Source organism: Paraburkholderia sp. GAS33 (assembly GCF_050436645.1).
Taxonomy (GTDB): domain Bacteria; phylum Pseudomonadota; class Gammaproteobacteria; order Burkholderiales; family Burkholderiaceae; genus Paraburkholderia; species Paraburkholderia phenazinium_B.
On record NZ_JBNDMP010000009.1, the window covers coordinates 114,288 to 171,958 of the forward strand.

The following is a 57,671-nucleotide window of genomic DNA, read 5'->3' on the forward strand; positions in this document are numbered from 1 at the left end:
GCGCCGCCACAATCGCCGTACACCCCGGTCGTGCTGGCGTAAACGATACGCACGGGTGGCCGCGCAGCGGCGGAGCGCCCTACCCCGTCGGGTACAATATCGGCTGCTTCCCGCTCCATCCATGCACCGCGAAGATGGCGCAGACGCGCTACCGGCGCCACAGCACTACGTGCGGGCCGGATGCGGCGCGCGCTTAGGGCGCCAAGCAATGCGCGCGTGCGGCGGTCGTCGTCGCCGGTTTTTTGCGGCGGGGCCAGATGCAGCACGGTCGGCGCGAGGCCCGCGAGCCGCTTCAGACTACGGCGGCTGTCGAGATCGCCAATGATTGGCGTCACGCCCGCCGCGCGCAATTCGGCGCCACGGGCCGGCTGGGTGGTCAGCGCAAACACATGCGCGCGTGGCTGCAAGAGCGCGACGCAACGCATGCCGACATCGCCGCAGCCCACAATGAGCACGCGCGGGCGGCGCAAGTTTCGTGTGGCTTTCATGGTGGACGCATTGTAGCCGTCAAGGGCGGCTCGCACCGATTACCGACTCTCAGAACTCGAACACGCTATGGCATTTAATGTAACGCTCCGGCAAAGCGGCCGGCAGTTTCAGGTAGAACCCGATGAACCCGTGCTGATCGCGGCTCTGCGCCAGGGCATCGGCCTGCCGTACGGCTGCAAGAACGGCGCCTGCGGCTCCTGCAAAGGCACCGTGGTCAGCGGCGAAGTCGAACAGCGCCAGCATTCTTCGTCGGCGCTCTCGAACGACGAAAAGACCCGCGGCATGGCGCTCTTCTGCTGCGCCACACCGTGCACCGATCTCGAGATCGACATCCGCGAAGTCGCCGGTGTCGGCGACGTGCAGGTCAAGAAGCTGCCGTGCCGCGTGAACGCCATCGAGCGCAAGGCCGACGACGTCGTCGTGCTGAAGCTGCAGCTGCCGGCCAACGAGCGTCTGCAATACCTCGCCGGCCAGTACCTCGAATTCATCCTGAAGGACGGCAAGCGCCGCAGCTACTCGATGGCGAATGCGCCGCACGTGGAAGGCCCGATCGAACTGCATATCCGCCATATGCCCGGCGGCGCGTTCACCGATCACGTCTTTACCGCCATGAAAGAGCGCGACATCCTGCGCTTCGAGGCGCCGCTCGGCACCTTCTTCCTGCGTGAAGATTCGGCCAAGCCGATCGTGCTGCTCGCCTCCGGCACCGGCTTTGCACCGCTGAAGGCGATCGTCGAACACGCGGTGTTCAAGAATCTCGACCGGCCCATGACGCTGTACTGGGGCGCGCGCCGCAAGAAAGACCTGTATCTACTGGAACTGGCCGAACAATGGGCGCGCGAGATCCCGAACTTCAAGTTCGTGCCCGTCCTCTCCGAGCCGGACGCGGGCGACGCGTGGACCGGCCGCACTGGCTTCGTTCATCGCAGCGTCATCGAAGACCTGCCAGACTTGTCGGGTTATCAGGTGTACGCCTGCGGCGCACCGGTGATGGTCGAGTCGGCGCAGCGCGATTTCACGCAGCACCACGGCCTGCCGGAAGACGAGTTTTATGCGGATTCCTTCACGAGCGCAGCCGACCTCGCGAACCCGGTTTAACCAGCGAACGTAGCTCGGCGAACCCTCGCCCGTAGTAACTCCGAGGCGGGTTTGCCGTCTGTGGCGGGACAAAAAAATCCGCCACAGACGAAATTCATGGTTTACACCGGCGCTCGCGTTGTCGTATTCTTTCGCGCATGAACCGCATCCAGTCCGAACTCCGACGTCGCCGCTCGCTGCTCCCTTAGGGACGCCGCCGGCTTTGTCACGGATTCGCGCCAGACAGGCGCATGTAGTTCGAATCATGAAAGCCACGGCATGCCGTGGCTTTTTGTTTTCTTCGTCCCCTTTTTACCGTTCCTTCACCCCTGCAACGCCCGGAGCCTGCCGCCATGAATTTCAATGAGTATCCCGTCGAGTCGCTGATGTACATCACCAACCGGCCCGAGATCGTTTTCACGCACGGCAAGGGCTCGTGGATCTACGACAACACCGGCAAGCGATACCTCGATTTCATCCAGGGCTGGGCCGTCAACAGCCTCGGGCACTGCAACGAAGGCATGATCGAAGCGCTGAACAAGCAGGCGCAATTGCTGATCAACCCGTCGCCGGCGTTCTATAACGGCCCGATGGCCCAGCTCGCGCAACTGCTCACCGAGCACAGTGTCTTCGACAAGGTTTTCTTTACGAACAGCGGTGCGGAAGCCAATGAAGGCGCAATCAAGCTCGCCCGCAAGTGGGGCAAGAAACACAAGGACGGCGCCTACGAGATCATCACGTTCGATCACAGCTTCCACGGCCGTACGCTCGCCACCATGTCGGCAAGCGGCAAGCCGGGCTGGGACACCATCTACGCGCCGCAGGTGCCGGGTTTCCCGAAGGCGGATCTGAACGATATCGCGTCGGTGGAGAAGCTCATAAACGGCAAGACCGTGGCGGTCATGCTCGAGCCGATCCAGGGCGAAGGCGGCGTGATTCCCGCGACGCGCGAATTCATGCAGCAACTGCGCGCGCTGACGCGGAAGCACAACCTCCTGCTGATCGTCGACGAAGTGCAAAGCGGCTGCGGCCGTGCCGGCACGCTGTTCGCGTATGAACTGTCGGGCATCGAGCCCGACATCATGACGCTCGGCAAGGGGATTGGCGGCGGCGTGCCGCTCGCGGCGCTGCTTTGTACGGCGGCGGTCGAAGTGTTCGAAGCGGGCGACCAGGGCGGTACCTACAACGGCAATCCGCTGATGACGGCGGTCGGCTACTCGGTGATCTCGCAACTGACCGCACCGGGTTTCCTCGAAGGCGTGCGGGCACGCGGCGAATATCTGCGCGCCAAGCTGCTTGAGCTATCGGAAGAGCGCGGCTTTGAAGGCGAACGCGGTGAAGGGCTACTTCGCGCGCTGCTGCTCGGCAAGGACATCGGCAATCAGATCGTCGAGAAGGCGCGCAACCTGCAGCCGGACGGCCTGCTGCTGAACGCAGCGCGGCCGAACCTGCTGCGCTTCATGCCGGCCCTGAACGTGACCAACGAAGAAATCGACCAGATGATGGCAATGCTGCGGTCGATTCTCGACACCCTGTAATTCGCCCGGAGTACATATGACGGTAACGACGACCACACCGCTCGCGATCCGCTGCTTCGAAGCCGGCGATACCGATGTCGTGGTCGCGTTGTGGCAAGAAGCGTTTCCCGAGTACCGGGACGTGACGAGGCCGCAGCGCAACCCGCATCTGTCGATCGCCAACAAGATGACGACGCAGCCGGAGCTGTTCTTTGTCGCCGAGATCGACGCACGTGTGGTCGGCACGGTGATGGCGGGCTATGACGGCCATCGCGGCTGGATGTATTCGCTCGCGGTGGATACGGCGTATCGGCGACATGGCATCGGCAAGCGGCTGGTCGCGCATGCGGAGGCCGCGCTGACCGCGCGTGGCTGTCCGAAGGTGAATCTGCAGGTGCTCTCGGCGAAGGAAGAGATCCGCGAGTTTTATGAGGCGCTGGGGTATCGGGCGGATGCTGTGATCAGTATGGGCAAGCGGCTGGGTGAATTCGCCGACGCCGCCACGCTTGTGTTGCCAGCGGAGACGACGTCACCATCCGCTGCTTAGTGCCGGCTGGATAACCGTCCGCGTCACACTCGTCACCCTCGTCACCTCGTGCACCCGCCCGGCGAGGCGCGTCGGAAATAACAAAGGCCGCATGCACCAAACGATGCATGCGGCCTTTTTCTTGCGCAGGTCAGAGTGGCTATTTCATCCACTCTTTCCGTTCAGCATTTATTCACCGAGGTAAGCAGCCCGCACCTTCGGATCGTCGAGCATCTGCTTTGCGTCACCGGACATCGTCACCAGCCCCGAGTCCATCACGTAGCCACGATTCGCCGCCTGCAGCGCGAGGCGAGCGTTCTGCTCGACCAGCAGCACGGTCATGCCTTCCGCAGAAATCGCCCGCACCACTTCGAAGATCTTCTCGACCATGATCGGCGAGAGACCCATCGACGGCTCGTCGAGCAACAACAGCTTAGGCTTGCTGATGATCGCGCGCGCCATGGCCAGCATCTGCTGCTCGCCGCCCGACAACGTGCCCGCGTACTGCGTGGCGCGTTCCTTCAGACGCGGGAAGAAGCCGAACATGCGGTCCACGTCTGCCTTGATGGCGTCCGTGTCGTTACGCAGATACGCACCCATCTGCATGTTTTCGATAATCGACATGCGCGCGAAGATGCCGCGGCCTTCCGGCACCATCGCCAGACCGCGCTTCAGCAGTTCATGCGCGGGCAGGCCCTTGATCGACTCGCCCATGTATTCGATATCGCCCGCACCGTACGCCTTCAGACCCGTGATCGCCTTCATCGTCGTGGTCTTGCCCGCGCCGTTCGCGCCGATCAGCGTGACGAGCTCGCCCTGGGCAACTTCGAGGTCGATACCCTTGACTGCCTGAATGCCGCCGTAATTGACCTGCAGGCCCTTGATTTTCAACATTGCCGTAGCCATCAGTGGACCCCCGCACCCAGATAAGCCTCAATCACCTTCGGGTCCTTCTGCACGTCTTGCGGCAGACCCTGGGCAATCACCTTGCCGTAATCGAGCACTGTCATGTTGTTGCACAGGCCCATCACGAGCTTCACGTCGTGCTCGATCAGCAGGATCGTCTTGCCGTCCCCGCGGATCTTGTCGAGCAGCTTGGTGAGTTCGACCTTCTCCGTCGCGTTCATACCGGCGGCCGGTTCGTCGAGCGCGAGCAGCTTCGGATCGGTTGCCAATGCACGTGCAATCTCGAGACGGCGCTGGTGCCCGTACGACAGGTTGCGCGACGTGTAGTCCGCGTATTGCAGCACGCCGACGTACTCCAGCAGTTCGAGCGCGCGTTCCTTGATCTCGCGCTCTTCCTTGCGTTCCGACGGCGTCTGGAACACTGCGCCAATCAGACCGTGCTTCGTGCGCACGTGACGGCCCACCATCACGTTTTCCAGAGCAGTCATACCACCAAACAGACGAATGTTCTGGAACGTGCGGGCGATGCCGGCCTTCGCGACCTGGTACACCGCGGTCGGCGTGTAGCTTTCACCGTCCAGGCGGAAGTCGCCGGAATCCGGCGTGTACAGCCCCGTGATCACGTTGAAGAACGTGGTCTTGCCAGCGCCGTTCGGACCGATCAGGCCGTAGATTTCGCCCGCCTTGATTTCAAGGCCAACGTCCGACAATGCCTGCAGGCCGCCGAAGCGCTTGTTCACGCCTTTGACGGACAGGCGGATGTTGTTGTCACTCATAGAATTCTCCGTTGTCGACCAGAGTTGGCGCTTTAGCGCTTACTCTGGTCCCATGCAGGGCAATCGCCCTGCGCAGCCTCAGGCGCGCACCGGCTTCTTGCTGTTGCGCTTCGCGATTTTCGCAATCTTGTCCTCGTGCTTCGGTGCGGGCCACAGGCCTTCCGAGCGGTACAGCATGATGAGAACCATCGCGAGACCGTACAGCAACTGACGGATCACTTCGGTATCCACAATTTCGTGGCCGAAGATGGCGTTTTGCAGCGGACCCATTGTCGAACGAAGGAATTCCGGGAACACGGCGAGCAGCACCGCACCGAGAATCACGCCCGGGATATGGCCCATGCCGCCCAGCACCACGCAGGCCAGCACCACGACCGATTCCCAGAAGGTGAACGATTCCGGCGACACGAAGCCCTGGAAGCCGCCGAACATCGCGCCCGACAGGCCGCCGAACGACGCGCCCATCGCAAACGCCAGCAGCTTCACGTTCCGGGTGTTGATGCCCATGGCCTTGGCGGCGATTTCGTCCTCGCGGATCGCGGCCCACGCACGGCCGATACGCGAGTGCTGCAGACGCGTACAGACCCAGATCACCAGCAGCGCACACAGCACGAACAGGTAGTAGTACATGTACACCGTCGTGAACTGGAAGCCGAGGAACGTGTGAGTCTGCGCGAGGCTAAAGCCGCCCACGCTCACCGGATCGATCCCCGTGATCCCCTGCGGACCGTTGGTGATGTTCACCGGACGGTCGAGGTTGTTCATGAAGATCCGCACGATTTCCCCGAAGCCCAACGTCACGATGGCGAGGTAATCGCCACGCAGACGCAGCGTCGGTGCACCGAGCAGCACGCCGAACATAGCGGCGAGTGCCATGGCGATCGGCACGATGATCCAGAACGGCGTATGCAGTCCATGCGGGAACATTGCGCCGATCCACGCGAATTGCGTGGACAGGTGCGGCGAAGACAGCAGAGCCGTGGTGTAGGCGCCGATCGCGTAGAACGCGATGTAGCCCAGGTCGAGCAGGCCGGCGAAGCCGACCACCACGTTAAGACCCAGCGCCAGCATCACGTAGAGCATGGCGAAGTCGAGCACCCGCACCCAGTAGTTGCCGCCGGCTGCGCCAATGATCATCGGCGCAACGATGACCAGTACTGCGGTGATGATGCCGACCGTCAGTGTCTTCGTCTTGTTTTTCTCGGGGATGAGCGTCGTGGACGGCTCGATCGGTTGAATTGAGGTCATGTTATTTGCTCCTTATGGCCCAGGTCAGGCGCGATCTGCGACACGTTCGCCAAGCAGGCCCGACGGACGGAACACCAGCACGACGATCAGCACAATGAAGGCGAACACGTCCTGGTAGTTACTGCCGAACACGCCACCCGTGAGGTTGCCGATGTAGCCCGCACCCAGCTGTTCGATCAGGCCGAGCACAACGCCACCGACCATCGCACCGCCGAGATTGCCGATACCGCCGAGCACCGCCGCAGTAAAGGCCTTCAGACCGGGGATGAAGCCCATGTAGAAGTGAGCGTTGCCGTACTCGGAGGCGATCATGACGCCGGCCAGCGCAGCGAGTGCGGAGCCGATCATGAAGGTTGCCGAGATCACGAAGTTCGGGTTCACGCCCATCAGGCTCGCGACGTTCGGATTCTCGGCAATCGCGCGCATCGCACGGCCGAGCCTCGTCTTGTGCACGAGCAGCAGCAGCCCGCCCATCACCAGGAACGCGACCACGATGATGACGATTTCAGTCATCGAGATCACGGCGCCCGGATTGTTCGGTCCGGCCTGGATCACGTTGATCGGATCGGTAGGCAGCAGCTGCGGGAACGGCAGCGGATTGCGCGACCAGATCATCATGGCGAGCGTCTGCAGCAGGATCGACACGCCGATGGCGGTAATCAGCGGAGCCAGACGCGGCGCGCGGCGCAGCGGCCGGTAGGCCACCCGCTCGATCGTGTAGCCGACTACCGAGCACACGACAGCTGCGATGATCAACCCGATGATGAGCGTCGGCACATGGCCTAGCCCCGGAAAGTGGTTCTGCAGCACGCCTATGGCTGAAAGCGCAACCATCGCGCCCACCATCAACACATCGCCGTGCGCGAAGTTGATGATGCCCAGGATGCCGTAAACCATCGTATAGCCCAGTGCGATGATGGCGTAAACGCTGCCAAGCACCAGTCCGTTGAGGATCTGCTGGATGAAGATATCCATTTAATGCTCCTTAGCCCGTGCGACTGGATTCGTGTTCGTCATCATCGGTGGGCGGTGATGCTTCACACAAATCGCAACGGCACTGCGGGTACTGATGTAAAAGACCGGTAAGGGTTATCCGCCACCGGCTTGTCTTGCGACCGGAATACAGTCGCCGGCTCGCCGGAAACGGATGCAAAAACGACACCATGGGTGGGCCAGGGTGCCGTCAGGCTGTACGTCCCGTCATTACATCTCTACGGCGTCGAGGACCGCAGCTTCGCTGTCCTTGAAGTCGTAAAGCGTAATAGCGCCTTCTTTCAAATCACCCTTGTCGTCGAATGCGATGGGTCCGGTTACGCGGTCGTAACCGGGGGACGGCATCGCAGCCAGCACCTCGGGCGCATCGATTGAGTGGGCGCGCTTGATTGCTTCGACGTTCGCGTACAAAGCGTCATACGTGAACGGCGCGTCACTCTGCACCGGTGTGTCGGAACGGCCTTCATGCTTCTTCTCGAAGTCCGCTCCTTTGGCCATGTCCGAAGGCGCGAATGCCGCCTTCGGGCTAACCGGGTTTTGCATGGCGAATCTCGCCAGCTCCCCCACCTTGTCGGTCCACACACCGTCGCCGCCAAGGATTTTTGCCCTGATACCGGGCATGGCCGCCGGCTTCTTCAGCGGTCCGCCCGTCGCGTTCATACCGCCGGACCCGATCAGGTCCGGCTGAACGCACTTCATTCTGGTGAGAAAGGCCGGGAAATCCGCGACCTGGTCATTCGCTGCTTCCCCGGCAACGACTTTTGCGCCGCTCGCGCGAGCGGTCTTCGCGAGCTCGCCCGCGAGCCATTTGCCAATGGCGGGCGCAGATGCGTCATTCATCTGCGCGATACGCTTCGCGGCCAGCTGCGGCCGGATCTTCCGGCCGTCGAGCGTCGACCCCTGCGTGGTGATGTCCTCAAGCAGCAATCGCGCCCCGTTTTCGTTGTGTTTGCCGAAGCCGGCAATACGCGGTCAACTTCGCAACCTTGGCCGCGCAGGACGCGGCGTAAGCAAACTTGACTCGCATTAGGTAGGTCTCCAGCGCCTTGCTAAATTCAGTGTCCGACGGCCAGAGGCCTTGAGAACGCGCGCATTGTAACTCCAATTATGCGATGGGCAATATTGTTGAAACGGCAGGGTTTTCCTGCATTGCAACCTCATTTTGCGACTAATAATCAGTAAGGGGCGCAACCCGGTTGCGACATTTTTTCGTGCATCAGTTGCACCAAGCTAGACGCAGGCAGCATCAAGTGTTGCGGCAATCGCGGTCAAGCCCCGGTTTCACAGCGCTGAGCGATAAGTACGACTTTTTAATATCCCAGCCCTCATACGCACAATGCTAGTGCATCAAAATTACGAGATGTGGGATATCAATAGGAAAAACGGGGATCGATCACGTCCAGACCAATAAAATAAAATCGCTGGGAGGCAAAAAATTTCCATTCTGGGCGTCGCAAACGGGTCTATTTATGTGATGTGACACTTATTTAAAAGACGCGGTTCGCAGACTGCGGAAATGAAAAAGCGCGCCATGGGCGCGCTTTTCTGATGAGACGGCAGGAATGGGTCAGGCAGGCAAACCGAGGCCGCGCGGTAGCGGAAACGCGATATTTTCCTCAATACCTTCGAGCGCACGCACGTTGCGCACACCCAGTTCGCGCAAACGGGCAATGACCGCCTGCGCCAACACTTCGGGCGCCGAAGCGCCTGCCGTAACGCCAATGCGGCGCTTGCCGACGATCCAGGCCGGGTCGATCTGGTCGGGTGAATCGACCATATAGGAGGGAATACCGCGCTTCTCGGCGACTTCACGCAGGCGATTCGAGTTGGAGCTGTTCGGACTACCCACCACGATCACCACGTCGCATTGTGGCGCCATGAACTTGACCGCGTCCTGGCGGTTCTGCGTGGCATAGCAGATGTCCTGCTTTTTCGGCTCGCGAATCTGCGGATATTTCGCCTTGAGCGCAGCGATGATCTCGGCGGCATCGTCAACCGACAAGGTGGTTTGGGTGACGAAGGCAATCCGCTCGGGATCTTCGAGCGAAAGTTTCTGCACGTCGCCGATATCCTCGACAAGATACATGCCCTCGCCCGTCTGCCCCATCGTGCCCTCAACCTCCGGATGCCCCTTGTGGCCGATCATCACAATGTCGAAGCCTTCCTGACGCATCTTCGCCACCTCGATATGCACCTTGGTGACAAGCGGACAGGTCGCGTCATACACGCGCAGGCCACGCGATTCGGCTTCCGCGCGAACCGTCTTGGAAACACCGTGCGCACTGAAAATGACGGTGTTGCCGGCCGGCACTTCCTCTAACTGCTCGATGAAGATCGCGCCCTTCTTGCGCAAATCCTCGACAACGTAAGCGTTGTGAACAATTTCGTGGCGCACGTAGATGGGCGAACCGTGCAGCTTGATCGCGCGTTCGACGATTTCGATTGCCCGATCGACACCCGCGCAGAACCCTCGCGGTTGCGCCAGCAGGATCTCGGCTTCAGTCACAGTCGTATCCGTGGTGCTCATGTTTACAGAATCCCGATGATTTTCACTTCGAACGCCAGCGCCTGGCCGGCGAGCGGGTGATTGAAATCGAACAGGGCGGACGTTTCGCCGACTTCCTTCAGCACGCCAGCGTAGCGTCCGCCACCCGGTGCGTTGAATTCGACGAGATCGCCCGGCGAAAAATCCTCACCGATCATGCTGTTTTCGCGCAGCGTGGCAAGCGAGACCCGCTGGATCAGTTCCGGATTGCGCGGACCGAAGGCCTGCCCGGCGGGTAGCTGAAAGGTCGAATGGTGGCCGACCTTCAATCCCAGCAAAATGTCTTCCAGCGGCGGCGCAAGTTGGCCTGCCCCCAGCAGCAGCGTGGCTGGCTTTTCGGTGAAGGTGTTGATGACTTCAGCGCCATCGGCAAGCGAAAGCCGGTAATGGAGCGTGACGTGCGAACCGGGTTTCACTTCAGAGATGTCGATGATGCTCATGCGGTACTCGTTCAGTCGGGACGCGCTGCACGCGGGCGCCGGGGCGCCGCCTGTGCGGTTGGCAAACCGTTATGGTGCCGTGCGCAAAGGCTCTATTGTAAGCCACATATCAAGCGGCGGCTTGGGTGCATCGTAGGCACAAGCGCCATGGGCGAGGACTTTTCCCGCCCGCGAACAGGAGAACGATGAGATGAACTATTACGCTTGCGCCGAGGTGGCGGCTAGTCGTACCGCGGAGGTCGGCTTGCTGGCGCCGTTCAATGAGGATGTGGCCGCGCCTCGGCCGGACGCGCCTGACGCGGGCCGGCCCAAGCCGTCCGCACCCAAACGCTCGCGTCGTAAGCGCGACATGCCGCGTGAGCGGCTGCTCGACTTCGGACCCGGCACCCTGGCCGACGCCGAACTGGTGGCACTCGTGTTGGGCTCGGGGCTGCCCGGTCACAATGTGTTCGGCATCGCCGACTCGCTGTTGAAACGCTTTGGCTCGCTGCGCGCAATGCTCGACGCCACACCAGCTGACTTCAAGGGACTGCCCGGCATCGGCCCCGCCAAGACGGCGCAACTACTCGCCATCCTCGAACTGGCGCGGCGTTCGCTCGTCGAAAAAATGCGCGAGAAACCGATCATCGACTCGCCTGAGGCGGTCGAGGACTATTTACGTCTGCTGATCGGCTCCAGGCCTCATGAGGTGTTCGTCTGCCTCTTTCTGGACGCCCGGCACCGCCTGATCGTCACCGAGGAAAGCTCGCGCGGCTCGCTCACGCGGATGGCGGTTTATCCACGCGAAATTGTCCGGCGCGCGCTGACCGCGAACGCGGCAAGCATGATCGTGGCGCATAATCACCCCTCTGGCGCGGTGAAGCCCAGCGCGAGCGACCGGCATCTCACGCAGGTGCTGCGCGATACCCTCGCGCTGATCGACGTCCACCTGGTCGATCACCTCGTAATCGGCACGCACGAAACCTTCTCGTTTGCGCGCGCTGGATGGTCGTGAATCCCAGAGCCGTCAATGCCGGAATGCCCGTCTGATTGCCGTTGCTGCTGCACCTTGTCCTGCTAGCCGGATAGCAAATAAGGTTTGATTTATCGGCTTTTTTTCTGCTAGAATTCCGGTTTGCCTGTTTCCAACCCTGTTCCGAAGCCATCAAAGGCCTTTCGGGAGATAAGCGACTGAACGCAACTGAGCGATCATCGCGGCCCTTCCGGATAACTTTCGCGGCGTCCGAACTCAGAATTAGCGTATTAGGAGTGCTCTCATATGGCACGCGTATGCCAAGTAACTGGGAAAGCGCCGATGAGCGGCAACAACGTTTCCCACGCGAACAACAAAACCAAGCGCCGGTTCCTGCCGAACCTGCAAAACCGCCGCATCTGGGTGGAAAGCGAAAACCGTTGGGTGCGTCTGCGCGTTTCGAACGCCGGCCTGCGTCTGATCGACAAGAACGGCATTGACGCCGTGCTCGCAGACCTGCGCGCACGCGGTGAAGCCTAAGGAGTAAATCATGGCCAAAGGCGCACGCGACAAGATCAAGCTGGAATCGACCGCAGGTACGGGTCACTTCTACACCACGACGAAAAACAAGCGCAACATGCCGGAAAAGATGGAGATCAGCAAGTTTGATCCCGTCGTTCGCAAGCATGTGCCGTACAAGGAAACCAAGATCAAATAAGATCTTGCTTCCTGCTTGTTGACGAAGACGAAAGCCCTGCACTTGTGCGGGGCTTTTTGTTTTACGGCGCGCTCAATGATGAAGATTCCGGCGCGCGCCGTTCTGTGTACTTCCTGCGTTGCTGTTAGCTTTAACGGCCGCTCTTCCGTTCCGGCATGCGTGCATGTCACGCCTCCCATCTCCCCGCTTGCGTCATTAGCCATCCGGCCAGCTTTCCCTCATGTCGTGCGACGCGTATCCTAGCTCGTTTATCGGTGAGCGGCGACACGAGCCGCAACGGCTGATCAAGTGACGGAGACGCAGGAAATGAATTTTGATGTGGCAATTGTCGGCAGTGGTCTAGCGGGTCTGAGCGTTGCACTAAATCTGGCGGAGACGCGGCGGGTTGCAGTGATTGCCAAGGTATCGATGACCGAAGGCGCCAGCGACTGGGCGCAAGGCGGCATCGCGGCAGTGCTGGATTCCGCGGACAGTATCGAGAACCACGTCAGCGACACGCTCATCGCCGGCGGCGGCCTGTGTGACGAAGGCGCTACGCGTTTCATCGTCGAGCATGGCCGCGAGGCGATCGAATGGCTGATCGCGCAAGGCGTTCCGTTCACCAAAGACGACGCGGCCGAGCTCGGATTTCACCTCACGCGAGAAGGTGGCCATAGTCATCGCCGCATCATTCACGCAGCGGACGCGACCGGTCATGCGGTCGTCGCCACGTTAAGCGAGCGCGTGCGTCGCCATCCGAATATCACGTTGCTTGAAAACCACTATGCGATCGACCTGATCACGTCGGATCGCCTCGGCCTGCCGGGGCGTCGCTGCCACGGCCTATATGCGCTCGATCTCGAAAGCGGCCGCACCGTCACCATCGAGGCGCCGCATACGGTGCTAGCTACAGGTGGCGCCGGCAAGGTCTACCTGTACACGACAAACCCGGACACTGCCACGGGCGATGGCATCGCCATGGCATGGCGCGCCGGCTGCCGTGTGTCGAACATGGAGTTCATCCAGTTTCACCCGACCTGTCTGTTCCATCCCTATGCCAAGTCCTTCCTGATCTCGGAAGCGGTGCGTGGCGAAGGCGGCATTCTGAAGCTGCCGGACGGCACCCGCTTCATGCCCCAACACGATGAACGCGCGGAACTGGCACCGCGCGATATCGTCGCCCGTGCGATTGACTTTGAGATCAAGAAGCGCGGCATCGACTGCGTGTATCTCGATATCAGTCACCAGCCTGCGGCGTTCCTGCAAGAACACTTTCCCACCATCCTCGCGCGTTGTCGCGAGTTTGGGATCGACATCACGAAAGAACCGATTCCGGTCGTCCCGGCGGCTCATTACACTTGTGGCGGCGTCGTCACGGACCTCGCTGGCCGAACCGATCTCGCCGGCCTCTATGCGGTCGGCGAGACGTCCTGCACCGGTCTGCATGGCGCCAATCGCCTGGCCAGCAACTCACTGCTCGAGTGCCTGGTGATAGGCCGTTCGGCGGCTGCCGCCATCGAGGGCGAGGGCTTCGGCGGCGCAGTCCACGCGCCACTGCCCGACTGGGACGAAAGCCGAGTGTCCGATCCGGACGAGGAGGTGGTCGTCGCGCACAACTGGGACGAACTGCGCCGCCTGATGTGGAACTACGTGGGCATCGTCCGAACCGACAAGCGGCTCGCGCGCGCCAAGCATCGCCTGGCGCTGCTTCGCGATGAGATCCACGAGTACTACGCGCACTTCAAGGTGAGCCGCGATCTGCTTGAGCTGCGCAATCTGGTCGACGTTGCGTCCTTGATCGTCGAGAGCGCACGTTCACGACGCGAAAGCCGCGGACTTCACTTCAGCCGCGACTGGCCCGCTGCGCTGCCGAAAGCGTTGCCCACGGTTCTGTCGCCGGAGAACGTGCGCAATCGCAACGTGTGACGCGCGCGATTCTTCAGAACGCAACTTGTCGAAAAGATCAAGCTCGAGCAAAAGTAAAAAGGCCATCGCTGGAAGGCGATGGCCCTTTTGTTGCGGCGGCGCTGATGTTTACCGCTTCCTGAATTGACGCTGAAGACTCAGACAGTCACTTCAGGCAACGCTCGCGCTTCAGCAAAAAGCGGCGAGACGACGTCAGCCAGATTTGCGCACCTGATGCTGCCGGGCCGCCCTCGTCAAGCAGGCCCCACGTTCGAAAACAACGCCGTGTCCTTCGCCAGGTCGCCGCTCGTCTGCACGCGCTTCTTGTGGCGCGCAGCAAAATCGAGCATGCGGTCAATCGGCAGCCGCGCCCGTTCGCCCACCGCGCGATCGACGAAGATCTCATTGTGACCGCGTTCCAGCACGTCAGCCAGATTCGCCAGTCCGTTCATCGCCATCCACGGGCAATGCGCGCAACTCTTGCAAGTCGCGCTGTTGCCGGCGGTAGGCGCCTCAATGAAGGTCTTGCCAGGCGCGGCCAGGCGCATCTTGTACAGAATGCCGAGGTCCGTCGCGACGATAAAGTGCTTCGCATCGAGCCGTTGTGCGGCGTCGATCAACTGTGTCGTCGAACCTACGACATCCGCCTGAGCCACCACGCTTTCCGGTGACTCTGGGTGCACGAGCACCTTCGCATCGGGATATTGCTCGCGCAACAGATCGAGTTCGATACCTTTGAATTCGTCATGCACGAGGCACGAGCCCTGCCACAGCAGCATGTCCGCGCCGGTCTTCTTCTGGATGTAGCCGCCGAGATGCCGGTCCGGTGCCCAGATGATCTTTTCGCCGCGTGCATGCAGGTCGGCAACGATCTCCAGTCCGATCGACGACGTCACCATCCAGTCCGCCCGTGCTTTCACGGCCGCGCTGGTGTTCGCATAGACCACCACAGTGCGATCCGGATGCGCATCGCAGAAAGCAGAAAACTCGTCGACAGGGCAACCTAGATCGAGCGAGCAGGTCGCATCGAGATCTGGCATCAACACCCGCTTGTCGGGACTGAGAATCTTCGACGTCTCGCCCATGAAGCGCACACCGGCGACGACCAGCGTCTGTGCGTCATGATCGCGGCCGAAGCGTGCCATCTCGAGTGAGTCTGCAACGCACCCGCCCGTTTCATCGGCGAGCTCCTGCAGCTCTGCGTCGACATAGTAGTGCGCGACGAGCACCGCCTTCTCACGCACAAGCAACTCGCGAATGCGCGCCTTCAGCGCGAGCTTTTCTTCCGCCGACGGTGCATCCGGCACCTTCGCCCACGCCTGTCCGATGCCGCATGTCAGGCCCTGCGCTTGCGGCCGGTCGTATTCGACGCTCCTGATCGCCTGCTGATTCATGATCCCCTCTGCCCTGCTGATTTGCCGCTCATCGCCGTGCGTGATACACATCGTGCACAGCACGCACATGCACACACGATGGACATACCGCGTGTCACGTCCGACGTTTTTGGCGGCCCCAAAAAGCAAAACCCCGCCAGCGCGGGGTTTTGTGACGTGACTAAATTTTAATTGATTTCGTGCGTACGTTCTTGCTCACGCATAGCGACGCAGGCGCATCGCAAACTCCTGTAGAGCCTTGATGCCGCTTTGTTCCGCGCGGTGACACCAATCCTGCAACTGCACCAGCAATTGTTCGCGCGAAGCGTTCGAGCGCTCCCACATGGCCGCCAGTTCATTGCGCAACTCGATGTAGGTACGCAGCTTCTGGCTGTTCGCGAAGATTTGCGGCAGTTGACGCTTCTGCGGTTCGTCGAGGCCAGCCTCTTCCTTGTGGAACCAGCTGCGTGCGCCGCGCATCACCTGATACTTTTCGCGAGCGCCCACTTCCTTCAGGTGCGCCAGTTCCTGGCGATAGGCGCGCTTGAGCGCCTTACCGTAACGGGCCATCACTTCATAGCGGTTGGCCAGCACAGCTTGCAACGTGTCCTGGTCGAGCACCAGCTTGCCGGTGGTCAGACGCGGCGTAGGCGCAATCTTCTTCACCTTGGCGAGGCGGAACGCCGACATGATGCGGATATACATCCAGCCGATATCGAACTCGTACCACTTGTTCGACAGCTTGGCCGACGTCGCATACGTGTGGTGGTTGTTGTGCAGTTCTTCGCCGCCGATCAGGATGCCCCACGGGAAGATGTTGGTGCTCGCATCCGACGAGTTGAAGTTGCGATAGCCCCAGAAGTGAGCAAGGCCATTGACCACACCCGCTGCCCAGAACGGAATCCAGATCATCTGCACAGCCCACACCGTCAGGCCGACGAGGCCGAACAGCGCAACGTTGAGCACCATCATCAGGCTCACGCCGAGAATCGGGTACTTCGTGTAGACGTTGCGTTCCATCCAGTCGTTCGGCGTGCCGTGACTGAACTTGCGCATCGTTTCTTCGTTCTTCGCTTCGACGCGATAGAGTTCAGCGCCTTCCAGCAACACCTTCCAGATGCCGCGCGTTTGCGGGCTGTGCGGATCCTCTTCGGTCTCGCACTTGGCGTGATGCTTACGATGGATCGCGGCCCATTGGCCGGTCAGCATGCCCGTGCTCATCCACAGCCAGAAGCGGAAAAAATGACTGACGGCGGGATGCAGGTCGAGGGCGCGGTGCGCCTGGCAGCGGTGCAGATACACGGTCACGCCAATGATCGTGATGTGCGTCGCCACGAGCGTGTACACCACGAGTTGCCACCACGAGAAACGCAACAGACCGTGGGCAAGGAAATCAAGCAAGGAATTCAACAAGGCAATTTACCTGTGGAACGAGAGTTACAGGACACCAGGAAGACAACGCGAACAACGTAACCAGAAGAGGGCAATCAAAGGCCAACCAAAGGGTAACCAAAAACGCGACGTCAAGAAAGTGAAAGCATACAAACAGCTTGGACGTTATTCTACGCGAACCGTTCCAAGTGTTTGTAACAATTGGGGATTTTTTGCAACCCAACAACCAGGGCAAACACGCTGATGTGTCTTTTTGGCACCCTTCTCGAGGTCCCGCCGCCCTGTCAGGCGGCGCTGCCCGGCTCGTTGGCGGCATCTCCGGTCATAGTTACCGGTCGCGACAGTATGTCGCCCGAGCCGACGATCCGCACTTCGCGCTGAGAGAGCGGGATCGAAACGCCGTTTTCGCTAAAAAGTCGCCAGAGATTGCGATTGACCGCCGAGCGCACGCCAGCGGTGCCGAGTGCCGCATCCTCGATCCAGAAGCCCAGTTCGAGGTTGATGCCATCCGGCCCGAAGCCCGCCAGGTAAGGCGTCGGGGCCGGATCCCGCAGCACGCGCTCCACCCCGTCGGTGGCCTGCACGAGCAACTGCATCGCCTGCTCGACGTCCGACGTATAAGCCACTGTCACTGCGATCTTCGTGTAGCCGCGCGTCAGATAGGACGACTGGTTCTGTACGACATCGGTAATCAGCTTTTCGTTCGGAATCAGCGTTTCGATACCGTCGAGGCCGCGCACCACCGTGTAGCGGGTGCGGATCTGCGTGACCATGCCCTGCAGGCCGCCGGTGTTGATCGTGTCGCCGATCCGCAGCGAACGGTCGATCAGGATAATGAAGCCCGACACGTAATTGCTCGCGATCTTCTGCAAACCGAAGCCGAGTCCGACACCCAGTGCACCGCCGAACACCCCTAGCACCGTGATATCGATGCCCACCAGCGACAGGCTGATCAACACCGCCGCCAGCACGAACAACGCTCGCCCCACGCGCGCCGCCGCGACTTTCAGATTCGCATCGAGCGTGTTCGAGCGCATCAGGCGCTCTTCGAACGCGGCGCCGAGCCACATCGCGACGATCATCGTCACGCAGACCCACAGCAGCCCCGTCGACAGCGACAGCAGCGTCATGTGGGCATTGGCGACGCGAAAGTGCACGCTCGCCATCCAGTCGAGGACGTCGTCCTGAATGCCCATTACGGTGAGCACCATGCCGATCCACACGATCAGCGAGACGACTTTCTCGATCAGGAAGAGCCACTTATGGGCTTCGCCATGGCTTGCGAACACCCGACGGGCGAGGAAGAACAGGACATAGATCAGGCCGATGCCGAACAGCGGCACCAACGCGAGATCGAGCAGCGCGGTGTGCATGAACGGGGCTGCAACCGCCTGCGCGATCCAGACCAGCGCAGCGCCGATCAACGGAAAAAATGCGCGGTTCAGGCTTTCCGCACCGAAGCGCAGTGCCTGATAGCGCGTCTGGCGACGCAAATCGAGGGTCCGGCGCAGCAGCCAGGCGAGCCCCCATGCAAGCGCGAGCGTGCCGAGTAGCACGCCCACCTGCCAGAGCATCACCGGCTGGCCGAAGTCATGGGCGACGTCGCCGAACAGGTGAAAGAAGATCCGGTTGTGCATGGTGTCGTGGGAGCGCCCGTCGCGGCATGCCTGCGGTTTGCGGTTAAGACAAACGCAGGCAGCGCGCCAGCGACGCTTCAGGCGCCCTTAAGCGCGCCGCTCCAGCACCGCGGCGAAGAAGCCGTCGGTAGCGTGGCGGTGCGGCCATAGTGACAGGTAGTCGCCCATTTCAATCTCGACGCGCTGTTCGGCGAGCACCTCACGCGCCGGCACCAGGGCAAAGCCCGGGTGATTGGCGAGGAACTGCGTGACGATCGCCTCGTTCTCCGCTTCCAGGATGCTGCAGGTCGCGTAGACCAGACGCCCGCCCACCTTCACGAGACGCGCGGCGCTCGTCAGGATGGACAACTGCTTGGGCGCGAGTTCCGCAACCGATTCCGGTGACTGACGCCACTTCAGGTCCGGATTGCGCCGCAGCGTGCCGAGCCCGCTGCACGGCGCGTCCACCAGCACGCGGTCGATCTTGCCCGCCAGACGCTTGATTTTCGCGTCATGCTCGCTGTCGATCAGTACCGGATTGACGTTCGACAGCCCGCTGCGCGCAAGGCGCGGCTTGAGCTTGGCGAGACGCCGCTCGGAGATGTCGAAGGCGTAAAGACGGCCGGTGGAGCGCATCATCGCGCCCAACGCGAGGGTCTTGCCGCCCGCGCCGGCGCAGAAGTCGACGATCATTTCGCCGCGCTTCGGCGCAACCAGCGTGCACAGCAACTGGCTGCCCTCGTCCTGCACTTCGACCCAGCCGTGCTGGAACGCATCGAGCTTGGTGAGCGGTGGCTTGCCGACCACCCGCACGCCGAACGGTGCGAACGGCGTGGAGCCCGCCTCGATACCGGCTTTGGACAACGCGTCCAGCACCTGGTCGCGAGTCGCCTTGATCGGATTGGCGCGCAGATCCAACGGCGCCGGATAGTTCAGCGCGGCGGCCAGTTGCGCCAGCTCTTCAGCTTCGAAACGCTTTGACAGCGCCTGATAGATCCAGTCGGGCAGATTCATGCGAATCCGCAACGGCAGGCTTTCCGGATCGATCTTCGCGACGTGTTCGAGCCAGTTGGACTCGGAGTCGGAAATGAATGGCTTCAACGCCGAGCGCCCCGCCGTCTGCATCAGGCCCAGCAAGGCCATCCGGCGCGCCGGGCTGCCGGCGCCGCTTTCGGCCAGGTGGGCGAACTCCATCCGGCGCCGCAGCACCGCAAACACCGCCTCTGCGATCACGCCACGCTCGCCGTGCCCAAGCTTCGGGTGGGCGCGAAAAAAGCGGCTGGTGGCTGCGTCTGCGGGGCCGGCCAGCTTCAGCACGTCCGCGAGCAGCGTTTCGGTTTGTCCAATCAGAAATCCATGTAGTCTCATACGCCCTCTCCGGCGATCTTGTTGCTATTGATGTCGGCAAAGAGCCATTGCGGCTCCGGCGGCGTGAGCGTGACGCGCAGTCCGTCGAGCGCGAGGCGCCCTTCGACGAACCAGCGCACCGCGCGTGGGTAAATGACGTGTTCGGTGGCCAGTACGCGCTCGGCGAGCGCCGCGGCGTCGTCGCCGTTCAGCACCGGCACCGCTGACTGGACCACGATCGGCCCATGATCGAGCTGCGACGTGACAAAATGGACAGACGCGCCGTGCAGCCGGACGCCGGCATCGAGCGCCTGCTGGTGTGTTTTCAGGCCGGCAAAGCTCGGCAGCAGCGACGGATGCACGTTCAGCATGCGCCCCGCGTAGCGGTCGACGAAGCCCGGAGTCAAGACACGCATGAAGCCGGCGAGCGCCACCAGGTCAGGTGCAAAAGCATCGATCTGACGCGCCAACGCCGCGTCGAACGACTCGCGATCGGGAAACTGGCGATGGTCGACCACCGCCGTGGCAATACCATGCGACGCGGCGAACGCAAGGCCCGCAGCGTCTGGACGGCTGGCAATCACGGCGGCGACTTGCGCCGGCCACTCTTCGCGCGAACAGGCGCGAACGATGGCTTCCATGTTGCTGCCCCGCCCGGAAATCAGGATGACAAGTTTTTTCATCCGCGGATTTTATCATTCGGGGGACGCCTGAACGGCGCTGCGCCGCCGTGGCTTGCTTTGAGCGTTTATAATCGTTTGTTTTGCAACTTAAAGTCGCCCCAACCCGCTATTGTGAGAGTCTTCCGCGGTCTTCCCAATGCCGAGAGCCGTGCGCCCTGCGCCCTGACCATCGGCAACTTCGACGGTGTCCACCGCGGCCATCAGGCTCTGCTCGCCCACGTCCGGGCGGCGGCCGATGCACGCGGCCTGCCCGTCTGCGTGATGACTTTCGAACCGCACCCGCGCGAATTCTTCAATCCCGCCGGCGCGCCTCCGCGTATCGCGATGCTGCGCGACAAGCTGGAAGCGTTGCGCACCAATGGGGTCGACCGGGTCGTGGTCGAGCATTTCAATCACACCTTCGCCAGCCAGTCGCCGGATACGTTCGTTGAGCGGATCATCGTCAACGGCCTGCATGCCCGCTGGGTGATGATCGGCGACGACTTCCGCTATGGCGCGAGGCGTGCGGGCGATTTCGACTCGCTCAAGGCTGCGGGCGCACAACACGGTTTTGAAGTCGAACAGATGGCTACCGTCGCGGATCCGTCCGGTGCACGCATCTCCAGTTCGGGCGTGCGCGCGTCGCTGATAGCGGGCGACCTTGACGCCGCACGTGCCGCGCTCGGGCGCGATTACCTGATCAGCGGCCACGTCGTGCACGGCATGAAGCTCGGCCGCGACCTGGGGTTTCCCACGCTGAATCTGGCCATCGCCCACAAGCGCCCGGCGCTGGCCGGCATTTTCGTGGTGCGCGTGCATGGCATCGAAGCGGAGCCGCTACCCGGCGTCGCGAGTCTCGGCTTGCGCCCGACCGTCGACGACTCCGGCCGCGTGCTGCTCGAAGTTCACCTGCTCGACTGGCACGGCGATGCATATGGCAAACTCGTGCGCGTCGAATTCCTGAAGAAACTGCGTGACGAGGAAAAGTACGTCGACCTCGAAACGCTGACCGCCGCCATTGCACGCGACGTCGCCAATGCGCGCGCGTGGTTTGCTGCGGTTGGCAGCGGCACGCCGGGCAGCCGCTCGACCGGCTTCGCCACTTCAGCCACAGACCGAATTAGATAGCCGCCGCGGTACGTGCCAGCGCGCCCAGCATCAAGCGCAGCACGTGCCCTAGCCGCGCGCATCGAAGGGCATCCGTGGATCACGCGACATGCCTGCCGGGCGCGTTCAACGCCCCGCGCATCGTGCGCAAATCGCGCCCTTAACGCGCATCAAACGAATTCACTGCGACCACACCATGAGCAACAAAAAAGCCGATTCGAAACCGCCGTCACGCTACCCGGTCAACCTGCTCGACACGCCGTTCCCGATGCGTGGCGACCTGCCCAAGCGCGAGCCGCAATGGGTCAAGGAATGGCAGGAACGCAAGATCTACGAAACGATCCGCGCGGCCTCCAAGGGTCGCAAGAAGTTCATCCTGCACGACGGGCCGCCGTATGCCAACGGCGACATCCACCTCGGGCACGCGGTGAACAAGATCCTCAAGGACATGGTGGTCAAGTCGCGCAACCTGGCAGGCTTCGACGCGGCCTACGTGCCGGGCTGGGACTGCCACGGCATGCCGATCGAAATCCAGATCGAAAAGCAGTTCGGCAAGTCGCTGCCGGCCGCTGAAGTGATGCAGAAGGCGCGCGCCTACGCGAGCGAGCAGATCGAGAAGCAGAAGGTCGGCTTCCGCCGTCTGGGTGTGCTCGGCGATTGGGACAATCCGTACAAAACCATGAACTTCACGAACGAGGCCGGTGAAATCCGCGCGCTCGCGAAGATCATGGAAAAGGGCTATGTGTTCCGCGGCCTGAAGCCGGTGAACTGGTGTTTCGACTGCGGCTCGGCGCTGGCCGAGGCGGAAGTCGAATACCACGACAAGACCGATCCGACCATCGACGTGCTGTTCGCCTTCGCCGAACCGGAGAAGACCGCGCAGGCGTTCGGCCTCACGGCGTTGCCGCGCAGCGAAGGCGGTATCGTGATCTGGACCACGACGCCGTGGACAATCCCCGCCAACCAGGCGCTGAACGTCCATCCGGAGATCGTCTATGCACTCGTGGATACGCCGCGCGACCTGCTGATCCTCGCTGAGGAGCGCGTCGAAGCGTGCCTGAAGCAATACGGCCTCGAAGGGCATGTTGTTGCGACCACCACGGGCGCCAAGCTCGCCAACCTGCGCTTCCATCATCCGCTCGCCTCGGCACATCCGAGCTACAAGCGCACGGCGCCGGTGTATCTGGGCGACTATGTGACGACGGAAACCGGTACCGGCATCGTCCACTCGTCGCCCGCCTACGGCGTGGAAGACTTCGTGTCGTGCAAGGCGCACGGCATGTCCGATTCGGACATCATCAGTCCGGTGATGGGCGACGGCCGTTATATCGAATCGCTCGCGCTGTTCGGCGGTCTGTCGATCTGGGCAGCCAATCCGAAAATCGTCGCGGCGCTCGAAGCAGCCGGCACGCTGCTGCGTACGGAAAAGTACACGCACAGCTACATGCATTGCTGGCGCCACAAGACGCCGATCATCTACCGCGCGACCTCGCAGTGGTTCGCCGGCATGGACGTGAAGCCGAACGACACCGACAAGACGCTGCGCGAAACCGCGCTCGAAGGCATCGAGAACACCGCGTTCTATCCGTCGTGGGGCAAGCAGCGTCTGTTCAGCATGATCGCCAACCGCCCGGACTGGACGCTGTCACGTCAGCGCCAGTGGGGGGTGCCGATGGCATTCTTCGTGCATAAGGAAACCGGCGAGCTGCATCCGCGCACGCTGGAACTCCTCGAAGAAGTCGCGCAACGCGTCGAAAAGGCCGGCATCGAAGCGTGGCAATCGCTCGATCCGCGCGAGCTGATCGGCGACGACGCCAACCTGTACGAAAAGAACCGCGACACGCTCGACGTGTGGTTCGACTCCGGCACGACGCATTGGCACGTGCTGCGCGGCTCGCACAAGGACGAACTGCAATTCCCGGCCGACCTGTATCTGGAAGGCTCGGACCAGCATCGCGGCTGGTTCCATTCGTCGCTGCTGACGGCTTCCATGCTCGACGGCCGGCCGCCTTACAACGCCCTGCTGACACACGGATTCACTGTCGACGGCGAAGGTCGCAAGATGAGCAAGTCGCTCGGCAACGGCATCGATCCGCACGAAGTGGCGAATCGCCTGGGCGCGGAAATCATCCGCCTGTGGATCGCTTCGACCGACTACTCGGGTGAACTGGCGATCTCGGAGGAAATCCTGAAGCGCGTGACGGAAGGCTATCGCCGCATCCGCAACACGTTGCGCTTCCTGCTTGCAAACCTGTCGGACTTCGACTTCGAGAAGAACGCGCGTCCGGTGGAAGACTGGCTCGAGATCGACCGCTATGCGGTCGCGCTGTCGGCCAATCTGCAGACGGACATTCTCGCGCACTACGAGAAGTACGAGTTCCACCCGGTTGTGGCGAAGCTGCAGACGTTCTGCTCGGAAGACCTCGGCGGCTTTTACCTCGACGTGCTGAAGGACCGTCTGTACACCATGGCGCCGGACTCCGTCGCGCGCCGCGCCGCCCAGACCGCGCTTTATCACATCGCTCACGGACTGCTGCGCATCATGGCGCCGTTCCTGTCGTTCACCGCAGAAGAAGCGTGGAAGGTGTTCCAGCCGAACAGCGAAACCATCTTCACGGAGACGTATCACGCTTATCCGGAAGTGGCGAATGCGCCGGCGCTGCTCGACAAATGGACGCTGTTGCGCGCGGTGCGCAGTGACGTGACCAAGGCGCTGGAAGAAGCGCGCGTTGCCAACCTGATCGGCTCATCGCTGCAGGCGGAAGTCGAAATCCGCGCGAGCGGTGCCCGTCACGACGCGTTGGCGAGCCTCGGCGCGGATCTGAAGTTCGTGCTGATCACGTCCGCCGCGACGGTTGTGAAGGTCGAAGACGAAGCAGCGGAAAGCGTCGAAGTGGTCGCATCGAAATATCTGAAGTGCGAACGCTGCTGGCACTATCGCGCAGACGTCGGCGAGAACGCCGAGCACCCGTCCCTATGCGGCCGGTGCTTCAGCAATCTGTTCGGAAGCGGCGAAACAAGGAGCGCGGCATAATGGCAACAAGAAGTCTGTCGAAACCCGCCGGCGGTTCGCTGGCACCGTGGCTTGGCGTGGCGTTGATCGTGATCCTGTTCGATCAGCTCACGAAGATTGCAGTCCAGAAGGTGTTCGCTTACGGTGTGCCGCACGCGGTGGCTCCGTTTTTCAACCTCATTCTGGTCTACAACCGCGGCGCCGCGTTCAGCTTCCTCGCCATGGCGGGTGGCTGGCAGCGCTGGGCCTTTACGGGCCTCGGCGTGGTCGCGGCGCTGGTGATCTGCTATTTGCTCAAGCGTCACGGCGCGCAAAGGCTCTTCTGCACGGCTTTGGCGCTGATCCTCGGCGGGGCGCTCGGCAATGTGATCGACCGGCTGGCGTACGGCCACGTGATCGACTTCCTCGATTTCCACGTGGGCACCTGGCACTGGCCGGCGTTCAACCTCGCCGACAGCGCGATCACGATCGGTGCGATCCTGCTCGTGCTCGACGAATTGCGGCGCGTACGCGTCTCGCGCTAACGCTGTTGCTTTGTCTCGGAGGCTTTCGTTGGCAACCGCAGAACTCGCAGGAAAACATCTCGTCCTCGGTATGAGCGGCGGGATTGCCTGCTACAAGATCGCCGAACTCACGCGCCTGCTGACCAAGGCAGGCGCGACCGTGCAGGTTGTCATGACCGAAGCGGCCACGCAGTTCATCACCCCCATCACGATGCAGGCGCTGTCAGGCCGTCCGGTCTACACGAGCCAATGGGATGCGCGCGTGCCGAACAACATGGCGCATATCGATCTGTCGCGTGAAGCGGACGCCATCGTGATCGCCCCAGCTTCGACTGACTTTCTCGCCAGGCTGGCGCATGGCATGGCCGACGATCTGCTCTCGACGCTGTGCGTGGCGCGCGATTGCCCCTTGCTAGTTGTACCGGCGATGAACCGCCAGATGTGGCAGAACCCGGCCACGCAGCGCAACGTCGCGCAACTGCGCGCGGATGGCATCGAAGTGCTCGGCCCGGATTCAGGTCCGCAGGCCTGCGGCGAAGTCGGCGATGGCCGGATGCTCGAGGCCGCCGCGACCTACGAGGCGATCGCTTCGTTTTTCCAGCCAAAGATTCTCGCCGGCCGCCGTGTGCTGCTGACCGCCGGCCCGACCTTCGAACCGCTGGACCCGGTGCGCGGCATCACCAACCGCTCGAGCGGCAAAATGGGCTTCGCGCTCGCGCGCGCAGCGCAGCAGGCCGGCGCCGACGTGCATCTGATCGCCGGACCGGTTGCACTGGAAACGCCGTGGGGCGTGATCCGCGAGGACGTGCAAACGGCACAGCAGATGCACGACGCCGTGATGCGCGCGGTGCCCGATTACGACATCTTCATCGGCGTGGCCGCGGTCGCCGACTGGCGCGTCGATCATGTCAGCGAGCACAAGATCAAGAAGACGGCCGAACGTGCCATGCCCACGTTCACATTCGTCGAAAATCCGGACATTCTGGCTGCAGTAGCAAAGCTGCCGCATCCGCCGTTCTGTGTCGGTTTTGCAGCGGAGAGCGGCGACCTCGATGTACACGGGGAAGAAAAGCGCGTGCGCAAGAATGTGCCGCTTCTGATCGGCAATCTCGGCCCGCTGACCTTCGGTCTCGACGACAACGAAGTCGTCCTGTTCGAAGCCGGCGGCGCAACGAAATTGCCGCGCGCGGACAAGCAGGCGCTGGCGGGCGCACTGATCGCCGAAATCGCCAAACGCCTGCCCGATACGAGCCTGATCCGGTAACCATACGGTCCTTCTTGCCGGAACCCTGAGTCACCCTGGAGCAGCACTGTCATGACGCTACTTTCCGTGCTCGATCAAACGCCCGTGATCGACGGGCACTCGGTGGCGGACGCGATCGCCGCCACCATCGAACTCGCGCAGCTTGCCGACGACCTCGGCTATACGCGCTATTGGTGCGCCGAACACCACGGTCTGCGCGGCGTGTCGAACCCGTGCCCCGAAGTGATGCTCGCGCGCCTCGGCAGCGTGACGAAGCGCATTCGCCTCGGGTCGGGCGGTGTGATGCTGCCGTACTACAGCCCATTCAAGGTCGCCGAGCAGTTCATGATGCTCGAAGCGCTGTTCCCGAATCGCATCGATCTTGGCGTCGGCCGCGCACCGGGCGGCGACATGCGCACGGCGCAAGCCGTGGCGGCAGGTGCGTACAACCGCGGCGATATCTTTCCGCAACAGGTGGCCGATCTGGTCGGGCTGATGAACGGCACGCTGCCGGACGAGCACGTCGCGCAAGGCGTGCTGCTGCAGCCGCAGGTCGAGACACGACCGCAACTGTGGATGCTTGGATCGAGCGAGTTCGGCGGCCTGCTGGCGGCGCAACTCGGCATCCGCTTCGCGTTCGCGCATTTCATCAATGCGCACTTCGGTCACCAGGTAGCGCAAGCGTATCGCGAGCGCTTCAAGGCCGGCAACGAAGCAAAGCCATACCTGGCCGCCGCGGTGTTCGTCATCTGCGCGGATACCGACGAGGAAGCGGAGGCACTGGAAAAAGCCGTCGATCTGCGCCGCGTGCAGATGGCCTATGGCCTGAACGCTCCGATTCCGAACATCGAGCAAGGTCGCGCTCAGGAATACGGCGAACGCGAGCGACTGGTGATCGACCGCGAGAAGCCCCGCAGTATCATCGGCACACCTGAGCGTGTGACGGAACGCATGCTCGCGCTGCAGGAACAGTTCGAGGCCGACGAACTGGTGGTATTGACCGTGGCGGGCAGTTATCGCGCGCGGCTGCGCTCGTACGAACTGCTTGCGGACGCTTTCGAGCTTGGCCGTTGAATCAAGCTGAACTGGATTGATTTGGCACTGATCTTTTACTCTCCCCCTCTCACATTCGACCTGCATGAAACTTGACCTGAAGATTCTCGACGCGCGCATGCGCGAACAACTCCCGGCCTACGCCACGACCGGCAGCGCTGGCCTCGATCTGCGCGCGTGCCTCGACGAACCGCTAACGCTGCAACCCGGCGAAACGGCGCTGGTGCCGACGGGGCTGGCGATCCATGTCGGCGATCCGGGCTATGCGGCTTTGATCTTGCCGCGCTCGGGCCTCGGGCATAAGCACGGCATCGTGCTCGGCAATCTGGTGGGATTGATCGATTCGGATTATCAAGGTCAACTGATGATTTCGACGTGGAACCGCGGGCAGACCACATTCACGCTGCATCCGATGGAGCGGCTCGCGCAACTCGTCATCGTGCCTGTCGTGCAAGCTGAATTCAATATCGTCGAGGACTTCGAACAAAGCGAACGTGGTGCAGGCGGTTTCGGCAGCACCGGTAAACACTGAGGTTTTCCGGTCGGGTGCTTAACAGCCCCGCACAGTTCCTGAGTCGCGGCAGTGGGATAAAAAAACGGCGTGGGTCATATAACCCACGCCGTTTTACCTTGCTTGCTGCGAGAAACTTTTGACGCTTATTCAGGCGCTTACTCGACTTCGACCGCTTCCGGATTCGGATTACGCGGCGCAGCCTGTTCGTCGAACGTCAGCTGAACCTTGTCTTCCGCGTCCACATCCACCGTCACGCGGCCACCGTTCATCAGCTTGCCGAACAGAAGCTCGTCCGCCAGTGCACGACGGATCGTGTCCTGGATCAGACGCTGCATCGGACGTGCGCCCATCAGCGGATCGAAACCGTGCTTCGCCAGATGCGCGCGCAGCGCGTCGGTGAAGAGCGCATCGACCTTCTTCTCATGCAACTGATCTTCCAGTTGCATCAGGAACTTGTCGACCACGCGCATGATGATTTCTTCATCGAGCGAGCGGAAGCTGATCGTCGCGTCCAGACGGTTACGGAACTCCGGTGTGAACATGCGCTTGATGTCGACCATCTCGTCGCCGGTTTCGCGGCGAGTCGTGAAGCCGATCACCGACTTGCCCATGGCTTCGGCACCCGCATTCGTCGTCATGATGATGATGACGTTACGGAAGTCCGCCTTGCGCCCATTGTTGTCCGTCAGCGTGCCGTGGTCCATCACCTGCAGCAGCACGTTGTAAATGTCCGGATGCGCTTTCTCGATTTCGTCGAGCAGCAGCACGCAATGCGGCTTCTTCGTCACAGCTTCCGTCAGCAGACCGCCCTGATCGAAACCGACATAGCCCGGCGGCGCGCCGATCAAACGGCTCACAGCATGACGTTCCATGTACTCGGACATGTCGAAACGGATCAGTTCGATACCCAGCGTGAACGCCAGTTGCTTGGCCACTTCGGTCTTGCCGACACCGGTCGGGCCGGAAAACAGGAACGCACCAATCGGCTTGTCCAGCTTGCCAAGGCCTGCGCGCGCCATCTTGATCGCAGCCGACAGCGCGTCGATGGCCGGGTCTTGCCCGAACACCACGCTCTTCAGGTCGCGATCCAGCGTCTGCAGCTTGCTGCGGTCGTCCACGGATACGCTTTGCGCCGGCACGCGTGCGATCTTCGAGATGATTTCCTCGATCTCGCCCTTGCCGATAGTCTTCTTCTGCTTCGACTTCGGCAGGATGCGTTGCGCCGCGCCCGCTTCATCGATCACGTCAATCGCCTTGTCCGGCAAATGACGATCGGTGATGAAGCGCGCCGACAGTTCAGCCGCTGCCGACAGCGCACCCGACGAATACTTCACGCCGTGGTGCTCTTCGAAACGCGACTTCAGACCACGCAGGATCGCCACCGTCTGTTCAACGGTCGGTTCGGTCACATCCACTTTCTGGAAGCGTCGTGACAGAGCTGCATCTTTTTCGAAGATGCCGCGGTATTCGGTGAACGTCGTCGCGCCGATGCACTTGAGCGTGCCCGACGACAGCGCCGGCTTCAGCAGATTCGATGCATCCAGCGTGCCGCCCGACGCAGCACCTGCGCCGATCAGCGTATGGATTTCGTCGATGAACAGGATGGCGTGCGGACGTTCCTTCAGTTCCTTGAGGACCGTCTTCAGGCGTTGTTCGAAATCGCCGCGATACTTGGTGCCGGCCAGCAACGCGCCCATGTCGAGCGAATACACCTGCGCATCGGCGAGGATATCCGGGACTTCGCCGCGCGTAATGCGCCAGGCGAGACCTTCGGCGATCGCGGTCTTGCCGACCCCAGCCTCGCCGACCAGTAGCGGATTGTTCTTGCGCCGGCGGCACAGCACCTGCACCACGCGCTCGACTTCGGACTCGCGCCCGATCAGCGGGTCGATGCGGCCCTCTTTCGCCATCTGGTTCAGATTCTGCGTGAACTGGGCGAGCGGCGTTTCTTTCTGCGCAGCGGCTTCGTCAGACTCGGCATTCGCATCGCTCGCCTTGGCGGCGTCGGTGCTGCTGGTCTTGGCAATGCCGTGCGAGATGAAGTTCACCACGTCGAGACGCGTGACACCCTGCTGTTGCAGGTAGTACACCGCGTGCGAATCCTTCTCGCCGAAGATCGCCACCAGCACGTTCGCGCCGGTCACTTCCTTCTTGCCGTTCGAGGTGGACTGCACATGCATGATGGCACGCTGGATCACGCGCTGGAAACCCAGCGTGGGCTGCGTGTCGACGTCGTCCGTGCCAGGCACGGTCGGCGTGTTGTCATGAATGAAGTTGCGCAGGTTTTGGCGCAGATCCTCAATGTTGGCCGCGCACGCGCGCAACACCTCTGCAGCCGTCGGATTGTCCAACAGGGCCAGTAAAAGATGTTCGACCGTAATGAACTCGTGCCGCGCCTGGCGTGCTTCCATGAACGCCATGTGCAAGCTGACTTCCAGTTCCTGGGCAATCATGCTTCCTCCATCACACACTGCAGCGGATGCCCGGCCTGCCGTGCGTGGGTAACGACTTGCTCGACTTTGGTCGACGCGATGTCCCGCGTATAGACCCCACAAACTCCCCTACCTTCGCGATGCACCTTCAGCATAATCTGCGTTGCGGTTTCACGATCTTTATTGAAATATTCCTGCACGATCATCACGACAAATTCCATTGGCGTGAAGTCGTCGTTCAACAGCACCACCTTGTACATGGCCGGCGGCTTCAGCTTTTTTTCCTGCCGCTCCAGTACGGTGCCGTCCTGCTTGTCCGGGATAATTGCCATACACCCATTCTAAACAACTCGGACAGGCCCGCAATCCTGTCAAAACCCGACCGGCTGGCCGGTGTTCCCATTCGCCTCCACATGACGGCACTGCCTGTCACGCGTGCGCCTTGCACGGAGCCGATCGCGGAGCCGGCCCTCCAAGAATGTCAATACTGTTAACGGCTGAATCGCAGTTAGTTTGAGTATCGCACAACCTGCCGCAGCAAGCTGAGCGTGTGCGCGACGACTCTCTCGAAAACGAAGGACTACCCCAAATTTCCCTGCCCACCCTTCGCGCGTCTGGCGCCAGGCGACAGATTTGAGGTCCCATTGGGCGGGCTTGTCTTGAAACGGTAATGGCTGCGGCGGTAACAGTTGCGGGACCTTCGCCCCACTGGACTGCATGTGAGTCGATTATGCGACTTTTCAAGACCGGACGCTTGCGCCACCGCACATAAGAAAAGCGGGAAAAACCCTGGAAATGGGGTGTTTGCAACGTCCGCAGACCCGTCTCAAAATTTTCTTGACACTCGAATAAAGAGCCTCAACAATCAAGCTGGCACTTTTTTCCAGCAACATATTCGAAAAAATGCCGATGGTGAGCTTGTGAGGAGGGAGCGGCTGCATGCCCGCGGCCGTTGAGCTTTTCGAGGGCTCGTGGTGGTGTCATGAGTTACAGGGGAAGTAGGTATGGCAACTGGTACGGTCAAATGGTTCAATGACGCGAAAGGTTTCGGATTCATTACGCCCGACGAAGGCGGTGAGGATCTGTTTGCACACTTTTCGGCCATCCAGATGAATGGGTTCAAAACCCTGAAGGAAGGCCAGAAGGTTAGCTTTGAGGTCGTGCAAGGCCCCAAAGGCAAGCAGGCATCGAACATCCAGGCCGCCGCCTGAGTCTGTTCGATACCCGTACCCTGGAAACCCGGCTTCGTGCCGGGTTTCTTCATTCTGGAGCGCGGAATTTGCGCGTCAGCCGCTTCCTCCTCACATGTCGTGTCGCGTTGAAGGCATCCTCCCGACGATTGTGGATATCCGTCAGATCACGTTGAGGGTGCCCATCATGCCGAGATCCTCGTGTTCAAGGATGTGGCAGTGGAACATGCGCTCGCCCGCCTGCTGCTGAACTGTGGCAATGCGCACCTTCTCTCCGGGCTGGACGTTGACCGTGTCGCGCCACGCCAGATAAGGCTCCGGCGTCACGACGCCGCCCTGCTCCCGCTCAAGTATCTGAAACTGCGTGCCGTGCAGGTGGAATGGGTGATCCATATCCGTGCGGTTCTCGATCGACCAGTGTTCGACGTCGCCGCGCCGGCTGGTCAGCGTAACGCGGCGCGGATCGAAGGTCGCACCGTTGATCATGAAGGCCATGCCAGCGGGCATTCCGTTGCGGGACGCGCCCTTGCGGTGCATCGCGGCCATGTCCATGCGCTCCGAAAACACCACCGATTTCTGCGCGGCTGGCGCGCCGAGCGGCGAAATTGCACGCAACGACGCGGGGATCGGCTGGGCGGCCGCGTTTTGACTGGCGGTGCCCGGTTCGAACTGGACATCGGCGAGCGGGATCGCGGCGCCCGGTGGCAAGCTGCCGCCCGCCATCGCCATCTTGCGGCGATCGTAGACCGCGGAACTCAAAACTGCTCGCGTCGACGGTGAGGACTGCGCAGATTGCGCGGACTCCCCGGATTGCGCCGTTTGCGAGGCCGAAACCGGTCCTCGACCCGCTGGGACAATCAGCTCCGCACGTTCGCCGGGCGCCAGTAACAGCGACGTCACCCCCTCGCGCGGCTCTCCGAGCAAGCCGCCGTCCGTTCCGACCTGGGTAAAAGTGCGCCCGTCATCCAGCGACAATCTCAAATAGCGGGCATTGCACGCGTTCCACACGCGCCAGCGCTCGTTGGTCGCCATCAATATCAGCGGACGACGCGCGCCGTTGACCAGCACGAACTGCCCTTCCCGACCGTTCATCCAGTCCATCATGTCGTTTGCAGGGATCGTGCCGTCGCTCGCGAGGCGCAGATCGGAGAAGAACAGATGCCGCTCGGGCCACGCGGCCAGCGGATCGACCGCGGCGCGGACCACGATCGGGCCAGCGAGTCCGCGAAATACCTGTTCGGATGACATCATGTGCGGGTGCGGGTGGTACCAGTACGTGCCAGCGCTGCCCGGTGGCAGCGTGAAGCGATAGACGCGCGAGGCGCCTGGCGCGACCGGATCCGACGGATTGCCGTCTTGATCCGGCGGCACCGGCAGGCCATGCCAATGGATCGTCGAAGGTTGCGACAAGTGGTTCACGAAACGGATTTCAACCGTGTCGCCTTCGTGCACGTCGATCAGCGGTCCGATAATCGGAACTTGCGGTGATGCGGATTCGGCTTCTGCACTGAGGAGGTCAGCAGAAGCGCCGTACTGCCAAAAGGTTGTCGGGTGACCGGCGATCAACGTGTGTTGAACCGGCTGAGCAACGAGCGTTGCACGGAACACACCTGGTTCACGGCTTTCGTTCGCAAGTTTGCGCAACGGCGCCAGCGGCGCGCCGGAGGGCAGCGTCTCGGGGCCGGCCAGCTCGACGGTTTGCGACGTACCGGCGTGTGGCATATCCGGCATGCCGGACATGCCCTGCATTCCCTGCATTCCTTGCATGCCGTTCATCTCCGACATGCCTTGCATCCCATGCATCGACTGCTGCGCAAACGCACCGCGCGCAAACAGCGACGCGACGGCCGCACTCAGCGTGCGGACGAGAAATTCCCTGCGGATCATGAATACTCCCTAACGTGGACGACGCGGTAGCGCTCGCGGCTGACCGCGCGTGATCGTTCAAGTGCCCGCTCCGCGATAACCGCTGCACGGGCCCTGCTGTCTGATATGCATTGCGCAGGGCTGAAAGCCGCGCGCGTGCAATGCATGCATCGAAGATCAGCCGATCGGCGGACGTACAGGAGGCGCGTGGGTCAGGCCATCGCGCCGTTGCTCGGGAAGAGACGGAAGAAGCGTCGAACCGGGGACGCGTGGTTCGAACTGAAAAGCGATGAACAGTGCACCGCAGTGAACACCGCAAGTCGCGACACAGCAGCAGCGGCCGTGCTCGTGGCCACAGGGATGGCCTGAGGCCACAAGACCGTGGGAATAAGCCAGGCAATGAGCAGGAGCGCCGGAAGCCGAGGGCGACACATTCATATTCGCCGCAGAAGACGTTTCCATGACCATGCCGGACATTTGCGCCGCGTGCTCGCTCGACCACTCGCTATGCGCGAACGCCACATGGGCAAATGCGCCGTGCGCTGAAAACAGCACAAGCGAAAACAGAATGAGAAGACGCTTGAGGAAGAGCATGGTCGAGCGGGGGCGCGAAACACCGTACGCGAGGATGAACATCTGTCCGAACATCATAGCGCAGACCGTCGCGAAGTTCGTTCGTCCGCGCATGCATTCATTATCAAGGACGACGAATAGTCCACCCACCGTCGCACAACAAAAAACCCCGGCGTCACAGAAAGCACACCGGGGTTCGCCAGATTTCTCAGGATAACGCCAAACGCAATTACAGATTCCCGATCAACACCTGCCCAAACCCCGAGCAAGAAACCTGCGTCGCGCCTTCCATCAACCGCGCAAAGTCGTACGTCACGCGCTTTTGCAGAATCGACGCTTCCATCGCATTGATAATGGCGTCCGCCGCTTCGGTCCAGCCAAGATGGCGCAGCATCATTTCCGCCGAGAGAATTTCCGAGCCCGGATTCACGTAGTCCTTGCCCGCATATTTCGGCGCGGTTCCGTGAGTGGCTTCGAACATTGCCACGGAGTCCGACATATTCGCGCCCGGCGCAATGCCGATACCACCAACCTGTGCCGCTAGCGCGTCCGAAATATAGTCGCCGTTCAGGTTCAGCGTCGCGATCACATCGTACTCGGCCGGACGCAGCAGAATCTGCTGCAGGAACGCATCGGCAATCACGTCCTTGACGACAATGTCGCCACCTGTCTTCGGGTTCTTGAATTTCATCCACGGACCGCCGTCCACCAGCTCCGCGCCAAACTCCTTCTGCGCGAGCGCATAGCCCCAGTCGCGGAACGCACCTTCCGTGAACTTCATGATGTTGCCCTTGTGCACGAGCGTCAGCGAACGGCGATCGTTGTCGATCGCATACTGCAGCGCCTTGCGCACCAGACGGTCCGTGCCTTCGCGCGACACCGGCTTGACACCAAGCGCCGAGGTCTCCGGAAAGCGGATCTTCTTCACACCCATTTCTTCGCGCAGAAAGTGGATGACCTTCTTCGCCTGTTCCGATCCCGCGGCCCATTCGATGCCGGCATAGATGTCTTCGGAGTTCTCACGGAAGATCACCATGTCGGTTTTCTCCGGTTCGCGCAGAGGCGAAGGCACGCCCTTGAAGTAGCGCACCGGCCGCAGGCACACATAGAGGTCGAGTTCCTGACGCAGCGCCACGTTCAGCGAACGGATGCCGCCGCCCACCGGCGTGGTCAGCGGTCCCTTGATCGAGACGACATATTCCTTCACGGCAGCGAGTGTTTCTTCCGGCAGCCACACGTCCGGGCCGTAGATCCTGGTCGCTTTCTCGCCTGCAAAGACTTCCATCCAGTGGATCTGCTTCTTGCCCCCGTAGGCTTTCTCGACCGCTGCGTCCACCACCTTGATCATGACCGGCGTGATGTCGACACCCGTGCCGTCACCTTCGATATACGGAATGATCGGTTGGTCGGAGACATTGAGCGAGTAGTCTGCGTTGACGGTAATCTTGTCTCCGCCCGTCGGAACCTTAATGTGCTGATACGGCATGATCGGACTCCAGTGATGGCTTTCTGGTTGAAGCAGATGGGAACTGCGAAATCTGGCGCTCCTCGCTACGCGCAAAGCAGCACGCCTGCAAGCAACTGAGCGGCTATTCTAGCGCCCCACCGCCGGGCACGGGCATCGGCCGATCAGCCAGGTTCCGAGACGCGACACGGCAGCCGCAGAATGTGCCGGCAACGTACGCTCACTCCTATGTCTTATATAAGACATAAAATCTGCCCGCGGCTTTTATGCATTATTATCCCGCCATTCGCCACAGAACCAACCCAGCCGGGCGTCGCGCGGGTGTGTGCCAGCACCGGCTTACGCATCCGTACCGGTTGATATCGCCGGACTCCGCATGCGCCTCCTCGCTCTCAACAAGCCGTTCGGCACGATCTGCCAGTTCTCGCCGCACGAAACTCGCGCATCGCTTGCCGATTGGGTCAAGGTGTCCGGCGTCTATCCGGCCGGCCGCCTCGATTCCGATAGCGAAGGCCTGCTTCTGCTCACCGACGACGGCACGCTCCAGGCACGTATTGCCGAGCCGCGTCACAAGCTCGTCAAACGCTACTGGGCGCAAGTCGAAGGCGCGCCGGACGAGACAGCCCTGACGGCACTCGCAAGCGGCGTCGATCTCGGCGACTATGTGACGCGCCCATGTCACGCACAACTGATCGATCCAACCGCGACCGACGCTCTTTGGCCGCGCAATCCGCCGATCCGCTATCGCGCTGCCATCCCCACCACGTGGATCGAACTGTCGATAACGGAAGGTAAGAATCGCCAGGTCCGTCGCATGACGGCAGCGGTCGGCTTTCCTACGCTGCGTCTGGTGCGTGCCGGCATCGGTGCGCTCGATATTTTTTCGCTGGGTCTCGCGCCTGGCGCGTCGCTCGAACTGCCTGCGCGAGCTCCCTGGGACGGTCTCCGCTGATGCTCAAGCTTTAGGCAAAGTCCCGCTAAGCCGTTGTATCCGCAAGCGTTTTTAATGCTGATAAAAATCGCATACGGCATTGCCGCGGCATCTCCGGCAGCTCATTAAAGCCAGGAATAAACATTCCCGAAAATTTGCGGAGAATTGACGTCAACCGCGTCGCAAGCTGACGCGTTATTCGACGCAGATGCCGCCCGAAGCTATCCGGCATTCAGCCTTGAGGGCCTTTGTGCAAGCCGTTTTCGCGGTCAGTGCAGGAGTCCGAGCGCTCGCAGACGCGTCACGAAAAATTTGTTGATGCGGCTGTCAACCGAAAGGTGGATGGCACGTTTACCGACATGACTCATACATAACCGGGTCATTTGGTTAATTAACTAAAGCTGAGGATTCACAAAATGAACAAACTGATCGCCGCTCTGGTCGCTGGCCTCTTCGCAACGGCAGCATTCGCACAAGCTTCGGCTCCGGTCGCAGCTTCGGCAGCTCCGGCAGCAGCAGCTTCGTCGGCAAAGAAGACCACGAAGAAGGCAACGCACAAGAAGGCATCGAAGAAGAAGGCAGCATCGGCTGCTGCAGCTTCGGGCGCTTCGGAGTAAGTTTGTTGTAAAACGCAGTCAAGAACTAGCAGCAATTGCCGTTCTTACGGCGTTGAAAGGCAGATCCCGCAAGGCGATCTGCCTTTTTGTTTTTGACGTGCTTTGACGCGCTCGCGTAACATTCGCGGGTTAATTTCCCACCCAGGAGTCTTGCCGTGCGAATTTCCCTGCGCTCGTTGCTCGCGCGCTTTGCTTTTGCCATTGCGTTACCGTTGGCCGCCGCCTCGTTCACGCTCGCCCCCGTCCACAATGCGTACGCGCAGCAGATGCCGCCCGGTGCCAAGCAACCCGGCGATTTCCCGCGCGCCAAGCTGACTGTGGGCATGTTCGTGATCGACGCCGCTGTCGCCTCCAATGATGCGGATCGCGAACAAGGCCTGATGTACCGCTCGCAACTCGCTCCCAACGAAGGCATGCTGTTCGTATTCGGCGAGAATGCGGTGCACTGTTTCTGGATGAAAAACACGCTGATCCCACTGTCGATCGCTTTCATCCGCGCCGACGGCACGATCACCGACATCGACGAGATGGATGCCGAAACGACCAACAACCATTGCCCGCGCAACAACGGTGTGTACGCGCTGGAAATGAGCAAGAACTGGTTCGCGTCGAAGGGCATCAAGCCGGGTATGACGATTCAGGGGTTGCCGGCGGCGCAATAAGCAGCGCGACAGATCGTGCGAAGCGTGCGGTAAGCCGCGCAATCGCCATTCACGGCCCGTTTCCGGAAAGCCGGTGCCTTGTTGCAAGGGCGCCGGCTTTTTTTGCGTGCACGCGAGCAGACCGGAACAGGACCGGCGGAGCGCCCCGCCGGTGGCCGCGCGGGCGGGGCTGGCAAGATTCCTGCAAAAGAGCTTACGACGCGCTATTCTAGTAGACTAACCGCAGCACGGAGTTCGTCCGGTCGGCGTCGTGCGCCGCCCGACGTCCACTACCGGCGCGCCAATTCAAGGAGGTTCACGTGCCCCGCAAGACTCCCATCGAGCGCTACCGGAATATCGGCATCAGCGCTCACATCGATGCCGGCAAAACCACAACCACCGAGCGCATCCTCTTCTACACCGGCGTGACTCACAAGATCGGTGAAGTTCACGACGGCGCGGCGACGATGGACTGGATGGAGCAGGAGCAGGAGCGCGGCATCACGATCACATCGGCTGCCACGACTGCTTTCTGGAAAGGCATGGCCGGCAACTATCCGGAACACCGCATCAACATCATCGACACCCCGGGTCACGTCGACTTCACGATTGAAGTCGAACGCTCGATGCGCGTGCTCGACGGCGCCTGCATGGTGTACGACTCGGTCGGCGGTGTGCAGCCGCAGTCCGAAACCGTGTGGCGTCAGGCGAACAAGTACAAGGTGCCGCGTATCGCGTTCGTCAACAAGATGGACCGCGTCGGCGCCGACTTCTTCCGCGTACAGCGGCAGATCGGCGATCGCCTGAAGGGCATCGCAGTGCCAATCCAGATTCCGGTCGGTGCGGAAGATCATTTCCAGGGCGTGGTCGACCTCGTCAAGATGAAGGCGATCTACTGGGACGAAGAGAACCAGGGCATCAAGTTCGAGTACCGCGACATCCCGGCGGAACTCGCGGACACCGCGAAGGAATGGCACGACAAGATGGTCGAGGCCGCCGCTGAAGCGAGCGAGGAACTGCTCGACAAATACCTCGGCGGCGAGACGCTGACCGAAGAGGAAATCAAGCACGGCATCCGCGTACGCTGCATTGCCAACGAAATCGTGCCGATGCTGTGCGGCAGCGCGTTCAAGAACAAGGGCGTGCAAGCCATGCTCGACGCGGTGATCGATTACCTGCCGTCGCCGATCGACGTGCCCGCCATCACGGGTCACGACGAGTACGACAAGGAAATCGAGCGCCATCCGAGCGACACCGATCCGTTCTCCGCGCTCGCCTTCAAGATCATGACCGATCCGTTCGTCGGCCAGCTGATTTTCTTCCGCGTCTATTCGGGCGTGGTGAATTCGGGCGACACGGTCTACAACGCGGTCAAGGAAAAGAAGGAGCGCCTCGGCCGGATCCTGCAGATGCATGCGAACGAGCGCAAGGAAATCAAGGAAGTCTACGCGGGCGACATCGCCGCGGCCGTCGGCCTGAAGGAAGCGACCACGGGCGACACGCTGTGCGATCCGAATCACGTGATCATCCTTGAACGGATGATCTTCCCTGAGCCGGTGATTTCGCAGGCCGTCGAGCCGAAGACCAAGGTCGACCAGGAAAAGATGGGCATTGCGCTGAACCGCCTTGCTCAGGAAGATCCGTCGTTCCGCGTGCAAACGGATGAAGAATCCGGCCAGACCATCATCTCGGGGATGGGCGAGCTGCACCTGGAAATTCTGGTCGACCGCATGAAGCGCGAGTTCGGCGTGGAAGCCACTGTCGGCAAGCCGCAGGTTGCTTACCGCGAAACGGTGCGCAACAAGGTCGAGGATGTCGAAGGCAAGTTCGTCAAGCAGTCCGGCGGCCGCGGTCAGTACGGTCACGCTGTGATCACGCTCGAGCCGGCGCCGCAAGGCAAGGGCTACGAATTCGTCGACGCGATCAAGGGCGGCGTAATTCCGCGCGAATACATCCCGGCGGTGGACAAGGGCATTATCGAAACGCTGAAGGCCGGCGTGCTGGCGGGCTATCCGGTGGTGGACGTGAAAGTGACGCTGACTTTCGGTTCGTACCACGACGTCGACTCGAACGAAAACGCGTTCCGTATGGCCGGTTCGATGGCCTTCAAGGAAGCGATGCGCAAGGCCAAGCCGGTCCTGCTCGAGCCGATGATGGCCGTCGAAGTCGAGACGCCGGAAGACTTCATGGGTAACGTGATGGGCGACCTGTCGAGCCGTCGCGGCATGGTGCAAGGCATGGAAGATATCGCCGGCGGTGGCGGCAAGCTGGTACGCGCCGAAGTGCCGCTCGCGGAGATGTTTGGCTATTCCACCTCGCTGCGTTCCGCAACGCAAGGCCGCGCGACGTACACGATGGAGTTCAAGCACTACGCTGAAACGCCGAACAACGTCGCGGAAGCGGTGATCAATGCCAAGCAGAAGTAACCAGCGCTGAAGGTTAGCGTGCACAAAGCCCGTTCAGGTTGAACGGGCTTTTTTTTGCCACGATGCAAGGCGCGCGCGTAAGCGGCGGACATGCAAGAATGGCGAAACTGCAACCAGACATGCCCGCCCTCACCCGGCGGCTTTGCATGGGAGACACGCCATGAGTCACGACCATCCGCATGATCACGATCATGACCACCCGCATGAACCCGATAGCGCCGCGTCCAATGAAAGCGCGCCTGTCGACTGGCGCGAACACGGCGTCAAGGTGATCCGCGGCGATCAACTCGACAGCAACACCGCGCAAACGCCGGGCATGAACCGCGCCGCCGCAATCAACGCGGCGCGCGTCGGCGCGCAGAAAATCTGGGCAGGCACGGTGACGATCCATCCGAATGCCAAGACCGGCGCGCATCATCACGGCGCGCTGGAAAGCGTCATCTACGTCGTACGCGGCCAGGCGCGCATGCGCTGGGGCGAGCACCTCGAGTTCACCGCCGAAGCCGGTCCCGGCGACTTCATCTTCGTGCCGCCCTACGTGCCGCATCAGGAGATCAACGCCAGCACCGACGACCCGCTCGAATGCGTGCTCGTGCGCAGCGACAACGAGGCGGTGGTGGTGAACCTGAACATCGACGCGGTCGAAGCGCCGGAAACCGTGTTCTGGGTCGATCCGATCCACAAGCATCCGCACGAACACTAAGCCAGGCGGCGAAGAACCGGTAAGGATGTCGCCACCACAGCGGTTCGTCTGCCAGCGCATCGGCAAGTGTTATAGGACGCCGTGCTCGCCTGCGGCGCAGGGCACCCGGGCGTTGTCACGGTGAGACAGGTTGGCCCTTTTAAGCGCGTCAACTCCAGCCTCAGCGGCCGCAGACGTTCCGAACCGCTGCCCAATCGCTTACACTGAAACCGCTTTTCGCCATCGCGATACCGTCGCCCCTGCCGTGCGCAAGCTGCGCGGCACCTATCAGAACGGACTGGACGCCCCATCGATGAAGACTCCCGCGGATCGACTCCTCGCGCTCGAAACTGCACGCCGCAGTGCCGACGACTACGGCAACCATGCGATCGACGAATTCGTCGCCGGCCGCCTGTCACGCCGCGAACTGCTGCGCTACGCCAGCGTGATTGGACTTTCGCTCGCGGGCGGTGGTCTCTTCGCTACCCCGCAGGCACGCGCACAAGGCACTCCGGGCGCTGCGAACGCGACCATTCGCGTTGCCCATCTGACTCCGACCGGTGCGATCGATCCCCTCACCGTCGGCGATGCCGGCGGTCTCGCGCTGCTGGTGCAGAGCGGCGAATTCCTGATCGACGACGATGGCGAGCACCTGGTCCTCAAGCCGGCGCTCGCGCTCTCGTGGAAGCCGAATGACAAAGGCGATGTCTGGACCTTCAGGCTGCGTCCAAACGTGAAGTTCAACGACGGCCAGCCGTTCACGGCGAAAGACGTCGTCGCCACCTTCGACCGCCTGGCCGATCCGGCGAGCGGCTCGGCGGCGCTCTCCGTGCTGAAGGGCGTGCTATCCAAGGGCGGCGCCCAGGTCGTCGACGATCATACGGTCGCGTTCCACCTCGACGCGCCGAACGGCAACTTCCCGTACTACGTTTCCTCGGACAATTACAACGCCATCGTGCTGCCGGCCAACTACGCGGGCAACTACGAAAAGAGCTTCATCGGCACCGGTCCGTTCAAGCTTGAAAAGTACACGCCGAAGGTCGGCGCCTCGTTCGTACGCAATCCCGACTATTGGGGTGAAAAGGCGTTGCCGGAACGCGTGCAGTTTTCGTTCTACGCCGACGAACAGGCGCAGATTCTCGCGCTGCAAGGACGTCAGGCGGACGTGATGGGTACGTTCACGGTGCAGGGCGGTGTGGGCCTCATGAACAACCCTGAGTTCAAGACGATCGGTGTGAAGTCGAGCGCGCATCGCCAGATCCACATGCGCAACGACGATCCGCTTTTCAAGGACAAGCGCGTGCGCCAGGCCTTGGCGCTGTCGCTCGATCGCGACGTGATCGTGCGTGGCCTGTTTCGCGGCAAGGCGCAGGTCGGCAACGACAGTCCGTTCGCGCCGGTGTTTCCGTCGTCCGATGCCGGCGTGCCGCAACGCAAGATCGACGTTGCCAAAGCGAAGCAACTGCTCGCGCAGGCGGGTATGGCCAACGGCTTCGACGTGACGCTCACCACGGAAAAGTACATGGAGATTCCCGATCTCGCGGTCGTCGTGCAAAACGCGGCCAAGGCGATCGGCGTACGTATCAACCTGAAGGTGGAAAGCCAGTCGCTCTACTATGGCGCGGCCACACCCGGCAAATCGGACTGGCTCGACTCGCCGCTCGGCATCACCGATTACGGCCATCGCGGCGTGCCGAACGTATTCCTCAACGCACCGCTGACGAGCAACGGGACGTGGAACGCAGCGCACTTCAAGAACCCTCAGTACGACCAACTGGTCGCGCAATTTGTGGCGGCCGTCGATATCACATCGCAGCGCAAACTCTCCGGCCAGATTCAAACGCTCTTGCTCGACGAGACGCCCGTGATCATTCCGTTCTTCTACGATCAGCTGATTGCGATGCGCTCGGGCGTCAATGGAATGCGTTTTACTGCGCTCGCGCAGCTGTACTTCAACCGCGTGACGCTCAGTGCCTGAGCGCGGTGTGTGCCGCTCGTAGCTAACCATGTCGACTGCGCTCACGCCCTCCACCCCTCGCGTTAGCAAAGGCAACGCAGGACGGGTTGCGCGTTTTCTAGCGACGCGTCTGGCGCTGTCGGTGATCACGCTGTGGCTGCTCTCGGTAATCGTGTTTGCGGGCGGGCAGTTGCTGCCAGGCGACATCGGCCGCGCGATTCTCGGCCCGCTCGCCGATGCACGCGCGGTCGCCGCGCTCAATCATCAGCTCGGCTCGGACCGGCCGCTATTGACCCAATACGTCGAGTGGATCACGCACTTCGTGCGTGGCGACATGGGGCTGTCGTACGCGTATCGCGAGCCCGTTGGACCGTTCATCGCCGACGCTCTCGCGCATTCGGCGAAGCTTGGGCTGCTCGCCTTCATCGTTGTCGTGCCGTTGGGTATTGCCGGCGGCGTGTGGGCCGCGATGCACGCGGGACGCTGGATCGACCGCACGATCAGCATCGCCGGTTTGTCGGCAACGGTCGTGCCGGAATTCGTCTCGTCGATCACGTTGATCCTGATCTTCGGTGTGTGGTTACGCTGGTTGCCGATCGAAGCCTCGTATCCTCCTGGCGCAGGCGTGCTCGAACAACTGAAACATCTGATCCTGCCGGTGCTGCCGCTCGTGCTGGTGTTCTTCGGCTACATCGCGCGCATGGCGCGAGCCGGCACCGTCGAGGCACTCGACGCCGATTACACGCGCACTGCCATTCTCAAAGGCCTGCCGCAGCGTGTCGTGATCTGGCGGCACGTGTTGCGCAATGCACTGCTGCCTACCATCACCGTGGCCGCTACACAGCTCGGTTATATGATCGGCGGCCTCGTCGTGGTGGAGACGCTGTTCCACTATCAGGGCATCGGCTCGCTGATCTACAACGCCGCCAAGGCAAAGGACTTCCCGATGCTCGAGGCCGGCGTGCTGACGATCGGCGTCGTCTATACGGTAGCGAATCTCGCGGCCGATGCCTTGCAGGTCATGCTCAATCCGCGCCTGCGCGTGAGGAGCGGCGAATGAGCACGATTGTCCCCGGCACACCGGCTACGCCTGCCGTACGCGAGCCCCGCTTCGATCAGTTGCGCGTGCTGCTGCGCTCGCCGACATTCGTGGTCGGCGTGGCGATCGTCCTGTGGTGGGTGGTCTGTGCAATTGCCGGACGCTGGATCGCGCCGCTCGACGCCTACGCCTCCGACCCGCTCAACTCGCTGATGCCGCCCGATCACGCGCACTGGTTCGGCACCGATCAGCTCGGCCGCGATGTGTTCTCGCGCGTTATCGTCGGCGCTCGCGACATCCTCACCATCGCGCCGCTCGCCACGCTGCTCGGCACCGTGGTGGGCACGGCCCTTGGCCTCGTGGTCGGCTACTTCGAAGGCTGGGTCGACAATGTAGTGGGACGCGCGATCGACGCCGTGCTGGCGCTGCCGCTCGTGATCGTCGCACTGCTTGCGCTGGCCGCCGTGGGAGCCTCGAACCTAACGGTGATCCTCGTAATCGGCATCACGTTCACGCCGATCACGGCACGCACCGTGCGCGCTGCGGTGTTTGCCGAACGCCATCTCGACTACGTCGCCGCGGCACAACTGCGCGGCGAACGCGCACCCTACATCATGTTTGCGGAGATCCTCCCGAACGTGCTGCCGCCGATTATCGTCGAAGCCACCGTGCGCCTCGGCTATGCGATTTTCGCGGTGGCGACACTGTCCTTTCTCGGCTTCGGCATCCAGCCGCCGTCTGCGGATTGGGGCCTCGCGTTGTCCGAGTCGTACACGCTGATGGCGGGCGGTGCGTGGTGGACGGTCGTGTTCGACGCCGCTGCCATCGCCTCGCTGGTGGTCGGCGTGAACCTGATCGCCGATAGCGTGCAAGGCGTGCTCGACCGATGAACGGCCCCCCTCCCGCCTCGTTTCCCGCCTTCGACGTCTCGAAGAGCGACCGCACCGACGCGCTGACGCTAGTCGGCCTCACCGTCACTTACCGGATCCGCGGACGTGATCGCGAGGTCTTGCACGACGTCTCGTTCCGCATACGGCGCGGCGAGGCATATGGTCTGGTGGGCGAATCAGGTTGCGGCAAATCGACCGTCGCAATGGCAGCGCTGCGCTATCTGCCGCGCAACGGCAAAGCGAAAGCAGGCAAGATCCTGATCGCCGGACAGGATGTGCAGACGCTCGACGCCGATGCGTTACGCACGATGCGCGCCACCGCGATCTCGATGGTCTACCAGGACCCGGGCCGCGCGCTGAATCCGTCGATGACGATTGCGCGCCAGGTCGCCGAGGCCTTCGAAGCAGCGGGCGCCAGCCGCAGCGAGGCGCCGACACGCACGCTCGAGATGCTGCGGCGTGTGCGCATCGCGGCGCCTGAACGGGTGATGGACAGTTATCCTCATCAATTGTCGGGCGGCATGCAACAGCGCGTGGTAATCGCGATGGCGCTCGCGTCGAACCCCGCCCTGCTCATTCTCGACGAACCCACTACCGGTCTCGACGCCACCGTCGAAGCCGAGGTGCTGGATCTCGTCGCGCAACTGCGCAAGGAACTCGGCACCGCGGTCCTCTTCATCAGCCACAATCTCGCGGTCATCGGGCGCATGTGCGAACGTGTCGGCGTGCTGTATGCGGGCAGGCTCGTCGAAGAAGGCGCGACACGAGATGTGTTTGCCCGGCCTCGTCATCCGTACACGGTCGGCCTGCTACGCTGCCTGCCTACGTCGGGGCGCAGCAAGGAGCGCGAACGGCTCGACACGATCGCGGGGCAACTGCCCTCGCCCGGCTCGGTCACGCAGGGTTGCATCTACTCAGACCGCTGCCGTCTCGCGGATGACCGCTGCCGCCGCGAGGTTCCACCGCCGCATCGTGTTGCCGGTGCGCACGGCGATCAGATGTCGCGTTGCCACTATCACGAGCGGGCGATGGAATTGCCGCGCACCAGCACGGAAGCGGCCTCGCCTCAAGCCGGCGCTGGCAAAGATGCATTACCTGCCAACGCTGCCGCCCATGGCGCGCTTGTGCTGCGCGCCGAACGGGTTTCGAAGACATTCCACGTGGGAGGCGTCGCGCTACGCGCGGTCGACGACGTCTCGCTCGACCTGGCTACCGGCGAAACCTTGGGCCTCGTCGGCGAATCGGGCAGCGGCAAGACGACGCTCGCCAAGCTGATGCTCGGCCTGCTCGCGCCCGACGCCGGCAGCGTCCTCGAACTCGACGGCAAACCGCTGCCCGCTCGCGTCACGAGCCGCAACGACGAGCAGGTCAAATCGCTACAGATCGTGTTCCAGAACCCCGACTCGGCGCTCAACCGGTCGCATTCCGTGAGACGGCTAATTGGCCGCGCGCTCTCGCGACTCGCAGCGTTGAGCGGCCCGGCTCAGAACGAGCGGCTCGCCGCGTTGACGGCAGCCGTGCGCTTGCCGGATCGCTATCTCGGCTCCCGCACGCGACAGCTGTCGGGCGGCCTCAAGCAGCGCGTTGCGATCGCCCGCGCCTTCGCGGGTGAGCCGCGCGTGGTGGTGTGCGATGAACCCACCTCCGCGCTCGATGTCTCAGTGCAGGCGTCGATCCTCAACCTGCTCGCCGATCTGCAACGCGAGCGCGGTGTGAGCTACGTGTTCATCTCGCACGATCTGCACGTGGTTCGTTACCTGTCCGATCGCATCGCAGTGCTATACGTCGGACGGCTTCTGGAGATCGGGCCTGCCGCCGCGGTCTTCGACGGACCGCATCATCCGTATACCGAGGCACTGCTGTCTTCGGCGCCGGCGCTCGATGCTGTCAATCGCGGCGAGCGCATTCGCCTGTCCGGCGAGATGCCGAGCCCGGCATCACCGCCTTCGGGCTGCGTGTTCCACACGCGCTGCCCGCGTAAGCTCGGCGCCATCTGCGAGCAGCAGGATCCGCCTTTCGTCTACGCCGGCAGCGGGCATCGGATCCGCTGCCACATCCCCATCGAAGAGTTGCGCGCGCTGCAAGGCGCGCAGCCCGTCGTCGTCCAGGGCACGGTCCCGGACGCGCCCCCAGGTGGAACCCCAGGCGAAGTTTAAGCCGCTCCCACTCGCGCGTTTCACGTCCGAAACGTTTTCCGTCGATTCCCGACATGGCGCGTCACGCCCATCACGAAGACGCCACATCGGACGGGCTTGAGCGGGCAGTGGCACGGATATCGCTATAAAGGGAGCGGTATCCGGCCCGCGTTGAACGATCCAGCCGCGTGCGCGATCCGTTGCGCTGACATCCATATGCATGGACGAGTCCAGCGGCATGGCGCGCGTCGTCGACATCGCGCCCGGCAAACGAGCGGGCAACCGGCGTTTGCCGCAGCGCGCGAGGGAGGGGGAATCAATCTCGCGGACCGGGGCCACGAAGGTTCGGCAAAACGGTGACAGCGTTTCGCGCACATCGCGTGTGTTATGCAACGGCACGCGATGCGCAGAGCGACTCGGGGAGGCGATCAGGCTCGCAGATCGACAGGCCGCTCGCAGACCACACACGCTTGAGAGACGGCAGCGACGAGGAGCTGGCGTCTCCTCGGGAGAGAAGTGATGAAGACCAGAATATTAAATCAGTACTGCTACGGGATAGCCGGCGGTATGGCGATGTTCGCCGCAGGCGCGGGGTTACTTTCAACTCAGGTCGCTTACGCCGGCTCCAGTGACGACGTTGCGAGGCTGACGGTTGCGGCCGCTGCTCCGTTGCCCGCGAGCGGCGCGGCCACTACGACGCAGCTTGCGCAGAACGATCCGTCTGGAACCGGAGAAGCGGCTTATAACGCCACCGCGGCTGAGGACGTCGCTACGGTCTTCGGCGGTCTGGAATGCCGTGGCACCAACGCGGGCCACTGCGCGGCGCATGGTCGAAGCGGAGCGGCCGGTTCCAGCGGCAACGCCGGTGCGGGTAGCGGCGCAGGGGCCGCGGCCGGCGCAGGGCCGAGTGGAAATGGGGCGAGCGCCGGCAAGGGTGGTGGAAGCGGAAGCAGCGGCGGTGGTAGTAGCGGTAGTGGCCCGGGCGGCGGTGGCGGTAGTGGTCCCGGTGGTGGCGGCGGTAGTGGCCCAGGCGGCGGCGGTGGTAGTGGTCCCGGTGGCGGCGGCGGTAGTGGTCCGGGTGGTGGTGGCGGTAGTGGTCCCGGCGGCGGCGGCGGCAGTGGTCCCGGCGGCGGTGGCAGTGGCCCCGGTGGTGGCGGCAGTGGCCCCGGCGGCGGTTTCGGCGGAGGCTTTGGCGGCGGTTGCGGTTGCGGCAGCGGTCCCAGCGGTGGGTTTGGCGGCTTCGGTGGTGGCTTCGGCGGAGGCCTTGGCGGAGGTTTCGGCAATGGCGGCCACGGAGGCAAGGGTGGAAGCAGCAGTGGCGGAAGTAGCGGCGGGAAAGGACATTAGATCCAGGGAACGGCACCCCCGAGCCGTTCCTACCCCGCGGGCCGTGCTCCGTCGCGGCAGCCCTTCCCGGCGAGCGTAGGCGGTGGCGTCTCGATCCCCCGGTCGAGCGTCACCGCCACAGCCGGGATCGAGTCATCAACGATTTCGTCAGCGGCGTTGCGAGAGTCCCCAACTACCCTCAGAGCATTTCAAGCGGCCGTTTGTTACGCGGCGGTTTGAAGTACGCGTCGATGGCCGCGCATTCGTCGGCGTCGAGTCGCAGTTCCAGCGCGCGCTGATTGTCGCGCACATGTTCAACGCGTCCTGCCTTCGGGATCGCGAACACGCCAGGCTGTTGCAGCACCCACGCAAGCGCCACCTGAAACACCGAGACACCACGCGCGTCGGCAATGTTGTCGAGCGCCGAGCGTTTCGGCAGGCGCGCATGATCCACCGGACTGTATGCCATCGCCGGCATGTCGTGGCCAGCAAGCCATGGGAGCAGGTCATATTCCGGGCCGCGTCGCGCGACGTTATAGAGAATCTGATTGGTCGCGCAGGCGTCACCGCCGGGTACCGTCATCAGTTCTTCCATATCGTCGGTGTCGAAATTGCTGACGCCCCAATGGCGAATCTTGCCGGCCTGCTGCAGGGCTTCGAAACCTGCCACCGTCTCTTCCAACGGCACCGAACCGCGCCAATGCAGCAGATACAGATCGAGGTGATCGGTTTTCAACCGCTTCAGGCTCTTCTCGCAGGCCGTCTGCACGCCGCGCCGGCTGGCGTTGTGCGGATAAACCTTGCTAACGAGGAACACGCGTTCGCGCAATCCGCCGAGCGCCTCGCCGAGCAGGCTTTCCGTCGCGCCGTCGCCGTACATCTCGGCGGTATCGATGAGCGTCATGCCGAGTTCGATGCCGGCGCGTATCGCCGCGATCTCCGCGGCCCGCCGTGCGGGCTGCTCGCCCATCTCCCAGGTGCCCTGCCCCAGCTTCGGTATGTGCTCGCCGTCGGGCAAGCTCACAGTGGCGATATCGATCGTCATACGTTCTCCTTCGATTGCGGGCGACCGGCTGCGGGCTGCCGGCTAATGCCTGCCGTATCAAGGACGGCCGGCTTCACACGACCGCGGACAGCGCGTTAAGGTCGCTCATTTTGGACGGCCCCGGTTCGCACAAGTTTATCCGCTTGCAGACCGTCAAATCGACCCCCCAGGCAAAAGCCCGCTATAACACAGCGCGCCAATGTCATAGAATTGCCGCTTGCCCTTCTTGCGTCTGCCACATGAACTCTGCCTCGGAAGACCGCTGGCGCGATCTGCGCCCGGACCCGGAAAACGATACGCCACTTTATCTGCAACTCGCTCGCAAGCTCGGCAACGCGATTCATGAAAACCGCTGGAACGCAGGCGAGGCGCTGCCGTCCGAGCGGGTGCTGTCCGACGCGCTCGGCGTCTCGCGGATCACCGCGCGCAAGGCAATCGCGCTGCTGGTCGAACAGGGTTTGATCCGCCGCACCCAGGGCGCGGGCAGCTTTATCACGCCGCGCTATGAAGATCCGCTCTCGCGTCTGTCGAGCTTCAGCGAAATGCTGCGGCGGCGCGGCTTCAGTCCGAGTTCAGAATGGATCTCGCGCGAGATCCTGCCCGCCAATCGCGACGAGGTCATTCAACTGGGTTTGTCGCCGGCGGCGGCGGTGACGCGCCTGCGGCGCCTGCGCCTCGCGGACGGCATCGTGATGGCGGTTGAAAACTCGACGTTCCCGGCCGCGGTGATACCCGATCCGCAGGCGATCGGCGACTCGCTGTACAGCTATCTCGAGCAACGCGGTCTCGGGATCGTGCGCGCGCTGCAGCATTTTCGCGCCGTCAACGCCAGCGATGAGATTGCGCAGCAGATGAGCATTGCGCCGAATGAGGCGCTCCTGCTGATCACGCGCGTCGGCTACACGGCCGATCAACGCGCGATCGAACTGACCGACACCTATTGCCGCAACGATTACTACGATTTCGTCGCCGAGTTGCGCAAGTAGCTGCGCACGCGAGTCAATGCCGTACCGTCAGGCCAGCCAGGATGCTTCGTCGCTGCCGATCGGCGCCGGCGGGCGGCCATAAAACGGTGGCGTCTCCGATAAACGCTCGGCAGGCAACGTGCCACGCACGCGGCCGAACGGAGAATCCACAGTCTCCATGCAGTCCTGCAGATCTTCGGCGCCAACCTCAGGCGCGCGCCAGCCGTCTTCGATCTGTCCCATCGATTGCAGCCAGCGCCCAGTCTGCGCGAGCGACACGCGCACATGCCAGCTGCCGCCCTCCGTAGCCCGCCGCGCGAGCGCAACCATCGCACCGAACGCGGCCAGATAGCCGGTGGCGTGATCGAGCGCCTGACACGGCAGATGCTTCGGTTCATCAACGCCCGCCGCGCGGCTCTCGGTCCACGCAATGCCGCTCGCGGATTGCACGAGACTGTCGAAGCCGCGTCGCTGCGCCCAAGGCCCGGTGTGACCGTACGCGGAAATCGACACGTACACGATCCCGGGCCGCGCCTGCGCCAGCGCTTCGGGCGTAAAACCCAGCGCGGCGACTGCTCCTGGCCGGTAAGCCTGCTGGAACACATCGGCGTCGCGCACCAGGGCGCGCAACTGGTCGCGCCCGGCCTCATTGCGCAGATCGACAATGGCCGAGCGCTTGCCGCGCCCATTATCGATCACGAGCGGCGCGATATTCGGCAAGTGCGGACCGTTGACCAGCAGCACCTGCGCGCCGTGCTGCGCAAGTGCGCGTCCCGCCACCGGCCCTGCGATGATCCGCGACAGGTCGAGCACGCGTGCCCCTGCCAGAGGCCGGTCGGCGCCACCGCGGCCAGCAGGCTCCGGCGGCGCATCGCCGATGCGCGTGATCTCGAACAGCGGCAGATTGGCGATCGCCCGAGCCTGCTCGAGTGCAGCCCATTCGCGCGGCGAACGGATCAGCGCGGCACACAAACCCGCGTCGGCGAGCGTCTGATCCAGCGCTGCGCCATCCCAGCCGCGAATCGCCTCGGCTACTGCTGCGCGACTATTCGCGCAACCCAGCACCTTCAGGATGCCCGCCAGATGATGCGGGAAGTTGGTGTGCAACTGAATCCAACGCCCGTCGCGCGTCGCGTAGAAACCCATCACCGGATCGCGCAAGGCAGGCGGCGGACCATCGTCGATACGCAGATACCGCTCGCTGCGAAACGCGGCCAGCGCGCGCCGCATATCGACTTCGACGCGCTGCCGGCAACCGGTGCGCAGACGGAAACATTCGGCCGCGGCGAGACCCATCGCCGCGATCGTGGCCGTTGCGAGCGTGCCGACCCGGTACACGGACGGCAGACCTGGGTCCTCGCCGGTCAGCGTGACGGCGTCAAGCGCCGCGGCATCGCAACCGGCCGCGGTCCAGAGATGATCGAGTGCGAGGTGAGGTGTCATAAGCAGGGCCCCGAGCAGCGCGATGAAGTTGAAGGAGGAACTGAGCCGAGTCTAAAATTCCACCCTCTCACAATCAATCTTGATTAAGATAATCAATATATATTGATTTCTCCGGTTTCTTCACGTTCTTATACCCATGGCCAACACACTCACCGCCACCGAAGCGGCCGCGCTGCTCGGCGTCAGCGTGCCGACGCTCTATGCGTATGTGAGCCGCGGCATGCTGCATTCGTCGCCGGATGCGCACGGCAAGCACCGGTTATACGACGCGGCTGAAGTCCGGCGGCTCGCACGCCGCAAGGCAGACGGCAAGCGTGCCGGCAAGGTCGCGCAGAAGGTGCTCGACTGGGGTGTGCCGGTGCTCGAGTCGTCAATCACGTTGATCGCGGACGGTCGCCTGCTCTATCGCGGCCATGATGCGGTCGAGCTAGCGCGCACGGCATCGCTCGAAGAAGTCGCGGCGCTGTTGTGGGAGTGCAGTCCGCGGCGTCTTGCCGAAGCGCCGCCGGCGCCACTCGGCGCGGCGCAATGGGCCGCGTGGCTCAAATTGTGGGGTGACAGTACGCCGCTCGACCGCGCGCTGGTGCTGCTGCCTGCTGCCGCCGCGCAGATGCCACGGGTCTGGGCACAGGGCCGCGACGCGCAGCTCGATACCGCTTGCACCGTAATGCGTCTGCTGGCGGCGGCGATGATCTCGGCGGCACCGTCGAATGAACCCATGCATCGGCAGCTCGCCGCCGCCTGGGGCATCCGTAACCGTCAGCAAATGGGCGTGCTGCGCGCCGCGCTGATCGCGTGCGCTGATCACGAGCTGAACGCGTCGACGTTCACGGTGCGCTGCATCACCTCGACGGGCACCCACCTGTTCGGCGCGGTGGCGGGCGGTCTTGCGGCGTTGTCGGGACCGCGTCACGGCGGCGAGACCGTGCGCGTGGCCGCACTATTTGACGAGGCGGCCCGCGCACCGCATCTTGACCGCTTCCTGGCCACCCGCCTCGCTCGCGATGAGCATGGTGGCTACGGCGCCATCCTGTCCGGCTTCGGACACACGCTGTATCCGCACGGCGATCCGCGTGCGCGGGTGTTGCTCGAGTTATTGACGGAGTGCGCGCCGGCTCGCTCGCCGATTGCCGAGGTCCATGCGCTCGCGCGCGCGGTGCGCGAGACGAGCGGCGCCGAGCCGACGCTTGACTACGCGCTCGCATCGATTGAACGGGTATTGGGTTTGCCTGCGGGCGCCGCGTTTACGCTGTTCGCGGTTGGCCGGGTGGTGGGGTGGATTGCACACGCGATGGAACAGACTGCGGATGGCCGCCTGATCCGGCCGCGAGCGCGATACATCGGGGATTACGAAGCGTGAGCGGTGCGCCTGCCGGATGTCGAGGCGGACGCAAGAACTGGCAGGCAAGGCGCTAGCAGGACACTGCCCGCGAGCGCCTCTGCGTTCAAACGCCCCCGCATCCTTCAGATGGTCTGCAACCAGCGCGGCACCCAACTCCAGAGGGACATCCGTGCCGTCTCCACAGCAGGCCGCACCCGCGCACCGGCCGAACCGCTCGCAAAAGCCAGCGCCAGCCGCGCGCCTTGCTGCCCCGCGCTCACCCACACGCGTGCGCCACGATTGAGCTCAAAGGTCTCGCCTGACGCAAGCCAGTAATCGCGCAGATCACCTTCCACGGTCAACCAAACCTGCCCCGCCATCACCTGCAGCGTAAGCGGCCGCGCTACACGCCAGGCGGTTGCCGGCTCACCGTGATCGAGTTCGAAAGTACGGATTTCACGCATCGCATTGCTCCTTGAACGGCTTCTCTGGTTGACACATTATTGCCGTGCGATGATGTAAACCCCATGCACAGTTCCGAACAGTTTCCGCGGAACTGTGCAGTGAAAAAACCTGACAGTTGCCCGAGTGTCACCTATCAGGCGTCGCCTAACCGGCGTCCTATGCACGAGAGATCATGAAACTCGACATCGAACTCGACCGCGAAAACGGTGTGCCGTTGACCGACCAGATCGTCACCGGCGTCACGACATGGATCCGCTCGCGCTCCGCCCATCCGGGCGCCAAACTGCCGTCGATCCGTCAGTTCTCGACCGATCATGAGGTGAGCCGCTTCCCTGTCATCGAGGCGTACGACCGGCTGGTCTCCCTCGGCTACCTCGATTCGCGCCCGGGCTCAGGCTTCTATGTCGCCGAACGCCAGCGCAATGCGAGCGGCGCCCAAGGCAGCTCGGACCCGCGCCGCGCGGAAGACGAAGCGGTGCACATCCTGCAGCAGTTCAACCACCCGGGCGAGTCGCTCAAGCTGGGCAGCGGCTTTATCCCCGAGGCATGGCGCGATATGGACGGCCTGGGCCAGGCGATTCGTCACGTCTCGCGAGCGGATCCCACGAGCCTCGTCGACTATGCGACCCAACTCGGCAACGCGACGTTGCGCGAGCATCTGCAAAGCCGCCTCGGGCAACTCGGCATCGAAGCGGACGCCTCACAGATCCTCATTACCAACGGCGCGAGCCAGGCGCTCGACCTGCTGATGCGCTACATGCTCAAGGCCGGCGACATGATGTTTGTCGAGGACCCAGGCTACTACAACCTGTACGGTCTTTTGAAGCTGCATGGAGTGAAGCTGGTTGGCATTCCGCGCACCCGCGGCGGTCCCGATCTCGACGTCCTGCAGGCGCAACTGCGCATCCATCGGCCGAAGCTGTTCTTCGTCAACAGCCTGTTTCACAACCCCACCGGCACGACGATCGCTCCACCCGTTGCGTTCAGGCTGCTGCAACTCGCCCGCGAGCACGACTTCCGCATCATCGAAGACGACATCTATGCCGACTTCCAGACCGATGTCACCGACCGTCTCGCCACGCTCGACCAGCTCGAACACGTGATCTATGTGGGCGGGCTGTCGAAGACGCTGTCGTCGTCGCTGCGGATTGGCTACGTTGTCGCCGACAACGCGACCATCAAGGATCTCGCCGACATCAAGATGCTTACGAGTATCGGCGGTTCGCGCTTTGCCGAAGCAGTGGCCGTCGCCATGCTCGAGCGTGGCGCCTATCGCAAGTATCTGGACCGGCTGCGCCGCCGCATGCGCGACGCGCTCGGCGCCGCGGTGCAGGCACTCGAGGCAAGCGGCTGGGAGGTATTCGAGACGCCGCTCGGCGGCAAGTTCGTATGGGCGCGCGTGCCGCATATCGTCGACTCCATGCGCCTCGTCGAATGCGGCGCGCCACTGGGCGTCACCGTCGCGCCAGGGAGCTACTTCCGGCCGAACGCCGAGGTTAGCCCATGGATTCGCATCAACGCGGCATACGCGAGCGATCCGCGCGCACAGCTTTTTTTCGATGCGGCGGCCCGGCTCGAACCGTGAGCCGGGGTGCAGGGCGGAGGGCAAAGCGCCCTCCAAAGCTGCAAACCCTGCTGCACGGCCGCGCAGATTTCCCTAAAATAGGCACTCCTCAGCCCGTCCGGTGCGCGCGAGCAGCCGCCCTCCATGTCGAATCCGCCGAACGCCGCCACCACACCCGCCCCCACCGCCCCTCAGCCAACCGCGCGCTCACTCACCGTGATGCTGTGGCTCGTCGCCACCGGTTTCTTCATGCAGACACTCGACTCGACCATCGTCAACACGGCGCTGCCAGCCATGGCGACGAGTCTCGGCGAGCTGCCGCTGCGGATGCAATCGGTGGTGATCGCCTATTCGCTGACGATGGCCGTGATGATCCCGGTGTCCGGCTGGCTCGCGGACAAACTCGGCACACGCAAGGTGTTTTTCAGCGCGATTCTGGTGTTCACCATCGGCTCGCTGCTGTGCGCGAACGCGCAAACGCTCGATCAACTGGTGCTGTACCGCGTGATCCAGGGAGTGGGCGGCGCCATGTTGCTGCCAGTCGGACGCCTCGCCGTACTCCGCACGTTTCCCGCCGAACGCTATCTGGCCGCGTTGTCGTTTGTCGCGATTCCTGGGTTGATCGGGCCACTGATCGGCCCGACGCTCGGCGGCTGGCTCGTCAAGATCGCCTCGTGGCACTGGATCTTCCTCATCAATGTGCCGGTGGGCGTGATCGGCTGCATCGTGACCTTCATCTTCATGCAGGACAGCCGTAACCCCGATACCGCGAAATTCGACATCAAGGGCTATCTGTTCCTGGTGGTCGGCATGGTGGCGATCTCGTTCGCGCTCGACGGCCGTACCGAACTCGGTATCCAGCAGGCCACCGTGCTCGTGCTGCTTGTGCTGAGCCTTGCCTGCTTCGTCGCTTACGGGCTGCATGCCGTGCGCGATCCGCATCCGCTGTTCTCGCTCGATCTGTTCAAGATCCACACGTTCAGCGTCGGCCTGCTCGGCAATCTGTTTGCGCGGATCGGCGGCGGCGCCATGCCGTATCTGATTCCGCTGCTGCTGCAGGTGAGCCTCGGCTACAGCGCCTTCGAAGCCGGTCTGATGATGCTGCCGGTCGCCGCAGCCGGCATGATGTCCAAACGTCTCGTCACGACGCTGATCATGAAATACGGCTATCGGCGTGTGCTCGTCACCAATACCGTGCTGGTAGGCCTCGCCATGGCCAGCTTCGGGCTGACCACCCTCGATCAACCACTGTGGCTGCGGCTCGTGCAACTTGCGTTCTTCGGTGGTGTGAACTCCATGCAGTTCACGGCGATGAACACCCTCACGCTCAAAGATCTTGGCACCGGCGGCGCGAGCAGCGGCAACAGCCTGTTTTCGCTGGTACAGATGCTGTCGATGAGTCTCGGCGTCACCGTCGCGGGCGCCTTGCTCGCAACGTTCACCGGACTGATCCACAAGGTGACCGCGGCGAATTCGCTGCCCGCCTTCCATGCGACGTTCCTGTGCGTCGGCATCATGACCGCTTGTTCGTCATGGATCTTCGCGCAACTGGCGGCCGACATCCGTCGCACAGCGAAGAAAACCGACCCGTCCGAACGGACCTGAAAACGCCCAACGCCAGTTGGCCCACATGGCCGCCCGGTAACGGCCTGCACGGCCCTGCGCTCGACCCGTGACGGGGCGCGCGGCGCACCATGTCTGTGCGCTGCATAGCCGCAACGCACCTCCCGGCGCACAATGAGTCCTCGACAACGCTGGAAGGGTAATTCCTCCGCGAGCATGGTTCTTGCTCGCCTATCCTGTAAACTGGCCGCTTAGGCGTGCCAACTGCGCCGCCATCCTTCACACGACTGACACATGATGAGCATGATCGAACTCGATCCTCCCGGCTTCCAGCCTCCGCGCCCCATGGCGGGCGATGAGGGCTCCCGGCGCACCGTCCTGTACGGCGGCTACACGGTGTTCAGCGTGTTCCAGCCGGTGTTTTCCGTATCGCACCGTCGCGCGATCGGTTATCACGCCTCGCTGCGCGCTCACGACGAACATGCGAAGCAGGTGCCGTCGCACGAAGTGTTCACTCAGGCCGCGCGGCGCGGCGATTTGCTCGAACTCGGACGGCTCGCCGAATCACTGCATCTGGGCAACTTCAACGCGTTCGAGAGCCATGACGAATGGCTCTTCCTGAGCCTGCATCCCGCCGCGCTGATGGATACCAGCTACGGCGACGCGCTGCTGGCCGGCCTCAAGGCCCTCGGCCTGCCGCCGCAACGCGTGGTGCTGGAGGTGTCGGAGCAGGCTGGCGGCGAGACTACGCGTTTCGCCGAGATCGTGGATGCGCTGCGCAAATCGGGCTTTCTGATCGCGCTGGACGGCTTCGGCGCCAAACACTCGAACATCGACCGCGTCTGGAACCTGCGGCCCGATATCGTCACGCTCGACCGCTGCATCCTCGCGCAGGCGAGCGAGCATTCGCATATCGAACGCGTGTTGCCGGGGCTTGTCTCGCTGCTGCACGAGTCGGGACAACTGGTGCTGATGGGCGGATTGTCCACCGAGCGCGACGCGTTGATCGCACTCGAATGCAACGTGGATTTCGTGCAAGGCGCCTTTTTCGCGGGGCCGAGCGTCGAGCCAGTGCAGCCGCAGGCAGCGGCTGGTTTGATGGATGCGTTGTCGGCCGCGCTACGCGAACGGGTCGGGGCACGCGAACGCGCCCAGGCGGCACGGCTTGCGCCGTATGCGAAAGCGCTCGAAACCGCGAGCGCATTACTGGTGGCGGGTGAATCAGTGGCTCAGGCCACGGC

The 57,671-nt window shown here is 62.6% G+C and carries 50 protein-coding genes (2 of these 50 cut by a window edge); 29 read left to right on the forward strand and 21 right to left on the reverse strand.

Features of this window, described 5'->3' with window-relative positions; genetic code table 11:
• Positions 1-488: the 5' end (the start) of an NAD-binding protein gene (locus P3T24_RS25550; protein WP_429439069.1), read on the reverse strand. 520 nt of this gene lie to the left of the window's left edge; only the first 488 of its 1,008 coding nucleotides appear in the window; the start codon lies at positions 486-488; its stop codon lies off the left edge, out of view.
• A 67-nt stretch (positions 489-555) separates the two neighbouring features.
• On the opposite strand from P3T24_RS25550, the gene P3T24_RS25555 reads away from it, so the two are divergent.
• The 3 genes from P3T24_RS25555 to P3T24_RS25565 all read left to right on the forward strand — a co-directional run bounded on the left by P3T24_RS25555 (position 556) and on the right by P3T24_RS25565 (position 3,630).
• On the forward strand, positions 556-1,587 hold the full coding sequence (locus P3T24_RS25555; RefSeq protein WP_429439071.1) for a CDP-6-deoxy-delta-3,4-glucoseen reductase: 1,032 nt from the start codon (positions 556-558) through the stop codon (positions 1,585-1,587).
• Positions 1,588-1,919: 332 nt separating this feature from the next.
• Complete coding sequence (locus P3T24_RS25560; protein ID WP_429439073.1) at positions 1,920-3,104, forward strand: acetylornithine transaminase; 1,185 nt, start codon at positions 1,920-1,922, stop codon at positions 3,102-3,104.
• A 16-nt stretch (positions 3,105-3,120) separates the two neighbouring features.
• On the forward strand, positions 3,121-3,630 hold the full coding sequence (locus P3T24_RS25565) for a GNAT family acetyltransferase (RefSeq protein WP_429439076.1): 510 nt from the start codon (positions 3,121-3,123) through the stop codon (positions 3,628-3,630).
• Between the two features lie 168 nt (positions 3,631-3,798).
• Here P3T24_RS25565 and P3T24_RS25570 read toward each other — a convergent pair whose 3' ends face one another.
• The 7 genes from P3T24_RS25570 to P3T24_RS25600 form a co-directional block, all read right to left on the reverse strand.
• Entirely contained in the window at positions 3,799-4,515 is a 717-nt protein-coding gene (locus P3T24_RS25570; RefSeq protein ID WP_074263564.1) for an ABC transporter ATP-binding protein, read from the reverse strand.
• Positions 4,515-5,291, reverse strand: a complete 777-nt coding sequence (locus P3T24_RS25575) for an ABC transporter ATP-binding protein (protein WP_074263563.1) — start codon at positions 5,289-5,291, stop codon at positions 4,515-4,517. The genes P3T24_RS25570 and P3T24_RS25575 overlap by 1 nt, the downstream gene beginning before the upstream one ends.
• Before the next feature lie 78 nt (positions 5,292-5,369).
• Positions 5,370-6,539, reverse strand: coding sequence for an ABC transporter permease subunit (locus P3T24_RS25580; RefSeq protein WP_074263562.1), 1,170 nt, complete (start codon positions 6,537-6,539; stop codon positions 5,370-5,372).
• A gap of 24 nt (positions 6,540-6,563) precedes the next feature.
• A complete protein-coding gene (locus P3T24_RS25585; RefSeq protein WP_074263561.1) occupies positions 6,564-7,514 on the reverse strand; it encodes a branched-chain amino acid ABC transporter permease in 951 nt (316 codons plus the stop codon).
• Between the two features lie 228 nt (positions 7,515-7,742).
• Positions 7,743-8,459 carry an ABC transporter substrate-binding protein gene (locus P3T24_RS25590; protein WP_429439078.1) on the reverse strand — a complete coding sequence of 239 codons (717 nt, stop codon included), beginning with the start codon at positions 8,457-8,459 and terminating at the stop codon, positions 7,743-7,745.
• 640 nt (positions 8,460-9,099) lie between these two features.
• On the reverse strand, positions 9,100-10,059 hold the full coding sequence (gene ispH / locus P3T24_RS25595) for a 4-hydroxy-3-methylbut-2-enyl diphosphate reductase (RefSeq protein ID WP_074263559.1): 960 nt from the start codon (positions 10,057-10,059) through the stop codon (positions 9,100-9,102).
• Between the two features lie 2 nt (positions 10,060-10,061).
• Positions 10,062-10,517, reverse strand: a complete 456-nt coding sequence (locus tag P3T24_RS25600) for an FKBP-type peptidyl-prolyl cis-trans isomerase (RefSeq protein WP_074263558.1) — start codon at positions 10,515-10,517, stop codon at positions 10,062-10,064.
• A gap of 190 nt (positions 10,518-10,707) precedes the next feature.
• Between P3T24_RS25600 and radC the strand changes: the two genes are divergently transcribed.
• The 4 genes from radC (at position 10,708) to nadB (ending at position 14,092) form a co-directional block, all read left to right on the forward strand.
• The gene (gene radC, locus P3T24_RS25605; protein WP_429439080.1) at positions 10,708-11,511 is read left to right on the forward strand and encodes a RadC family protein; all 804 of its coding nucleotides are present in this window, start codon (positions 10,708-10,710) and stop codon (positions 11,509-11,511) included.
• A 264-nt stretch (positions 11,512-11,775) separates the two neighbouring features.
• Positions 11,776-12,009 (forward strand): 50S ribosomal protein L28, encoded by a 234-nt coding sequence (gene rpmB, locus P3T24_RS25610; RefSeq protein WP_007180631.1) that lies wholly within the window; start codon positions 11,776-11,778, stop codon positions 12,007-12,009.
• Between the two features lie 10 nt (positions 12,010-12,019).
• Entirely contained in the window at positions 12,020-12,187 is a 168-nt protein-coding gene (gene rpmG, locus P3T24_RS25615; protein WP_074263557.1) for a 50S ribosomal protein L33, read from the forward strand.
• A gap of 306 nt (positions 12,188-12,493) precedes the next feature.
• The gene (gene nadB / locus P3T24_RS25620; RefSeq protein ID WP_429439083.1) at positions 12,494-14,092 is read left to right on the forward strand and encodes an L-aspartate oxidase; all 1,599 of its coding nucleotides are present in this window, start codon (positions 12,494-12,496) and stop codon (positions 14,090-14,092) included.
• 233 nt (positions 14,093-14,325) lie between these two features.
• Here nadB and nadA read toward each other — a convergent pair whose 3' ends face one another.
• From nadA to purN, 5 genes are all read right to left on the reverse strand, one after another.
• The gene (gene nadA, locus P3T24_RS25625) at positions 14,326-15,465 is read right to left on the reverse strand and encodes a quinolinate synthase NadA (RefSeq protein WP_429439086.1); all 1,140 of its coding nucleotides are present in this window, start codon (positions 15,463-15,465) and stop codon (positions 14,326-14,328) included.
• Between the two features lie 195 nt (positions 15,466-15,660).
• Positions 15,661-16,857, reverse strand: a complete 1,197-nt coding sequence (locus tag P3T24_RS25630) for a DesA family fatty acid desaturase (RefSeq protein ID WP_074263555.1) — start codon at positions 16,855-16,857, stop codon at positions 15,661-15,663.
• Between the two features lie 263 nt (positions 16,858-17,120).
• Positions 17,121-18,473 carry a mechanosensitive ion channel family protein gene (locus P3T24_RS25635; protein ID WP_429439089.1) on the reverse strand — a complete coding sequence of 451 codons (1,353 nt, stop codon included), beginning with the start codon at positions 18,471-18,473 and terminating at the stop codon, positions 17,121-17,123.
• An 87-nt stretch (positions 18,474-18,560) separates the two neighbouring features.
• Complete coding sequence (locus P3T24_RS25640) at positions 18,561-19,820, reverse strand: RsmB/NOP family class I SAM-dependent RNA methyltransferase (RefSeq protein WP_429439091.1); 1,260 nt, start codon at positions 19,818-19,820, stop codon at positions 18,561-18,563.
• Positions 19,817-20,482 (reverse strand): phosphoribosylglycinamide formyltransferase, encoded by a 666-nt coding sequence (gene purN, locus P3T24_RS25645; protein ID WP_074263552.1) that lies wholly within the window; start codon positions 20,480-20,482, stop codon positions 19,817-19,819. Before purN ends, P3T24_RS25640 begins: the two co-directional genes overlap by 4 nt.
• Before the next feature lie 111 nt (positions 20,483-20,593).
• Between purN and P3T24_RS25650 the strand changes: the two genes are divergently transcribed.
• From P3T24_RS25650 to dut, 6 genes are all read left to right on the forward strand, one after another.
• The gene (locus P3T24_RS25650; protein WP_429439093.1) at positions 20,594-21,589 is read left to right on the forward strand and encodes a bifunctional riboflavin kinase/FAD synthetase; all 996 of its coding nucleotides are present in this window, start codon (positions 20,594-20,596) and stop codon (positions 21,587-21,589) included.
• A gap of 175 nt (positions 21,590-21,764) precedes the next feature.
• The gene (ileS, locus tag P3T24_RS25655) at positions 21,765-24,602 is read left to right on the forward strand and encodes an isoleucine--tRNA ligase (RefSeq protein WP_429439096.1); all 2,838 of its coding nucleotides are present in this window, start codon (positions 21,765-21,767) and stop codon (positions 24,600-24,602) included.
• Positions 24,602-25,105: a signal peptidase II gene (gene lspA / locus P3T24_RS25660; RefSeq protein WP_074263549.1), complete on the forward strand. Its 504-nt coding sequence runs from the start codon at positions 24,602-24,604 to the stop codon at positions 25,103-25,105. Before ileS ends, lspA begins: the two co-directional genes overlap by 1 nt.
• Positions 25,106-25,133: 28 nt before the next feature.
• Positions 25,134-26,348: a bifunctional phosphopantothenoylcysteine decarboxylase/phosphopantothenate--cysteine ligase CoaBC gene (gene coaBC, locus P3T24_RS25665; protein WP_074263548.1), complete on the forward strand. Its 1,215-nt coding sequence runs from the start codon at positions 25,134-25,136 to the stop codon at positions 26,346-26,348.
• A 51-nt stretch (positions 26,349-26,399) separates the two neighbouring features.
• Positions 26,400-27,401: an LLM class flavin-dependent oxidoreductase gene (locus tag P3T24_RS25670; RefSeq protein WP_429439099.1), complete on the forward strand. Its 1,002-nt coding sequence runs from the start codon at positions 26,400-26,402 to the stop codon at positions 27,399-27,401.
• Between the two features lie 64 nt (positions 27,402-27,465).
• Positions 27,466-27,912 (forward strand): dUTP diphosphatase, encoded by a 447-nt coding sequence (dut, locus tag P3T24_RS25675; RefSeq protein ID WP_429439101.1) that lies wholly within the window; start codon positions 27,466-27,468, stop codon positions 27,910-27,912.
• Between the two features lie 137 nt (positions 27,913-28,049).
• Here dut and clpA read toward each other — a convergent pair whose 3' ends face one another.
• Positions 28,050-30,347: an ATP-dependent Clp protease ATP-binding subunit ClpA gene (gene clpA, locus P3T24_RS25680; protein ID WP_074263545.1), complete on the reverse strand. Its 2,298-nt coding sequence runs from the start codon at positions 30,345-30,347 to the stop codon at positions 28,050-28,052.
• Positions 30,344-30,658, reverse strand: coding sequence for an ATP-dependent Clp protease adapter ClpS (clpS, locus tag P3T24_RS25685; RefSeq protein WP_074263544.1), 315 nt, complete (start codon positions 30,656-30,658; stop codon positions 30,344-30,346). The genes clpA and clpS overlap by 4 nt, the downstream gene beginning before the upstream one ends.
• Before the next feature lie 672 nt (positions 30,659-31,330).
• Here clpS and cspD point away from each other — a divergent pair.
• A complete protein-coding gene (gene cspD, locus P3T24_RS25690; protein ID WP_017776809.1) occupies positions 31,331-31,537 on the forward strand; it encodes a cold shock domain-containing protein CspD in 207 nt (68 codons plus the stop codon).
• 141 nt (positions 31,538-31,678) lie between these two features.
• On the opposite strand, the gene P3T24_RS25695 is transcribed toward cspD, so the two are convergent.
• The 3 genes from P3T24_RS25695 to icd all read right to left on the reverse strand — a co-directional run bounded on the left by P3T24_RS25695 (position 31,679) and on the right by icd (position 35,441).
• Positions 31,679-33,403 carry a multicopper oxidase family protein gene (locus P3T24_RS25695; RefSeq protein WP_429439103.1) on the reverse strand — a complete coding sequence of 575 codons (1,725 nt, stop codon included), beginning with the start codon at positions 33,401-33,403 and terminating at the stop codon, positions 31,679-31,681.
• Between the two features lie 156 nt (positions 33,404-33,559).
• Positions 33,560-34,018 carry a hypothetical protein gene (locus P3T24_RS25700; RefSeq protein ID WP_429439105.1) on the reverse strand — a complete coding sequence of 153 codons (459 nt, stop codon included), beginning with the start codon at positions 34,016-34,018 and terminating at the stop codon, positions 33,560-33,562.
• A gap of 166 nt (positions 34,019-34,184) precedes the next feature.
• Entirely contained in the window at positions 34,185-35,441 is a 1,257-nt protein-coding gene (icd, locus tag P3T24_RS25705) for an NADP-dependent isocitrate dehydrogenase (protein ID WP_074263541.1), read from the reverse strand.
• 355 nt (positions 35,442-35,796) lie between these two features.
• Here icd and P3T24_RS25710 point away from each other — a divergent pair, with 355 nt between their 5' ends.
• The 10 genes from P3T24_RS25710 (at position 35,797) to P3T24_RS25755 (ending at position 48,085) form a co-directional block, all read left to right on the forward strand.
• Entirely contained in the window at positions 35,797-36,372 is a 576-nt protein-coding gene (locus P3T24_RS25710; RefSeq protein WP_429439107.1) for a pseudouridine synthase, read from the forward strand.
• Between the two features lie 395 nt (positions 36,373-36,767).
• The gene (locus tag P3T24_RS25715) at positions 36,768-36,968 is read left to right on the forward strand and encodes a hypothetical protein (RefSeq protein WP_074263539.1); all 201 of its coding nucleotides are present in this window, start codon (positions 36,768-36,770) and stop codon (positions 36,966-36,968) included.
• A gap of 155 nt (positions 36,969-37,123) precedes the next feature.
• Positions 37,124-37,630 (forward strand): DUF192 domain-containing protein, encoded by a 507-nt coding sequence (locus tag P3T24_RS25720; RefSeq protein ID WP_074263538.1) that lies wholly within the window; start codon positions 37,124-37,126, stop codon positions 37,628-37,630.
• 299 nt (positions 37,631-37,929) lie between these two features.
• Positions 37,930-40,035 (forward strand): elongation factor G, encoded by a 2,106-nt coding sequence (gene fusA, locus P3T24_RS25725; protein WP_074263537.1) that lies wholly within the window; start codon positions 37,930-37,932, stop codon positions 40,033-40,035.
• 160 nt (positions 40,036-40,195) lie between these two features.
• Entirely contained in the window at positions 40,196-40,738 is a 543-nt protein-coding gene (locus tag P3T24_RS25730; protein ID WP_429409273.1) for a cupin domain-containing protein, read from the forward strand.
• 292 nt (positions 40,739-41,030) lie between these two features.
• The gene (locus P3T24_RS25735) at positions 41,031-42,695 is read left to right on the forward strand and encodes an ABC transporter substrate-binding protein (protein WP_429286855.1); all 1,665 of its coding nucleotides are present in this window, start codon (positions 41,031-41,033) and stop codon (positions 42,693-42,695) included.
• A 28-nt stretch (positions 42,696-42,723) separates the two neighbouring features.
• A complete protein-coding gene (locus P3T24_RS25740) occupies positions 42,724-43,734 on the forward strand; it encodes an ABC transporter permease (protein WP_074263535.1) in 1,011 nt (336 codons plus the stop codon).
• Entirely contained in the window at positions 43,731-44,603 is an 873-nt protein-coding gene (locus P3T24_RS25745) for an ABC transporter permease (protein ID WP_429439110.1), read from the forward strand. The genes P3T24_RS25740 and P3T24_RS25745 overlap by 4 nt, the downstream gene beginning before the upstream one ends.
• Positions 44,600-46,759 (forward strand): ABC transporter ATP-binding protein, encoded by a 2,160-nt coding sequence (locus P3T24_RS25750; RefSeq protein ID WP_429439113.1) that lies wholly within the window; start codon positions 44,600-44,602, stop codon positions 46,757-46,759. Before P3T24_RS25745 ends, P3T24_RS25750 begins: the two co-directional genes overlap by 4 nt.
• A 498-nt stretch (positions 46,760-47,257) precedes the next feature.
• Positions 47,258-48,085, forward strand: coding sequence for a hypothetical protein (locus P3T24_RS25755; RefSeq protein WP_429439116.1), 828 nt, complete (start codon positions 47,258-47,260; stop codon positions 48,083-48,085).
• Between the two features lie 178 nt (positions 48,086-48,263).
• On the opposite strand, the gene P3T24_RS25760 is transcribed toward P3T24_RS25755, so the two are convergent.
• Complete coding sequence (locus P3T24_RS25760; RefSeq protein WP_429409278.1) at positions 48,264-49,109, reverse strand: aldo/keto reductase; 846 nt, start codon at positions 49,107-49,109, stop codon at positions 48,264-48,266.
• Positions 49,110-49,348: 239 nt separating this feature from the next.
• Here P3T24_RS25760 and P3T24_RS25765 point away from each other — a divergent pair, with 239 nt between their 5' ends.
• Entirely contained in the window at positions 49,349-50,095 is a 747-nt protein-coding gene (locus tag P3T24_RS25765; protein ID WP_074263530.1) for a GntR family transcriptional regulator, read from the forward strand.
• Between the two features lie 27 nt (positions 50,096-50,122).
• Here the strand turns inward: P3T24_RS25765 and P3T24_RS25770 are convergent, their stop codons facing one another.
• The gene (locus tag P3T24_RS25770) at positions 50,123-51,517 is read right to left on the reverse strand and encodes a CoA transferase (RefSeq protein ID WP_429439119.1); all 1,395 of its coding nucleotides are present in this window, start codon (positions 51,515-51,517) and stop codon (positions 50,123-50,125) included.
• A gap of 136 nt (positions 51,518-51,653) precedes the next feature.
• Here P3T24_RS25770 and P3T24_RS25775 point away from each other — a divergent pair, with 136 nt between their 5' ends.
• Complete coding sequence (locus P3T24_RS25775) at positions 51,654-52,877, forward strand: citrate/2-methylcitrate synthase (protein ID WP_074263528.1); 1,224 nt, start codon at positions 51,654-51,656, stop codon at positions 52,875-52,877.
• 104 nt (positions 52,878-52,981) lie between these two features.
• On the opposite strand, the gene P3T24_RS25780 is transcribed toward P3T24_RS25775, so the two are convergent.
• Entirely contained in the window at positions 52,982-53,302 is a 321-nt protein-coding gene (locus P3T24_RS25780; RefSeq protein WP_429286849.1) for a DUF2917 domain-containing protein, read from the reverse strand.
• Between the two features lie 173 nt (positions 53,303-53,475).
• Here P3T24_RS25780 and P3T24_RS25785 point away from each other — a divergent pair, with 173 nt between their 5' ends.
• From P3T24_RS25785 to P3T24_RS25795, 3 genes are all read left to right on the forward strand, one after another.
• A complete protein-coding gene (locus P3T24_RS25785) occupies positions 53,476-54,888 on the forward strand; it encodes a PLP-dependent aminotransferase family protein (RefSeq protein WP_429439121.1) in 1,413 nt (470 codons plus the stop codon).
• A gap of 198 nt (positions 54,889-55,086) precedes the next feature.
• The gene (mdtD, locus tag P3T24_RS25790; RefSeq protein ID WP_429439393.1) at positions 55,087-56,472 is read left to right on the forward strand and encodes a multidrug transporter subunit MdtD; all 1,386 of its coding nucleotides are present in this window, start codon (positions 55,087-55,089) and stop codon (positions 56,470-56,472) included.
• A gap of 255 nt (positions 56,473-56,727) precedes the next feature.
• On the forward strand, positions 56,728-57,671 hold the 5' portion of the coding sequence (locus P3T24_RS25795; protein ID WP_429439395.1) for an EAL domain-containing protein. It continues 331 nt past the right edge of the window; only the first 944 of its 1,275 coding nucleotides appear in the window; the start codon lies at positions 56,728-56,730; its stop codon lies beyond the right edge, outside the window.

Bases quoted from the DNA above. Each gene is read 5' to 3' on its own strand.
- P3T24_RS25555 (WP_429439071.1), top strand. From the start codon at position 556: ATGGCATTTAATGTAACGCTCCGGCAAAGCGGCCGGCAGTTTCAGGTA.
- P3T24_RS25560 (WP_429439073.1), top strand. From the start codon at position 1,920: ATGAATTTCAATGAGTATCCCGTCGAGTCGCTGATGTACATCACCAAC.
- P3T24_RS25565 (WP_429439076.1), top strand. From the start codon at position 3,121: ATGACGGTAACGACGACCACACCGCTCGCGATCCGCTGCTTCGAAGCC.
- P3T24_RS25570 (WP_074263564.1), bottom strand. From the start codon at position 4,515: ATGGCTACGGCAATGTTGAAAATCAAGGGCCTGCAGGTCAATTACGGC.
- P3T24_RS25575 (WP_074263563.1), bottom strand. From the start codon at position 5,291: ATGAGTGACAACAACATCCGCCTGTCCGTCAAAGGCGTGAACAAGCGC.
- P3T24_RS25580 (WP_074263562.1), bottom strand. From the start codon at position 6,539: ATGACCTCAATTCAACCGATCGAGCCGTCCACGACGCTCATCCCCGAG.
- P3T24_RS25585 (WP_074263561.1), bottom strand. From the start codon at position 7,514: ATGGATATCTTCATCCAGCAGATCCTCAACGGACTGGTGCTTGGCAGC.
- ispH (WP_074263559.1), bottom strand. From the start codon at position 10,059: ATGAGCACCACGGATACGACTGTGACTGAAGCCGAGATCCTGCTGGCG.
- P3T24_RS25600 (WP_074263558.1), bottom strand. From the start codon at position 10,517: ATGAGCATCATCGACATCTCTGAAGTGAAACCCGGTTCGCACGTCACG.
- radC (WP_429439080.1), top strand. From the start codon at position 10,708: ATGAACTATTACGCTTGCGCCGAGGTGGCGGCTAGTCGTACCGCGGAG.
- rpmB (WP_007180631.1), top strand. From the start codon at position 11,776: ATGGCACGCGTATGCCAAGTAACTGGGAAAGCGCCGATGAGCGGCAAC.
- rpmG (WP_074263557.1), top strand. From the start codon at position 12,020: ATGGCCAAAGGCGCACGCGACAAGATCAAGCTGGAATCGACCGCAGGT.
- nadB (WP_429439083.1), top strand. From the start codon at position 12,494: ATGAATTTTGATGTGGCAATTGTCGGCAGTGGTCTAGCGGGTCTGAGC.
- nadA (WP_429439086.1), bottom strand. From the start codon at position 15,465: ATGAATCAGCAGGCGATCAGGAGCGTCGAATACGACCGGCCGCAAGCG.
- P3T24_RS25635 (WP_429439089.1), bottom strand. From the start codon at position 18,473: ATGCACAACCGGATCTTCTTTCACCTGTTCGGCGACGTCGCCCATGAC.
- P3T24_RS25640 (WP_429439091.1), bottom strand. From the start codon at position 19,820: ATGAGACTACATGGATTTCTGATTGGACAAACCGAAACGCTGCTCGCG.
- purN (WP_074263552.1), bottom strand. From the start codon at position 20,482: ATGAAAAAACTTGTCATCCTGATTTCCGGGCGGGGCAGCAACATGGAA.
- ileS (WP_429439096.1), top strand. From the start codon at position 21,765: ATGAGCAACAAAAAAGCCGATTCGAAACCGCCGTCACGCTACCCGGTC.
- lspA (WP_074263549.1), top strand. From the start codon at position 24,602: ATGGCAACAAGAAGTCTGTCGAAACCCGCCGGCGGTTCGCTGGCACCG.
- P3T24_RS25670 (WP_429439099.1), top strand. From the start codon at position 26,400: ATGACGCTACTTTCCGTGCTCGATCAAACGCCCGTGATCGACGGGCAC.
- dut (WP_429439101.1), top strand. From the start codon at position 27,466: ATGAAACTTGACCTGAAGATTCTCGACGCGCGCATGCGCGAACAACTC.
- clpA (WP_074263545.1), bottom strand. From the start codon at position 30,347: ATGATTGCCCAGGAACTGGAAGTCAGCTTGCACATGGCGTTCATGGAA.
- clpS (WP_074263544.1), bottom strand. From the start codon at position 30,658: ATGGCAATTATCCCGGACAAGCAGGACGGCACCGTACTGGAGCGGCAG.
- cspD (WP_017776809.1), top strand. From the start codon at position 31,331: ATGGCAACTGGTACGGTCAAATGGTTCAATGACGCGAAAGGTTTCGGA.
- P3T24_RS25695 (WP_429439103.1), bottom strand. From the start codon at position 33,403: ATGATCCGCAGGGAATTTCTCGTCCGCACGCTGAGTGCGGCCGTCGCG.
- P3T24_RS25700 (WP_429439105.1), bottom strand. From the start codon at position 34,018: ATGTTCATCCTCGCGTACGGTGTTTCGCGCCCCCGCTCGACCATGCTC.
- icd (WP_074263541.1), bottom strand. From the start codon at position 35,441: ATGCCGTATCAGCACATTAAGGTTCCGACGGGCGGAGACAAGATTACC.
- P3T24_RS25710 (WP_429439107.1), top strand. From the start codon at position 35,797: ATGCGCCTCCTCGCTCTCAACAAGCCGTTCGGCACGATCTGCCAGTTC.
- P3T24_RS25715 (WP_074263539.1), top strand. From the start codon at position 36,768: ATGAACAAACTGATCGCCGCTCTGGTCGCTGGCCTCTTCGCAACGGCA.
- P3T24_RS25730 (WP_429409273.1), top strand. From the start codon at position 40,196: ATGAGTCACGACCATCCGCATGATCACGATCATGACCACCCGCATGAA.
- P3T24_RS25735 (WP_429286855.1), top strand. From the start codon at position 41,031: ATGAAGACTCCCGCGGATCGACTCCTCGCGCTCGAAACTGCACGCCGC.
- P3T24_RS25740 (WP_074263535.1), top strand. From the start codon at position 42,724: ATGTCGACTGCGCTCACGCCCTCCACCCCTCGCGTTAGCAAAGGCAAC.
- P3T24_RS25745 (WP_429439110.1), top strand. From the start codon at position 43,731: ATGAGCACGATTGTCCCCGGCACACCGGCTACGCCTGCCGTACGCGAG.
- P3T24_RS25750 (WP_429439113.1), top strand. From the start codon at position 44,600: ATGAACGGCCCCCCTCCCGCCTCGTTTCCCGCCTTCGACGTCTCGAAG.
- P3T24_RS25755 (WP_429439116.1), top strand. From the start codon at position 47,258: ATGAAGACCAGAATATTAAATCAGTACTGCTACGGGATAGCCGGCGGT.
- P3T24_RS25760 (WP_429409278.1), bottom strand. From the start codon at position 49,109: ATGACGATCGATATCGCCACTGTGAGCTTGCCCGACGGCGAGCACATA.
- P3T24_RS25765 (WP_074263530.1), top strand. From the start codon at position 49,349: ATGAACTCTGCCTCGGAAGACCGCTGGCGCGATCTGCGCCCGGACCCG.
- P3T24_RS25770 (WP_429439119.1), bottom strand. From the start codon at position 51,517: ATGACACCTCACCTCGCACTCGATCATCTCTGGACCGCGGCCGGTTGC.
- P3T24_RS25775 (WP_074263528.1), top strand. From the start codon at position 51,654: ATGGCCAACACACTCACCGCCACCGAAGCGGCCGCGCTGCTCGGCGTC.
- P3T24_RS25780 (WP_429286849.1), bottom strand. From the start codon at position 53,302: ATGCGTGAAATCCGTACTTTCGAACTCGATCACGGTGAGCCGGCAACC.
- P3T24_RS25785 (WP_429439121.1), top strand. From the start codon at position 53,476: ATGAAACTCGACATCGAACTCGACCGCGAAAACGGTGTGCCGTTGACC.
- mdtD (WP_429439393.1), top strand. From the start codon at position 55,087: ATGCTGTGGCTCGTCGCCACCGGTTTCTTCATGCAGACACTCGACTCG.